Below are 56,584 nucleotides of genomic sequence, written 5' to 3' on the forward strand. Positions count from 1 at the left end.
CGCGCCGTCGGCCCGGGAGACCGCGCAGACGATGACGGCCGAGCAGTTCTACAACGCCACTCTCGACCGCGCCCGCGCCATGCGTGACCTGGGGATCACCGTCGATTTCGCGCCCGATATCGATGTGAGTTCCCAGCCCGACGATTCGGTGATCGGCGACCGCTCCTTCTCCGACGATCCGGCGGTGGTCACCGAATACGCCGACGCCTATATCCGGGCCATGCACGAGATGGGTCTGGGTACTGTCCTCAAACACTTCCCCGGCCACGGCGCCGGTACCGGCGACTCGCATCTGGGCGCGGTCCAGGTGGCGCCGCTGGAGCAGCTGGCGGCTCGTGATCTGGTGCCGTTCCGGGAGTTGATCGACAGCGGTTCGGCGGTGATGGTCGGGCATCTGGATGTTCCCGGTCTGACCACTCCCGGTGTGCCCGCCAGTATCAGTCCTGAGGTCATGAGCCTGCTGCGGGAGGGTTCCGGGTACGGCGCGGCCCCGTTCGACGGTGTGATCTTCACCGACGACCTCAGCGGTATGGCGGCCATCACCGACCGCATGTCCATCCCGGAGGCGGTCGAGGCGACCCTGGTGGCCGGTGCCGACAACGCCCTGTGGATCAGTACCGATGCCGTGGGGCAGGTGCTGGACCGCCTGGAGGAGGCGGTTGCCGCGGGCCGGCTGCCCATGGAACGGGTCGACGAGTCGGTGTTGCGGATGGCCGATTACAAACAGGTCCCGCGCGCCTGCTGATTTCCGGATGAGGGGAGCGCGGCGCCGACCGGCCCGCGCCGCTGTCCGGTGGGCGTACGCGTCGCCGGTGACCGGTACCCGAGTACAGTGCTGACCTTCGCCGGAGTTTCCCGGACCGTCCCGATTCGCGAGCGGCGCACCTGCGCCGCCGGGTGGTTTCCGGGCCCGGTGAACTTACTTTGGAGTAATATAAAGGGTTCGATGCGGTAGGAGACGTGATGGCGGGCGGTACGAAAAGACTTCCGAGAGCGGTGCGCGAGCAGCAGATGCTCGACGCCGCGGTCGAAGTCTTCTCGCGCAAAGGCTTCCACGAAACCTCCATGGACGCCATCGCCGCCGAGGCCGAGATCTCCAAACCGATGCTCTACCTCTATTACGGCTCCAAGGACGAATTGTTCCGCGCCTGCATCCAGCGCGAGGGTATGCGGTTCCTGGAGTCGGTGGCCCCGGCCGGTAACCCGCTGCTCAGCCCGCACGAACAATTGCGCACCGCGCTCGAGGGTTTCCTCGGTTTCGTCGATACCCACCGCAACTCCTGGCAGGTCCTCTACCGGCAGGCGCTCGGCCAGCAGGCCTTCGCCTCGGAGATCGAGAACGCCCGCCAGCGGGTTATCGAACTGACCGCGAAACTGCTGGAGTCCAGCGCCAAGCACGCCGAACCCGGTACCAATTTCGATATCGTCGCGGTCGCGGTGATCGGGGCGGGGGAGGCGATCGCCGATACGGTCGCCGGCGGCCGGATCGATGTGGCCGAGGCGGTGGACCTGCTGGACGCGCTGGCCTGGCGCGGCCTGTCCGGCCGTAAACCGGATTCCGGCGCCGAATCGGGCGAATAGTCCGAATTTCCCAGTGGCCGTGGTTTTCTGCGGCTTGCGACCTCACCGGACCCTCCGTATTTTCGGACCAGCGGTCGTTGCGGAGGACGACGGCCGTGGGGAGGCCGAGGTGTTCGGAATGTTGCGGCCGTGTCGGCACGGCGCCGCGAAATACGGTATCGATCCCGGGCTGTGGCAGTCCCATATGTGTGGTCTGTGCCTGGGGCTGCGGGACGGTGGCGGGCAGATCGCCCGGGCCGCCACCAATACCGATGCGATAGTGCTGAGCCTGCTGACCGAAGCGCAAACCGAAACCCCCGCGTCCCGGCGCACCGCGGGACCCTGCCCGCTACGCGGTATGCGGGCGGCGCGGGTACCGGTCGGTGCTTCGGCCCCTGTCCGGCTCGCCGCTACGGCATCGCTGCTGCTGGGCTCGGCCAAGGTGCGTGACCATATCGACGACGGTGACCTGCGGAGCCGGCTGCACCGGCCCATGCGCCGCATCGCGACCGGGTGGTCGGCGGGTGCGCACGCGCATGCCGCGGGGATCGGCCTGGATATCGAGCCCTTGGTCGCGGCGATCGAGGCGCAGGCGGGCACCGAGCGGCGGATCGCCGCCGCATCCGGCCCGTTCGGAACCGCCGACCTGGACGATCTGACTGTCGCCAGCCGGCACTGCGCCGCGGAATTTTTCGCCCATACAGCTGTGCTGGCCGGACGCCCGGATAACACCGGGCCGCTGCGCGCGGCGGGCGCGGAGTTCGGCCGGATCGCCCATCTCGCCGATGCCCTCACCGACTACACCGCCGACGCGGCCGCGCACCGGTTCAACCCGCTGGCCGCAACCGCGACCCCACCGGCAGCGGCCTACGACCTGGTCCGCGCATCCGACCGCGCACTACGCGAATCGCTGTGTACCGCCGGACTTGCCCGGATACCGGCCCTGCGCTGGGCGCTACTGGACCCGCTCGCCACGGCCGTGCGCCGACTCGCAGCCGCGGTCGTCACTCCGGCCGGCGCGACCCCCGGCGATACCTCGGGAGCGCAGAACTCCACCGAACAGGATGCGTCTGCTCCACCCCGGCGTCCCGGGGCCGGCGAAGCGATCCAGCTGATACTCACCCAGTACTGCACCGGATATGCCTGCTGCGCCGACCACACCAATCCCTGCAGCGGTGAACAGCGGAAGTCCTGGGCCGCCCGGGGCTGTGATTGCCGCAATTGCTGTGACTGCGCGGGTTGCTGTTCGGATTGCGGGGGGTGCTGCGGGGGAGACGGCTGCTGCTGTGGGTGCTGCGACTGTTCCTGCTGACCCCGGCGGAGCTCAGACGTGTGGCGGGCGTGGCCGATCGAAGCGGCGGGCCCACTGCCTGCACGGCTCTTCCACCAGGGCGTGACTCGCCGCGGCGATCGGCAGCGTGAATGCCACCGTGAGAACCAGGACCTTCACGAAGTCGCCGTGGAAGGGCAGAATCCCGAAAACCGGGAAGATCACCGACAGTACGGCCAGATGCCAGATGAAGATGCCGTAGGACCACCGGCCCGCCGTCGCCGCGGGAGCCGAGGTGAGCCACCGGTGGGTTTTCTCCGCCGGCCCCAGCACCAGCGGCGCGAGCAACGCGAAACCGATTACCGCGCCGAGACCCATTTTGGCCGCGTACTGCCACGGCTCGGCCCGGGTCAGTCCGGCCACCCCGCCGAGGTCGGTCGCCGACAGCGCGAACGTCACACCGGCGATCGTCCACATCAGCCGCTGATTGCCGAGGATCCGCCGCCACCGCTTCCGCCGCTCGTCGCAGATGAGTTCGGCCAGCAGCATCCCGCCCGCGAACCACGGTATGTAGGCGGGCAGCCAGTTGTCGGCGTGGATGGCGCCCGGGGTCGGCACCGGAATGAAGTTCCAGCTCAGGAACACCAGGCCTAGTGCCAGCACAGCCGGTACCCGAGCGGTGGCCGCCCGGCCGCGCAGACCGTGCAACAACCAGGCCAGCAGCGGCAGCACCAGATAAAAGGCCACCTCCACCGACAGACTCCACATCTGGGTGAGCCCATCGGTCAGGGTGAGTGGAATGAAAACCTGCAGGAGCAGCAGATTGGACAACCACACCTGCACGCCGGCGGTGCCCGCGGCCGCCGGAACCAGGAGCAGCACCGCACACACCACGATCCAGTAGGCCGGCACGATCCGGGCGACCCGGTGGCGCAGGTAGTAGCCGAGAGTGGGTGCGTCGCCGAGACCGCGGGCCGCCAAGGCATGCGGCCGCCACAGCAGGAAGCCCGACAGCGCGAAGAACACCGCGACCGCCATATCGAATCGTTCCAGCAGCCGGCCGAGTACCGGGATCGCGGTCGCGCCGGTCTGGAATGCCACATGGGTGAGCAGCACCCCGAGTGCCGCCAGCCCGCGCATGCCCTCCAGCGCGGGTAAGAAGGAACGCTGCCGGGCCGCCGGCGCCGTCGTGGTCGTCCCGGGCACGGAAGCCCCCATGACAGCGGCCGGCGCCCCGGCGGCAGCGGCCGGTTCGGTGCGGCCGATATCGGGCTGAGCTCCGGGTTCGGTGGTCGGGGTGGTGGTCATCGGCTCCCAGTCTGCCCGTCCGCTCGCGCCGCGGGGAAGGCGGTATTTCACAATGCGCGCTAAACTCCTGCCGATTTGGGTCCGATTCCGGCCTCGCCAATGCCCACGAAACGCCGTGGCTGTTAGTGTCAGGGCTCACGAGTGCCGCGGCGCCCCGCTGTACCCGCGGAACGACCTGTGTTCTACGACGAGGAGACATTGCATGGCACTGAGTGCCGGAACCAGAAGGACGGTTGCCTGCGTGCTCGTGGGTCTCGGCGCGTTGCTGATCGTTGCCGCGCTGATGATTCCTACCTACACCCTCGGCAAAATGGCCAAGACTCCGCTCGATCTCGAGATCACCACGGTCGCGGTCAACCAGCCGGACGAGGAGAGCCTGGTCCTGGACTCGACCTCGCTGACCGAAGAGGGGCGCAGCGCCGAGGTCAACGAGGATGTTCCGCTCGTCTCCCAGCGTTTCCTCACCGTCGAAGACCCCTCCGATGCCGATCAGATGACGGTCCAGGCCGGTAACACTCTGCGCCGGATCGACAAGCGGGGCGATACCGGTGTGCTGTCGGCCTACGTCGACCGCGTCACCATCGATCGCAAGACCGGTGAACCGGTGTCCACCGATCCCAACGGGTCGATCGCTATGGCAACCAACAGCAAGGGCGAGAGCATCGCCGAACCGGTCCACCGCACCGGCCTGCAGTACCGGTTCCCGATCGGCACCGAGAAGAAGACCTACCCGTACTTCGACGTCTACGCCGAAACCAGCACCGATATGGAGTTCGTGGAAGAGACCGAGATCAACGGCACCACGGTCTATCACTTCCGGCAAAACGTGCCGGTGACCGATCTGTCCAAGGTCTCCAACCTGCCCACCAACAAGCTGAGCCTGCCGGCCGCGAAGTGGGGCCTCGAGGGCGGCGAGGAGCCGATCACCATGTCGCGCTTCTACAGCAACGTCCGCGATGTGTGGGTCGAGCCGCAGACCGGCACCATCGTCAAGGGCGGCGAGCAGCTGAACATCTTCTACGCGCGCTCCGCCGACAAGCCCGAGGTGCCCGCGCTCAAATCGCATCTGGTCTTCGATACCGATACCGTCGAAGCCCAGCTCGCGATCGCCAAGGAAAATATCGACCAGCTCTCGCTGTTCGGCCGTATCCTGCCGATCGTTCTCGGCATCGTCGGCATCATCGCGCTGATCGCCGGCATCCTGCTCGGCGTCCTGGGTGGCGGTTCCGGCCGCCCGGCCCGCGCCGGTGGCCCCTCCGGCAGCCGTCCCGGCGGCCCGGCTCCCGCAGGTTCGGACGCTCCGACCACCACCCTGCCGCGCAGCAGTGGTGCGGACGCACCGACGGAGACCATCAAGATGCCGAAGGACCTCTGAGGCTCGGCCGAATACCGAGTCGCCTGAAACAGAGTCGACGAGAAGCTCCCCGGACCGGCGGTCCGGGGAGCTTTTTCGTAACCGAGCGGTCCTGTCGTGTCGGCAGATTCGGGGACACGACTGCGACCCTGGACCGAACCGCCGGTATCGCGCATTTCGGTCGCCGAAACGAGAGAATCCCGCTCCCGGACTACGGGAGCGGGATTCAGTTCTGTTCGCCAGGATGCGCCAGTTCAGCGCAGGGTGGCGGTGAGGTGGGGATAGCCCTTCTTCGGATGCCGTAGGGCCAGTTCCCAGCCGTCGGCGACCCGATCCGCGTACACGTTCACGGTCGAGGGCAGCAGAATCGGCTTACCGAACTTCACCGCGTAGGACACCGCACCGGGAATCCGGCCCTCCAGTGTGGCCAGGATGGCCGCTGCCGACCACATACCGTGGGCGATTGCCCGCGGGAAACCGAACGCTTTGGCACCCAATGCCGAGGTGTGGATCGGGTTCTGATCGCCGGAGGCGTTCGCGTAGCGGGTGATCGTCTGCTGGTCGACCCGCAGGGTGCGCAGCGGGGGCGGTGGTACCTCTTCCGGCTTCGGCTCGGGTTTCGGTCCGCCCGACAGTGAGGTCTTCTGCTGGTGCAGGAAGGTGGTCACCTGCCGCCACACCAGTTCCCGCCCGACCCGGATCTCGCTGATCGCATCCACCAGCAGACCCTTGGGGTGCTCGCGCAGGTTCTCGATATGCGCGGTGATATCGAGTGGTTCGCCGACCGAGATATCGCGGGTGCGTTCGATCAGATTCTCCGCGTGCACCGCGCCCACCGCGGCGAACGGGAAATCGCGTTGCACCACCAGTTTCATCACCATCGGGAAGGTGATGACGAACGGGTAGGCCAGCGGCAGGTTGTCGCCGAACCGCAGCCCGGTGGCGCGGCAATAGGCGGCCAGATGTTCCGGATCCACGCGCAGGCCCTCGAGCCGGACCTCGCGGTCCGGGATCGCCGGTGTGCGGCCGGATACGAACGGCAGCGGGACCGCGCCCAGGGCTGCCTTCACATACAGGCTGCCGTTCTTCGGGGGTGCGTCGAGGGTGATGGTCTCGGTCATCACGCGCCGATCATGCTCTGGCCGCAGACGCGGACGATATTGCCGTTCACCGCGTTCGACGCCGGGCTCGCGAAGAAGGCGACGGTTTCGGCGACGTCCACGGTTTGCCCGCCCTGGTTGAGCGAGGCCATCAGCCGGCCGCCCTCGCGGGTTGCCAGCGGGATCGCTGCGGTCATCGCGGTTTCGATGAATCCGGGCGCCACGGCGTTGATGGTGATGTTCTTCTCGGCCAGCGCGGGTGCCTCGGCGTTCACCATGCCGATGACCCCGGCCTTGGAGGCGCCGTAGTTGGTCTGTCCGCGGTTACCGGCGATACCTGCGATGGAGGATACGTCTATCACCCGGCCACCCGACTTCAGCGCGCCCGCGGCCACCAGGCCCTCGGTGATCCGGTGCGGGGCGGCGAGGTTCACGTTCAGCACCGCGTTCCAGCGGCCCTCGTCCATGTTCGCGAGCAGTTTGTCCCGGGTGATTCCGGCGTTGTGCACGATGATGTCGATACCGCCGAAGCGTTCGGTGGCGAATTCGGCGAGCCGCTCGGCCGCGTCGGCGGCGGTCACATCGAGTGCCAGCGCGGTACCGCCGACCTTGTTCGCCGTTTCCGTCAGAGCCTCGCCCGCGGCAGGGATATCGGCGACGATCACGGTCGCGCCGTCCCGGGCGAAGACCTCGGCGATGGTGGCGCCGATACCGCGCGCCGCGCCGGTGACCACGGCGACCTTTCCGTCGAGCGGGCGGTTCCAATCGGCGGGTGCGGTGGAATCGTCCTTGCCGACCCGGATCACCTGCGCGTCCACGAACGCCGATTTGGCCGAGAGGACGAAGCGCAGCGTCGAGGCCAGCCCGGTGGCCGCCGGCGAGGCTTCGGGGTGCAGGTACACCAGCTGCGAGGTGGCGCCGCGCAGCAGTTCCTTGCCGACCGAGCGGGTGAAGCCCTCCAGCGCCCGCTGCGCGATCTGGCCCTCGACCGATCCGGCGAGTTCCGGGGTGGTGCCGATGACCAGCACCCGGCCCGACGGCGCGATACTGCGCATGGCCGGCTGGAAGAACTGGTAGAGCTGGGAAAGGTCCTCGATGCTGCCGATACCGGTGGCGTCGAAGACCAGCGCGCCGTACTTGGTGCCGGCGGCCGGTGCATCGGCGAAGGTGTAGTCGCCGGCCAGCAGCGCGCGCAGCGGTTCGGCCACCCGCCCCTTACCGCCCAGCAGTACCGGGCCGGGCAGTGCGGGCTCGCCGGGGGCATAGCGCCGTAGTTTCTCCGGCTTCGGCAGGCCCAGCTTGTTCGCGAGGAACCCGCCGGGCGCGGAGTTGACGAACGATCCGTAGAGGTTGGGTGCGCCCTTGCTCTTGGCTGCCACTGTTCCCACCTTTTCTGTTGCTCGAGTGGTGTCGGTACCGGCCGTGCGCCGGTACCGCCGCACCGGCGTCGTTGCTGCCCGAACTGCGCTCACCCGCGGGGAGCGGGGTCGGCAGGTTAGCCCGCGCACAGTCGCCGGAGGCGGTGTCGACATTGAACTTACTCCGGAGTAAGTTTATCGTAAACCGATCGCGGGCGGGCGTCGGCCGCCGCGGCTGGGTACCGCGGATCCGGGGCCGGAAACACCCGACCTTCTCGCCAACTCGACAACCTGGGAGACCCGAGTGACCACCACACCTCGTTCGACCCGTCCGGTCGCCATCGTCGGCGGCAACCGCATCCCGTTCGCCCGCTCCGACAAGGCCTACGCGCACGCCTCCAACCAGGACATGTTCACCGCGACCCTGGACGGTCTGGTGAGCCGCTTCGGTCTGCAGGGCGAACGCCTGGGCATGGTCGCCGGCGGGGCCGTCCTCAAACGGGTCGGCGAACACGGCATGATCCGGGAGAGCGTGCTCGGCAGCACCCTCAGCCCCTACACCCCCGCCCACGACCTGCAGCTCGCCTGCGGCACCGGCCTGCAGGCCGTGGTCACCGTCGGCGACGCCATCGCGGCCGGCCGGATCGAGGCCGGTATCGGCGGCGGAACCGATACCACCTCCGATGCGCCGATCGGGGTGAGCGAGCGGATGCGCGAATGGATGCTGAACATCAACCGCGCCCGCACCAACGCCGAGCGCCTCAAGCTGGTCGGCCAGTTGCGGCCCGGCATGGTCGGTATCGAGATTCCGCGCAATGCCGAACCGCGCACGGGAATGTCCATGGGTGAGCACGCGGCCGTCACCGCCAAGGAATTCGGTATCGCCCGCGAGGCGCAGGACGAACTGGCCTACCTGTCGCACAAGAATATGGCCGCCGCCTACGAACGCGGATTCTTCGACGATCTGGTGACCCCCTTCCTCGGACTCACCCGCGACGACAATCTGCGCCCCAACTCCTCGGTCGAGAAACTGGCCACCCTGAAACCGGTCTTCGGCGTGAAACACGGCGACGCCACGATGACCGCCGGTAACTCCACACCGCTCACCGACGGCGCCTCGGCGGTACTGCTCTCCAGCGACGAATGGGCCGCCGAACGCCGCCTGCCGGTACTGGCGCATCTGGTGGACAGCGAGGTCGCGGCCGTCGACTACATCCACGGCCCCGACGGCCTGCTGATGGCTCCCACCTACGCGGTGCCCCGCATGCTGGCCCGCAACGGCCTGACCCTGCAGGATTTCGACTTCTACGAAATTCACGAGGCCTTCGCGTCGGTGGTGCTGGCCACCCTGCAGGCGTGGGAATCGGATCAGTACTGCAAGGAGCGGCTCGGTCTCGACGGAGCCCTCGGCCCGATCGACCGGACCAAGCTGAACGTCAACGGGTCCTCGCTGGCCGCCGGTCATCCGTTCGCGGCCACCGGCGGGCGGATCGTCGCCCAGACTGCCAAGATGCTGGCGGAGAAGGGGTCCGGTCGGGCGTTGATCTCCATCTGCGCTGCGGGTGGGCAGGGGGTGGTGGCGATTTTGGAGCGCTGAGCGGGATATCGCCGCATCCGGCCGCGGGCGGTAGGCAGCCGGGTGCGGTGAACCCTGTCGGCGCCGAGTGAGCTCCGGATCGCTGACACCACCGCGATGGTGTCAGTTGATCGACGCAAAGACGAAGGGGTGTGGTCGTCTTATGAAGCCTGTTCTCGCGGTAGGCCCTCCGCGCAGGGGCGGGCTGTAATTTTGGAGCCGCTCTGTAATTTTGGAGACGCTCCGCGTCTCGAGGGGTGGGGCCCTTATAGGCCCGGTTCTTCACTCCTCCGCTCCTCCGCTTCGCTCCCCCGCTCCGTCGCTCCAGAACCGGGCGGGCCCCACCCGTGAGGGTCGGGGTGGGCCATGCGAGAGGGAACGCTGAACCTCGGCGGCTGTCCGGGGTGCCGGTGGTCCGGGGTGGGGGCGTCGCGAAGCGGGTGGGTTGCGAACCGGGTGGGGGCGTCGTGCCGGCGGGAGCAGGGAGCTCGCCGGCACGGTGGTCCGGTCGAGGCTGGTCGGCCTGCGGATTTCGAACCGCTTGCTGCCGCCGCGTGCCTGCCTACTGTGCGCGTGTGGCCGGCGTGCGGATCGTTTGGGGGGTGCGATGCCTATTCGGTGCCCGGTAACTCGTGGTGTCCGCCGAAGGCCTCGCGCATGGCCGAGAGGGTTTTGTCGGCGTAGCCCGATTCGCCGCGGGAGGCGAAGCGCTGGAACAGGGCGGCGGAGAGCACCGGAGCGGGTACGCCGATATCGACGGCAGCGTCCAGGGTCCAGCGGCCCTCGCCGGAATCCGAGACGCGACCGCCGAAAGAATCCAGGTTCGGGTCGGCGTGCAGCTGGGCCGCGGTCAGGTCCAGTAACCACGACGCGACCACCGAACCGCGCCGCCACACCTCGGTGACCTGCGCGATATCGATGTCGTAGCGGTAGTACTCGGGGTTCTCCAGCGGTGTCTCCTCGGCGGAGTACTCACTTGCTGCGCGGTTGCCGTAATCGGCTTTGTGCAGGATGTTGAGGCCCTCGGCGTAGGCGGCCATCACGCCGTACTCGATACCGTTGTGGACCATCTTCACGAAATGCCCGGCCCCCGCCGGACCGCAGTGCAGATACCCGTGTTCGGCCGGGCTGGGTTCACCTGCACGGCCGGGTGTGCGGGGCGCGGCCGCAACACCGGGCGCGATCGCTTGCAGCAGGGGCTCCACCTGCCGGAACGGTTCCGGTTCGCCGCCGACCATCAGGCAGAAGCCGCGTTCGCGGCCGAAGACTCCGCCGGAGGTACCGATATCCAGATAGTGGATGCCGAGCGGGCCGAGCTTCGCGGCACGGTCGATATCGTCGTGGTAACGGCTGTTGCCGCCGTCGATGACGATATCGCCGGGGTCGAGCAGTTCGGCCAATTGATCGATGACCGCGCCGGTCGCCCCGGCGGGGATCATCACCCAGACCACGCGCGGGGTCTCCAGCATTGCGAGGAATTCCCGCAGATCGGTACTGCCGCGGAAACCGTCGCCCAGTTCGGTGGTGAGGCCGGTGATCACCTCCGGATGGCGTTCGCAGCCCACCGCGCTATGGCCGGCCGCCACGATCCGCCGCACGATATTTGCGCCCATCCGGCCGAGCCCGATCATGCCCAACTGCATCTCGTGTCCCCTTTTCCCTGGGTTGGAGGTCCGGATCGCACGTCGTAGTCGATTGTGCCCGCCGCCGTCGCGAACTTCTGTGTGCGCGGGTGTAACGCCCTGTCGGCGGCGCCGATATACCGGTTGGCTCCGTGTATTCGCCTGACCCCCGACCCGGCGACTGCACGGGGCCACTTTGCTGTCCGGACCAGAACCGCGCAGTGGCCGTGCAGGCCGTTGCGCGGTATCGCCCGGCTACTGTGCGGTGTCTCAATTGAGCCGCTGCCCGGACCGCCAGATGGCGCAGCTGTGATCGATCAGGCACTGAAGATTACAGTTCGGACAACTATCGTTGGCGAAGGCTCGCACCCGCGAGTCCCCGGACATATCGATTGGGGAGGACGGTTCGTGAGCGGCGAATCGAATACCGACCGCGGCGACAGACACGACCCCGGCCGACCACAGCCGACCGGCAGCGGCCCATCTCAGCCGTCGCATACCGGTCGTGACCAGCAGGCACAGCCGCCCGCACAACCGAATCCGGCAGAAACCGTCGCGCCCGGCTGGCGCGGCGGCAGTTCGTGGCTGAACCCGGCGACCGGTACGCCCGGCGCGGATGACTCCGCCGGCTCCCTTGATTCAGTATCCGAGGGCTCGCCCAACCAAACCTCCGGACCCGCTCCCACCGTTTCCCGCCCGGCTGCCGCGCCGGGGTATACCGGACCGCAGCGGGCCGGGGGCGGCGTCGATCCGGCCGGACCCGATTTCGCCACTCAGCAGTTGCCACGCAGTGGCCCCAATCCGCCGCCGGGCGCCTATGCCGCCGGCGGCCCCGATTCCGACGCCCCCACGGAAGTCTTCGAGTCCGCCGCCCTCACGCAGCGCCTGGCCGGCGAGGAGGCCGCGTGGTCGGCCTACTCCGATGACACCGCCGCGACCGATGCCCTCGCGCAGAGCGGCTCGGTCCCTCCGGCGCCACCCCGGCCGCCGCAGGGTCGCCCGGGAGGTTCCGGCGGAGACGGCGGAGATGACGGGAACAAGCGTTCACCGGCCGGCCTCCGCGACCGGTTCCGCGGTTCCGCGACCGCTCGCCGCGTGCTGCTGGCCGCCGCTGTGGTGTTCGGTATCGCCCTGGTCGGTTATATCGCCGACCTGGTGATGACCTCCGGCAGCGTTCCGCGCGGCGTGGAGGTCGCGGGGGTCGCGATCGGCGGGATGGACAAGGACGAGGCTCGCGCGAAGCTGCAGACCACACTCGATGCCCGCTCCGGCGAAGTGGTGCCGGTGAAGATCGCCGATGTGCAGACCGAGCTGGTACCCAGCGCCGCCGGCCTCGGCGTGGACTGGGACGCCACCTGGGAGCGGGTAGGTGGCCAGCCGCTCAATCCCGCGGCTCGGCTGCTGTCCTTCGTCGCGACCCGCGAGGTCACGGTGGCCAGCACGGTCGACGAGGCCGCCTTCGGGCGCACCCTCGACGAACTGCGCGTGCACGATCAGCCGCCGGTGGAGGGCGGTATCGCCTTCGAGGGCACCCGGCCGGTCGCCGTGGACCCGGTTCCGGGCCGGATTCTGGACACGGCCGCGGCGCGGACCGTGCTCACCGACCAGTGGGCCACGGCGAACACCCTGGACCTGCCGGTTACGCCCGCGCCCCCCGCGGTCCGGCGCGACGCCATCGAGAAGGCGCTGCACGAGATCGCCGAGCCTGCCGTGAGCGCGCCGGTGGTGTATTCGGGTAAGGGCAACGGAACCGCGACGCTGAACCCGGAGCAGATCGCTGCCATCGTGAATTTCGTCCCGGACGGCCACGGCGGTCTCCGCGTCGAATTCGACCACAAGGTGGCAACGGATCTGCTCGCCCCGCAGCTGGCGCCGACCGAGGTCGAACCCAAGGATGCGACTTTCACCTTCTCCGGTGCGCCGACCGTTGTTCCCGCCGTGGTCGGCGACAAGATCAACTGGCCGAAATCGCTGGATCAGTTGCCGGCGATGCTGGCCGCCGCCGGACCGCAGCGCACCACCGCGGCGATCTACGAGCGGATCGAACCGAAGCTCACCACCCAGGCGGCGGAGTCGCTGGGGATCACCGAGGTGATGGGTGAGTTCACCACCGGCGATTTCTCCGGTCCGTCGGGGGTGAACATCCGGACCGTCGCCCAGGAAGTGAACGGTGCGGTCGTGAAACCCGGTGACACGTTCTCGCTGAACGGGCATACCGGCACCCGCGGCGCGGCCGAGGGCTACGTGGAATCCGGCATCATCGACCACGGCCGTCCCAGCACGGCGGTCGGCGGCGGGATCAGCCAGTTCGCCACCACCCTCTACAACGCCGCATATTTCGCCGGGCTCGAGGACGCGGGCCACACCGAGCACAGCTACTACATCTCCCGCTACCCGGCCGCCCGGGAGGCCACCGTCTTCGACGGAGCCATCGACCTGCAGTTCCGCAACAACACTCCGCACGGCATATACATCCAGGCGTTCGCGGACAGCTCCGACGTGACGGTGCGTATCTGGGGCACCAAGACGGTGAACGTCGAATCCATCACCGGCGAAAAATCCAAGCCGACCGAACCGGAAACCATCACCCTGCCCGAGGGCGACGACTGTATCGCCTCCACGGGAGCACCCGGTTTCACGATCGCCGATACCCGGGTGATCACCGATATCAATACCGGCCAAGAGGTTTCCCGGCACACGCGGACCGTCAAGTACGATCCGGTCCCCGAGGTGAAATGCGTTTCCCCGGACGACGAGAAATCCGACGAGGAACAGCCCGAGGACCCCTCGGAGCCGACGGCCGCCCCCAGCGGCGGTAACGAGGGCAGCCGGTCCACCAACCGGGCGGGTAACCGCTGAGCCCCGGCCGGTAGCAGGTGGTAGACCGCTACCGGCCGGGACTTCAGCGCCGCCGGCCATGTCTGGCCGTGGTCCTATCGAGTGAAGCGTGTCACCGGAACATGGTGGGCCCGAGTACCGGCCTTCCGCTCACCTGTCCGGTCTTTCTACGCATGCAGGTCACCGTTGTCCGGGAGCGGACTCTCTGCTCAGGACACCGTGACGCCGACCGGGCTTCGCACTGAGACCCGGGCTGCGCAGGAGTGTTCCGATTCGCTCGGTCTGCCGGGTTTCGAGCGGCGGCAACCCGGCCGGTCCGGCGAGGGCTCCGTACGGTGACTACGCACTCGGACTCGCCGGTCCCGGTCGCGGGGTCCTAGGGCCTAGAGCGGTGTACGCATCAACAGGACGTTGTACTGCCGGTGCACCGTGAGCAGGAAGTACAGGTCGCTGCCCGTCTGGTAGGGGAAGATCATGGGCGCGTAGGCGGTCGGCAGGGAAGCCGCTTCCACCAGCACCCGCGGTGTACTCCACGGACCTTCCGGGGTGTCCGCCGTGCGCAGTACCACCGAGTTGTGCGGATCGGTCGTCAGCATCACGTATTTGCGCAGATGGTCGTTCCACTGCACCGACAATTCGGCGACACCCTCGACGATCGGTGTCGCGGCCAACGGGTCGTTCATCTTCCAGCCGTGGCCGTCCCAGTACTCGTAGGCGTCCATATTCGCGATGTCCGCTTCCCGCACCCGGGAGATGTAGCCCGCGTTGCCCCGCCCGGCCGCCGTGCCGTACCGGTACACGTACCCATCGGCCTTCACGAACGCGTTCTGCTGGAAACGTTCCCACCCGCCGCCGTTGGCCCGGCGGGTGGTGGGTAGCTGCGCCCAGGTCCGGCCGCCGTCGGCGGACGAGGCGAGGGTCGAGAAGTTGGTGGTCCACTTGCCGTGGTCGCCCCATTCCTTCACCGACATCATGCTCATGTACTGCACACCGCCCACCGCGACCCCGGCGGTCGGGATCAGGCTGATCTCGATACCCGGGATCTTCGGGCTGGGCAGCGGGTTCGGCACCGCGCCGTCGAAGATGATGCCCTGCGACGGGTCCTTTGTTCGGCTGTGGAAGAGCACATTGCTGCTCCACGCCCAGGCGCTGCCGGCCAGCAGGTTCGGGATACCGAGGCCCGCGGAATCACCGAACGCGGTGATCATGGTCCCGGCTCCGTCGTCCCACATCACCCCGAGATCGGTGCCGAGCACGTTCACCCGCTCGGTCCGGTTGGGGCTGTCCATCCCGGTGACCTGGAAGACGGCCTGGGTTTCGCCCGGTAGTGGCGGCAGGCCGCGTGGCTGGCCGTTGATCCCGGGGATGGGATTCACATTGTTGGGGTCCGCTGCGGCCGGACCGGCCAGGACGAGTGCCGCGGTAGCACCCACTATCCCGGCGCGCACGAGTACGGACAGCGGGCGACGAGTCATTCTCGGTTGTCCTCCTGCGGAACTGCGCGGTCTGCGGGCTATCTTGCCACGGCCGCGGTATCGGCGCGCCGGTCCGCGCTACCGAACCACCGCGGGATCCGGTCGAGCAACTCCTGCTGATCCGCGCCGGCCCAGGCCACGTGCCCGTCGGGTCGCAAGAGGACGGCGGGCACATCCAGCTCCGCGCCGGGGTCGGCGATACGGTCGATACGGTCGGTCCACCCCGCGACGGAGAGGTGGCCGGTCCGGTCGAGCAGCAGACCGCGGCCGCGGTGCATCAGCTCGTACAGGCGGCCCCGGGACAATGCGATATCCCGCAGCCGCCGCCCGACCAGGTCGCTCCGGCTGCCGAAGTCGTAGCGGATATCGAGCGCGGTGATCTTGGCCAGTAGATACCGGGTCACCTCGGGGAAGTCCATCAATTCCGAAAACAGCCCACGCACCGCCCGCGGCCCCGGCCCACTGGACAGCAGTTCCGATTGCGCCCGGGTGTTCGCCAGCACGCCCGCGGCCACCGGACGGCGTTCGCTCTGGTAGCTGTCGAGTAGATCGTCCGGCGCCCAGCCCGCGAGCGTGGCCGCGAGTTTCCAGCCGAGATCGAACGCGTCCTGGACGCCGAGGTTGAGACCCTGCCCGCCCAGCGGGGGATGGATATGCGCCGCGTCTCCGGCCAGCAGGACCCGCCCGACCCCATAGCGTTCGGCCAGCCGGGTCGCGTCCCCGAACCGGGACAGCCGGCGCGGCGAATGCACCCCGAAATCGGTACCGGCGACAACGCGCAGCTGCCGGGCGAATTCCGCGAGGGTCGGCGGAACCGACCGGTCGGCAGCCACCTCGGCCGCGGGTACCAGCACACGATGGAGGCCGTCGCCGAGCGGCATGAGACCGAAACGATGTTCTGTTTTCCGAACTTCGGCCATCACGGTGGTGATGGTGTCCGGGGCGGCGGTAACCGCCATTTCGCCCAGTAGCGCATCCGTCGTGGACGGTTCCCCGGGAAATCCCACCCCGAGCAGTCCGCGCACCGTGCTTCGGCCACCGTCGCAGCCGACGAGGTAGCGCGACCGCAGCCGGGTGCCGTCCGCCAGTTCGGCGGTGACCCCGTGTTCGTCCTGCTCCAGCCCGGTCAGCTCGCAGCCGCGCCGGATCTCGGCGCCCAGTTCCTGCGCGCGTTCGGTCAGTAGCCGGTCGGTGATCGGCTGAGGGATACCGAGAATGTAGGGGTGGGCGGTATCGAGCCCCGTGGGCACGGCTTTGTCGATACCGGCGAAGTGGCTGCGGAGCGGGTACTTCTGCCCGTGGGCGAGGAAACGCTCCAGGATCCCGCGCTGGTCCAGTATCTCGATACTGCGCACGTGCAGGCCGGTCCCGCGGATGAATTCGGACGGCTCGGCATCCTTTTCCAGCACGACCACGGGCACACCGTGCAATCGCAGTTCGCAGGCCAGCATCATGCCCGTGGGTCCGCCGCCGGTAATGATCACATCGAACATGTATCGTCCATCCCCTCCGTGGTTCCTATCGGCACCACGCGCTGTCGCGAGCCTGTTTCCGCAGGTAGCGGGGCTCCGGCCGGATATTCTGCGGCACCACCGGGGTCTTGCCGCAAGGCCCCCTGTGCGATATACGTTGAAGTGGGGAGGGATTCGAAACGACTCTTTCGACAGGCTGTGTGCCTGGGTCGGCTCATGGCCTTCGTCGGCTATGCGCGGGCAGCCCACACAAAACTGGCGGCCCGGATCATCCGGGCCGCCAGTGGGACAGCGATTTCTCAGCGGGTCAGAACGCCGCCTCGTCCAGCTCCATGATGTCGTTGTCCAGGTTCGACAGGATGGTGCGGGTGGCGGTCAGCTCCGGCAGGATATTGCGGGCGAAGAACTGCGCCACGCCGACCTTGCCCTGGTAGAAGGCCTGATCGGCACCTTCGGCGCCGGCATCCAGTGCGGCACCGGCGACCTCGGCCTGCCGCAGCAGCTGCCAGCCGATCAGCAGATCTCCGACCGAGAGCAGGAAACGCACCGAACCCAGGCCGACCTTGTACAGTTCATCGGTCTGCTCCTGGGCGCCCATCAGGTGCCCGGTGAGCGTGGCGGCCATGGCCTGCACATCTTCGAGCGCGGTCGCCAGCAGCTTGCGCTCGGCCTTGAGCCGGCCGTTGCCCGCCTCCGAGTCGATGAACTTCTGCACCTGTCCGGCCACATGCCCCAGCGCGACACCGCGGTCCCGGGCGATCTTGCGGAAGAAGAAGTCCTGCGCCTGGATGGCGGTGGTGCCCTCGTACAGCGAGTCGATCTTGGCGTCGCGGATGTACTGCTCGATCGGGTAGTCCTGCAGGAAGCCGGAGCCGCCCAGGGTCTGCAGCGATTCGGTGAGGTACTGGTAGGCCCGCTCGGAACCCACACCCTTCACGATCGGCAGCAGCAGATCGTTGACCCGGGCCGCGAGATCGGCGTCGGCACCGGAAACAGCCGCGGCGACATCGGCGTCCTGGTGGGCCGCGGTGTACAGGTATACCGCGCGCAGCCCCTCGGCGTACGCCTTCTGGGTGGCCAGGCTGCGCCGCACATCCGGGTGGTGGGTGACGGTGACCCGCGGCGCCGCCTTATCCGACATCTTGGTCAGGTCGGCACCCTGCACGCGCTGCTTGGCGTAGTCGAGCGCATTCAGGTAGCCGGTGGACAGGGTCGCGATGGCCTTGGTGCCCACCATCATCCGCGCATGCTCGATGACCTCGAACATCTGCGCGATGCCCTTGTGTACCTCGCCCACGAGCCAGCCCTTGGCCGGGACGCCGTGGCCGCCGAAGGTGACCTCACAGGTGGCCGAAACCTTCAGGCCCATCTTGTGCTCGACATTGGTGACGAACACACCGTTGCGGTCGCCCAGTTCGCCGGTTTCGTGGTCGAAGTGAAACTTCGGTACGAAGAACAGCGACAGGCCCTTGGTACCCGGACCGGCGCCCTCGGGGCGGGCGAGCACCAGATGCATGATGTTCGGGAAGAGGTCGTCGGAGTCGGCCGAGGTGATGAAGCGTTTCACGCCTTCGATATGCCAGGAGCCGTCCTCCTGCTGGACCGCCTTGGTGCGGCCCGCGCCCACATCGGAGCCGGCGTCGGGCTCGGTGAGCACCATAGTGGCGCCCCAGCCCTGCTCGACGGCGATCTTGGCCCACTTCTGCTGCTCTTCGGTGGCGTTGTTGTAGAAGATGTTCGCGAAGCCGGGGCCGGCGGCGTACATGAAGGCCGCGGGCTGCGCGCCGAGGATCAGTTCGGCGATGGCCCAGTAGGCGGCGCGCGGGACGTCGATACCGCCCAGTTCGGGGTCGACGGAGAAGCTGTCCCAGCCGCCTTCCTGCAGGGTCCGGTAGCTCTTCTTGAACGACTCGGGGAGGGTGACCGTATGGGTTTCCGGGTCGAAGACCGGCGGGTTGCGGTCGGCGTCGGCGAAGGATTCACCCAGCGGGCCTTCCGCCAGGCGACGCACCTCGTTGAGCATCTCCTTGACGGTGTCGGCGTCCAGGTCGCCGTAGGCGCCGGACTCCAGGATCTTGCCCAGACCGAGGACCTCGAAGAGGTTGAACTCCAGGTCGCGGACGTTGCTCTTGTAATGACCCATTGTGATACTCACTCTCCGTTGAGTCGGGTGCGGTCGGTGTGGTTAGCCGTTCCCGCCCGTTGTTGCCACCGGGTAGCTACCGGAACGCGGCAGGCTACTCGCGGGTAACTTACCGCCTATATTACCGACGGGTAAGGCGGGCGGCAAAGGGTCCCGCGGCAATGTGATGAGCGAAACAGGTAGCAACCCGGTGACCTGTGGAAACGAGACCCGAGCGGGCCTATCGGGCCGTTGTCACGCGTGGTACCTCGGAATGGGATCACCGGTGCCGGTGCTCAGCAACTGCGGCAGGCTTTTTGTGATGTAGAAGGTCCAGCCGCGTGAGCAGGCCTCGAAGCATTCCGACTCGTCGGCGGTCAAGCCCTTGTGCGTGAACTGCAGTGTCGTGCCCTCCGATGTCGCGGTGATGTCGAAGACGACCGTCGTATCGGTCCATTCGGAGCGGTCGTCGACGAAGGTGAGATCGGAATCCACCACCTGCCAGACCAAACGCGTGCCCGGAGTCACCTCGGTGAGCCGGAACCGGGCAAACCGGATGCCTTGTTTCTCCTTCGCGGTTTCCCCGGCATATTTGCTGTCGTCGGTGAAAACGAATTCGTCCCCCAAGGCGGCGCTCGCGCCGATGAGGTTCTCGCTCCACCAGCCGCGCACGTTCGTCACGGCCGCGAAGACCTCCTCGGGGGTCTCCTTCACGGATACGGCCGCGGTCAAGTACTCGGAATTCGACATCGTCATCGTCCTCTCTTCATCGGGTGGTTTCGCCCCACCGACGAAGCAACACCGACCGGATCGACACCGGCACGGGAAAAGTTCCAGAAAATTCGGGACGATCGCCGCGTCGCAGGTCAGAGCCCGCGCAGCCGCCGGGTCAGGTAGCGGCGTTCGGCGGCGGAAGGCGCCAGTTCCAGTGCTTGCTCATAGGCCGCGGCGGCCTCGGTGGCCCGGCCCTGCCGGCGCAGCAGATCGGCGCGGGTCGCGGGGAGCAGATAGTAGCCGTCCAGGCGACCGGAATCGGTGAGTTCGTCGACGAGTGCGAGACCGGCCGGGACGCCCTCGGTCATGGCCACCGCCACGGCATGGTTGAGATCGACCACCGGGGACGGCGCCAGCCGCGCGAGTACCCGGTAGAGCGCCGCGATCTGGGACCAGTCCGTGGACGCCGAGTCGGGTGCGCCGGCGTGGCAGGCCGCGATGGCGGCCTGCACCTGATACGGCCCGGGACGCCGCACGGCCAGCGCATCGTCCAGTATGCGGAGCCCTTCGGCTATCAGCGCGCGATCCCATCGGGAGCGGTCCTGATCCTCCAACGTGATCAGCACACCGTCCTCGGTACGTTGTTCGCGGCGGGCCTCGAGCAGCAGCATCAGCGCCAGCAGGCCCCGCGCCTCGGGTTCGGCGGGCAGTAACCGGACCAGCATCCGTGCGAGGTGAATGGCTTCCGCTGTCAGCCCGCGCCGCGCGGCCGCATCGCCGTAGCCCTGGTTGAAGATCAGATACAGCACCGCCGCGACCGCGGCCAAACGGTCCGGGAGCAATTCCGCCGGGGGAACCCGATACGGGATGCCGGCCTCGACGATCTTGCGCTTGGCCCGCACCAGGCGCTGCGCCATCGTGGACTCGGTGGTCAGGAAAGCCCGCGCTATCTCGGGGGTGCTCACGCCGGCCAGTGTCCGCAAAGTGAGCGCGACCCGGGCCGGAAACGGCAGCGCGGGATGGCAACACGTGAATATCAGCCGTAACCGCTCATCGGGAATTCCGTCCACCGGCGGCTCGGCCGGGTCGCGGGCCAGCACGGCGAGCTGCCGAAGTTTCGTTCTCGCGGCTGTGTTCCGGCGTAACCGGTCTGTCGCGCGGTTGCGTGCGGTCGTGGTGAGCCAGGCCCCCGGGCGATCGGGGATACCATAGCGCGCCCATGCGGACAACGCCGCGGCGAACGCGTCCTGTGCACAGTCCTCGGCCAGGTCCCAGTCGCCGGTCGCCCCGATCAGGGTGGCGACCACCTGACCCCACTCGTCGCGATACGCCGCATCCAGCGCGGCGCGGACCTCCGGTGGTGCGGTCATTCCCACACGGGCCGGACCTCGATGGCGCCGTGCCGGGCATAGGGATGACGGGCAGCGAGTTCGACGGCCTCGTTCAGATCGGCACATTCGAGAATATCGATGCCGCCGATGAAATCCTTGGTCTCCGCGAACGGGCCGTCGGACACCAGCGTTTCCCCGTCCCGCACGCGGACCGTCGTCGCCTCCGCCACCGGACGTAACCGGGCGCCACCCCGTCGAGAGCCCCGCCGATCCACTTCCGCCGCGTAGTCCTGATGGGCCGGATCCGCCGCGATCTCGGCCGGGCTCGGCAACGATGTCTCGTCATCGCAGATCAGAAGCACATACTTCATCCTCCCAATATGCCCGACCCCCCGGGCCGGAACCACTGGCGCGCGCCGCCCGCCGCTCCGGTGGGAGATCTCGATGAACCGATACCGGACTGGATAGGGTGGGGTGTGCGGATCGAGACGAGCGCCGGCCCCGCGGAGGCCCAGATCGACCATCCGGACGACCCCGCGTTCCTGCTGGTATTCACCCACGGTGCCGGCGGCGGGGTGGACAGCCGGGACATCCTGACGGTGCGCGATACGGCGCTGGCCGCGGGTGGTGTTGTGGCCCGCGTGCTGCAGCCTTACCGGGTGGCCGGCCGCCGTGCCCCTGGTAAACCGGAGCCGCAGGACAGGGCCTGGGTCGAGCTTGTCGGCGCCCTGCGCTCGGACCTCGGCCCCGAACTGCCGCTGATACAGGGTGGCCGCAGCAACGGGGCACGGGTCGCCTGCCGGACTGCCGGTGAACTCGGTGCCCGCGGCATCGTGGCGGTGTCGTTCCCGCTGCATCCGCCCGGGAAACCGGAGAAATCCCGCCGCGACGAATTACTGGCCGCCGCACCGGCCGAGGTGGTAGTGATCAACGGTGGTAGCGATCCGTTCGGAGTCCCGGACCCGGCGGACGCCGCGGAGGTCCGGGTCATCGCCGGGCAGCCGCATTCCTTCGCCAAAGGTTTCGAGACGATCGCCGAAACCCTTGCGCCTTGGTTCCGGTGCTGGCGCCACTGAGAGTCCTAAACATCTGGCCGCTGCGCTGGGTATCGACACCGCCGGTACGACCCGGCTGGTGGACCGGCTCGAGGGCAAGGGCCTGTTGCGTCGGCACCGTAGAACGGAGGACCGGCGGGCCGTGTCTCTCGAACTCACCGAGTCCGGTCGGCGTCTTACTCCACTGCTCGCGCCCACCTTTGCAGCGGTCGCCGCGACATTCTTTCTCGGGTCCTCCGATGCCGAGATCCGCGGGGCGGGCGATCTACTGGAACGCGCTCTCGCCCCACGGGCCGCGGATCCGGCACCGTGAGGGCAGGGCCGGGGGCGGGTCCGAGTGCCGGCGTGCCGGTGCGCGGTGCCGTGTTACTCAACCGGCTTGGTGGCGACTACAAGGGCGTCGATCGCCTCGCCTGCTTCGGTCGGCCGCAGGACCTGCTGAGCTGTGTCGATCTGCAGGCCGCTGTCCTCACCCAGATCGACGACCACATCCTCGGGTGTGAACAGGATCTCCGGATCCTGCGGACCCCCGTGCCCCCGTTCCGGATTCGCGCTGTCGTGCCCGAGGACCAGCAGCATCCCGCCGGGGGTGAGCAACCGCGCCGCCCGCCGGACCATCTCGCGACGCTGTCCGGCCGGTAGGTGCAGGAACACCATCAGGACCAGTTCGTAAGGACCGCCGATATCCACTCCCGGTTCGGTGAGATCGGCGCACTGCCAGGTGATCCGCTCCCGGATCGACCGGGTCAGCCGCGTCGCCACCGTACGACCCTTGTCGATCCCGACCTGGGAGAAATCCACCGCGTGCACCTGCCAGCCGTGGGTGGCCAGCCACAGCGCGTTGCGGCCCTCCCCGCAGGCAAGATCCAGTGCGCGCGGGAATTCGGGAACCGTCCCGTCGGGGCCGGGCCCGCGCGGTATGCGCCGGTCCAATCCGTGCACGAACTCCACCACCGTGTTGTTCGGCGGTGCGCCCCACACCAGTTCGCTCTGCACATACCGCGCATCCCATTCGGCCGCGTCCATACGGGCCAGTGTATGGACGCGGTGTCCGGTTCGGACCGCTTCGGGGTCGGATGTCACTCGCCGGCGGGTTCGGGCAGCCAGTGCACCGGGGAGGTTTCCCGGACATGGACGAGGATGTCGAAGGCCGCCGCCGCCGAACTCACCTCCAGCCGCGCCGATTCGTCCGTGGCCGGGTCGTACACACCGCTGATCACCCGCATCCGTGCCGGTGCCGCGCGCCATGCCCGAACCTCCGGAGGCGCGTCGTCGCGCAGGTCGACGAAATAGGCGGGCAGGTCGACGGCGCCCAGGTCGGCGTCGATGAGGTCCGGGTAGGGATCGGGCGCGATCGCCGCGCCCAGGTCGCCGTGATGGAAACCGATCGCCACCGAGCGGTAACCGGTGCCGAAATAGGTGCGCAGCTCGCTGCCTTCGCCGTGGAATCGGGTCTGGTCCGGGCCGAGGCCGATCTCGGTGGCGGCGGTATGGGCGATCCCGTCCCAGTAGACGATTCGGGCACCGGTGTGGCGATAGTGATCGATGATCCTCCTGGCCGGTCGGGGGTCGTCGCTGCCGAAACTGCCGCGACCGGCCACGCTGTTCTCGTGGAAGTCCACGATCAGCCGGATGTGGTCGAGTGCCGTCGAATACGCTGCGGCGGCCTCGGGATCGTCCGGCTGCGGTAGCGAGTGCAGCAGCGAGAGCGCGGTACGAGCATCCTCGGCGAATGGGCGGCCGGGGTGGATGCCCTGGTGACGTTGGACGTGCTCGTCGATCCGGTGCGCGCTGCGGATCGGGGTCAGATACGCGGCGAGTTCGTCGGCGTGGGCGGGGGCCCAGCGGCGGGCGTAGGCGAGCACTTCGTCGTAGTCGGCGGATTCGGCGGCCGCCGGTTCGATGCCGAACACACCGACCTGATCGCCCGGGTGGTCGATGTTGTAAGCACGTAGCCATTCGAGCGTCGCGACGGTTTCGGCCGTGCGCAGGGGTCGCCAGGCGTCGGCGAGCGCGGTGTGCGGATCGCCACTGCCGGTGCGTACGTAGGCGTCGAGCCGGGCGCCGGAGCGTGCGCTGTCCTGGATGGCGAGCGCACGGAATCCGTGCTCGGTGATCAGAGTGCGCAGGATCCGATCGCGGATCCCGTAGGTCTGGCGGGAGAAACGGGTGGATTCGCCGAGGCCGACCACGGTGGCCGCGGCCAGGTGGTCGGTCAGCGTCCGCAGATCCGGACCGGTATCGGCGGCGTCGGTTCCGTGTACGGGCCGCGCGTTATCGCGCAGCCACCGGCGCACCGCGTCGGCGGTATCGGTGGATGTCGAGGTCGTGGTCACGCCAGGCTCCTGGTGGCTCGTCGGAGTGTGTGTCGTGAACCAGCCTCATACCTCAACTATTGTTCAGGTCAAGTCCTGTCAGAGCTGACTGCGCATCAGGACAACGTTGTACTGGTTGTGGACCGTGGTGAGGAAGTACAGATCGCTTCCGGTCTGATACGGGAAGATCGACGGCGCGTACGCGGTCGGCAGCTCCCGCGCGTCGATCAGTACCCGGGGCGGGCTCCACGGACCCTGCGGGGCGGGCGCGGTGCGCATCACCACCGAATTGAACGGGTCGGTGGTCAGTGAAACATATTGACCCAGATGGTCATTCCACATGACCGACAATTCGCCGACCCCGTGCATGATCGGTTTCGCGGCATTCACATCGCCGTGTTTCCAACTGCCGCCGTCCCAGTATTCGTAGGCGCCCAGATTCTGGATATCGGCCTCGCGGACCCGGGATATGTAGGCGGCATTGTCGCGGCCCGACGCGGTTCCGTAAACATAGACGTAGCCACCGTCTTTCACGAAGGCATTCATCTGGAAATTACGGTTGGCGCCCTCGTTGGGCCGGCGGGTGAATGTCAGATCGGCCCAGGTTTCGCCGTTGTCGGCGGATGCGGCCAGCCCGGAGTAATTGGTTGTCCATTCGCCGGGGGTGTCCCATGTCTTCACCGACATCAGGCTCATGTACTGCACGCCGTTCACGGAGATACCGGCGGTCGGAATACGGCTGATCTCCAGGAACGGAATCTTCGGGCTGGGGATCAGGTCCCGGGCCTGACCGAAGACGTCGCGGACCACACTGTCGAAGTAGATACCGTGCCGGGGGTCGCGGGTATGGCTGCGGACCAGCACATTACTGCGCCACGCCCACATACTGCCGGACAGCAGGTTGGGGAATCCGACGCCGGCGGTATCGCCGAACGCGGTGAGCATTTCACCGTGCCCGTTGTCCCACATGATGCCGAGATCGGTGCCGAGCATGTTGTAGGTGTGGGTGCCGTTCGGGCTGGCCATGCCGGTGACCTGGAAAACGGCCCGGGTGGCTCCGTGTAATTGGGGAAGCCCATTGGTGCCGTTCAGCACCGGAATGGGATTGATGGCGTTGGGATTCGCCGTGGCCGGTGCGGTGGCCGCGAGCATTGCGGCCGATGCGCCCGCCAGCAGAGACATAAGTATGGATCCGGTTCTTTTCAAGTCCGTCGGACCTCCGGGTTGCGTCGAGAATCGCCGCGGATAAACGTGGGCACCTCGAGATCTGTTGCACGGCTCATTTCGACTGGCTGGCAGATCGCGGTCATGTTAGCAGTGGATATGGGCTGATCAGAGGCTTTGCGCGGCAGTTCTGTGCTGGTGTCACACAGGTCGGCGGGGTTGTTGCCGAATTGTCACCAGCGGTGAGTCCGCGGGACCGCTGCTCGGGAGCGCCGTAGATCACTCCATGGTCTAATCGAGAAGTTAACCGCGCATTTCGGCGGTTTACTTCAGTGAGGAAGCGGAGGACGTATGCTGCCAGCCGGAATGGACCCGCGCACACCGGTGCTCGTCGGAGTCGGACAGATCGTGCATCGGTCCGGTGAACCAGGTCTGCCGGGGGCAGTCGAATTGGCGGCGGAATCGCTGCGACGGGCCGGTGCGGACAGCGGAACCGGCGATACGCTGCTGCGATCGGCCGATGTGGTGGCCGCCGTCGCCACGGTCAGCGGCTCCTACCCCAACCTTGCCGCGACGGTCGCCGCGCAGATCGGCGCCTCCCCGAAACGGACCCTGCAATCCGCCCCCGCTGGTGGCGACGCCCCCCAGCGGCTGCTCAACCTGCTGGGCAGGCAGATCGCCGAAGGTAAAACCGATATCGCCCTGATCTGCGGCGCCGAGGCGATGGCATCGCTCGGCAAGGCCAAGAAAGCCGGTGTGGACCCCGGCTGGCCCGAACAGCACGAGAACGCCGTACCCGACGAGATCGTGGGCGCCACCGACGCCCCCAGTTCCGCGATGGAAACCGCAGCCGGACTCTGGGGGCCGATCTATGTGTACGCGCTGATCGAATCGGCGATGCGTAACCGTCTCGGTCTCGACCAGGAGACGCATCTGGCGCGGATCGGCGGGCTGTGGTCGCGATTCTCCGAGGTCGCGGCCCGGAACCCGTACGCCTGGCTGCCGACGCAACGACCCGTCTCCGAACTCGTCACCACCGGGCCCGACAACCGGATGGTGTCCAGCCCGTACCCGAAACTGCTGATGGCGAATCTGTCCGTCGACCAGGGTGCGAGTCTCATCCTGTGCAGCGCCGCGGCGGCGGATGCGGCCGGGGTACCCCGGGAGCGGTGGGTCTTCCCGCACGGCGGTGCCACCGCCACCGATACCTGGTATCTCTCCGAACGCACCGATATCGCCGCCTCCCCGGCGATCGCCGCGGCCGGCCGGGCCGCGCTGACGGGCGCCGGGGTCGGTATCGACGATATCGCCCATATCGACCTGTATTCCTGCTTCCCGGTCGCTGTTCAGGTGGGCGCCGCGGCGCTGGGCCTGCCGATCGACGATCCCGCGCGACCCCTCACCGTCACCGGCGGCCTCACCTTCGGCGGCGGTCCGGGCAACAACTACAGCACCCACGGCATCGCCACCATGGCCGGGATCCTGCGCGACAATCCCGGCGACTACGGGCTCACCACCGCGCTCGGCTGGTACATCACCAAGCACGGGGTGGGCGTGTATTCGGCGAAACCGCCGGCCGAACCGTTCCGTCCGGTGGAGGCCGAGGTCCCGCTGGCCCGGCGCGAGACGGCCCCGGGCTATACCGGTCCGGCGGTCATCGAGGCGTACACGGTCCCGCACCGCAAGGGCGAGTCGGGCGACGAGGCCGAATCCGTGGTGGTCAGTGCGCTGAACCCGGCCGGGGCACGCATACTTGTCCGGGCGACGGACAGCGAAACCATCGCCGCCTGCACCATCGGCGACCGGTTGGGCGCTGCCATCGAGATCACCGCCGCCGACCGTTTCATTCTGCGCAGCGAGAGGACAGCCTGATGACCGACACCGTGCTCCTGGACCGGTGTGATGCGATCACCGTGCTCACCGTCAACCGGCCCGCGGCGCGTAACGCCATCGACCTGGCGACAGCGAAGGCGATCGAGGCCGCGATCGACGAATTCGAGGCCGACGATACCGCGCGAGTACTCGTGCTCACCGGCGCCGACGGAACCTTCAGCGCCGGAATGGATCTGATCGGGATGACCCGCGGCGAGTTCCCGGTGACCGAACGTCGCGGACCGCTCGGTATCGCCGCGAAACCGCCGGCCAAACCGATGATCTCGGCAGTCGAGGGTTTCGCACTGGCCGGTGGTTTCGAACTGGCGCTCTCCGGTGATCTCATCGTCGCCGCGCGGGACGCGAAATTCGGTATCCCCGAGGTGAAACGCGGACTCGTAGCGTCCGGCGGCGGCGTTATGCGCCTCACCCAGCGCCTGCCACGCAGTATCGCGGCCGAACTGGCCTTGACCGGTGGCCGGATCAGCGCCGAACGGCTGCATCAGTTGGGGCTGGTCAACCGGGTGACCGAACCCGGCGAAGCGCTGGAGGTCGCGCTGGAGCTGGCGGGCGAGATCGCGGCCGCCGCCCCGCTCGCGGTGGCAGCCAGTAAACGGATCATCGACGAGTCCCCGGATTGGAATACCGCGGAGGGTTTCGCGAAGCAGGGGGAGATCGCTCTTCCCGCAATCGCTTCCAAGGATGCGGCCGAGGGCGCGCTCGCATTCGCGGAGAAGCGCGACCCGGTGTGGCAGGGTCGCTGAGGTTTCCGGCGCCCACACGGTAAGCCGGACCGACCGCGGTGGTTCGGTCGGTATCCCGGCAGTCGGTGGAAACCACCAGGCCCACCGATATCGTCCTGCGTTACTGTGACCAGCGGGAAGACCTCGCCCGGCGCGTCTCTGGGGGCGGACATCTGCGGTGCGGCGCCGTAGCCCTCGGCGTCCACGATTCGGCGCGCCGACCGGGCGCGTCGTTACGTGGGCAATTGATCGAGTATCACGCGGGCGCAGGCGGCCGGATCGTCGTAGAACGGCGTATGCCCGCTGCCCTGCAGCGTGATGTGGCGCGCGTGCGGGAGTACCTCGCGGGCGCGCCGGCTCTGGGTCTTGTAGGTGAGCAGGATGTCGCGATTACCCCAGGCGATGGTCACCGGAAGGTCCGCCAGCGCCGCGGGGTCCGCGAGTTCCGCCTCGGTGAACGAGTCCAGTGCCGGTGTGAAACCCAGCGATTTCACCGCGCCTTCGGCGGTGTCCAGGGCGATCTGCGTGTCGACTGCCCAGGGCTTACCGAAGACCAGGCTCAAGAACATGGTGCGGCCGGCCGGTGTGCCGAGCACCTTCGGCATCGCCGGGCCGAGGAGGCGGCCGAGTTTCTTGGACCGGCCCAGCGATTGCTGACACCAGACGCGGCCCGGTGTGTCCCAGAAGAAGATCGGCGAGAAGGCCGTCACCGAGCGCGCCAAGCCGCGGGCCCCCAGGTTCAGCGAGATGCCGCCGCCCATCGAATTTCCGGCGAGATGCGGCCGGTCGAGCCCCTGGGCGGCCAGGAAATCGGCGAGGGCGTCGGTCAGGGTATCGACGGTGGTGCGGGGTAGCGGCGCGGAACCGCCGAAACCGGGCAGATCGATCGCGAAAACCTCGAAATGCTCGGCGAGGGCGCCGATGACCGGTTCCCACACCTGCCACCGGCTGCCCACACCGTGGACCAGCACGAGAGGTTCACCGCTGCCTTCGCGATGGTGCTCGAGATCAGTCATATCCAGCTCTCCGATCAGGATCCGAACTGCGGAATCACACTAACAGCAGGCAGGGGACATCAGTTCGGTTCGCAAGGATCGCCGGAGGTACGTCCTCGTTGGACCTGCACCGACGACGGGTGTGAGTCTTCTCGAAATATGCTCCTCCGAGTTGCGGCCCGACTGTGACTGCGACTACACACATGCGTGGGCGTCACGCGGACGACCGTGGGACGATCCCCGATCACCGCGGCGTCCAGGTGATACATCTGAGAGAGGAACCCGGTGCGGAAGACCCTTTTTGCCGCGACCCTAGTCATTCTGCCGCTGTTGGCGGCGGCCTGCGGTAGCGATACCGAATCCGCGCCCGCGCTCACCGAGGCGGACCTGTCGAAAGCCCTGCAGGAAAAGGGTCTCAAGGACCCGGCCTTCGCCGACTGCGCCGCCAAGGTGTACCTGGCGGAGGGTATTTCCCAAGAGGGCCTGCAAACCATGATCAGCGACGAGTTCGACACCCGGATGGCCGATCCGGAGACCCTCGGCCTGAGCCCGGAGGACAAAACCAAGGCCGAAGCCGCGACCACCAAGATCGTCGGTGAATGCCTCGGGGCGCCGCAGTAGGCAGTGACGGTAGCGCACGCCCATCGGGCGTCGCCGCCGATCTGTAGCAAGCAACCCCATGCCATGACCGTGGGCCGGGCGGTCGCGTTACCGCTCGGCGGGTGCGACGATCGCCGTAGCCGCGCCTGGGGAGGTGTTCATTGCTCAGCGGCCCGGGGGGAGCGGAACTGCTCGAGTCCGGTGACGCGGAGCAATTCGAGTGATCCGGCAGTAGTACTCGCCGGTGCGGCGGAGTAGACCAGAACGGTCTGATCGGCCTCGAGTTCGTGCAGCACATCGCAGTCCGGCGTGAGAAGGCCCAGTTCCGGATGGGTGACCTCGGCGGTACGGCTGCGCATCCGACCGGAGCGGCCGGCTTGCCAGAGTTGCTCGAATCGAGCACTTCCGGACCGTAGTTCGGTGATGAGCCGGACGAGGCCTGCATCCCCTGGGTATTCGGCATGGGCAGTGCGCAGGCAGCGAGGTGTGCCCCGACAGCTTCATCAACACCGGTTTCGAAGCACCGCCGTCGACGCGATGGCCGGCGGGATACGGGGCGGTGCCGTCCGGCCCGGTTTCCGATCGTCCCGATCTCAACCGTGGACGCGGACGCGCCCGAATGCTGAACTGAGCGCACAGCAACCGACGAGCCCGGTAGCGGCCGGGAAGGAGGCGCCGACGTGACAGTGACCGTGGTGGTCGGTAATCCGAAACCGGCATCCCGCACCTTGTCGGCGGGGGTCGCGCTCGCCGCGGCGCTGCGCCCGGGCGCCGAGCCGGCGGTCGTCGATCTGGTCGATCTCGGGCCCGGACTTCTCGGCTGGGGCGATCCTGCAGTCACCGAAACCGTACAGGCCGTCGCCGCCTCGGAACTGGTCGTTTTCGCCAGCCCGACGTTCAAAGCCACCTACACCGGACTGTTGAAGCTGTTTCTCGAACAGTTCGAGGGCGGTACCGGTCTCACCGGCGTACTCGCGGTCCCGCTGATGCTCGGCGCGGGGCCCGCGCACGCTCTCGCACCCGATCTACTGCTCAAACCGGTGCTGGTGGAGCTGGGAGCAACCGCCGCCCTCCCCGGCCTCTACCTGTCCGACCGGACCTTCGGCGACGACGGTGTACTCACCGCCTACGCCGAACGCTGGCGCCCGGTAGTGCAAGCGTTGTCTCCCGCGAAACAAGAGGTCGAGTCGTGAACGAACTTTTCGAAACTCCCGCCGACGGCACCGGCCTGCGCCGTGCGTTCGCCAACTTCCCGAGCGGGGTGGTGGCGGTCTGCGCCCGGGTAGACGGGAAACCACACGGTCTCGCGGTGAGCACCTTCGTCCCCGTCTCCCTGGACCCGCCACTGGTGTCGTTCTGCATCCAGAACACCTCTGCCACCTGGACCCGCCTGGTCCACGCCGGCCACCTCGGCCTGAGCCTGCTCGGCACCGACCAGCAGGACGCGGCCCGCTCCCTGGCCTCCCGCGACGGCGACCGCTTCCGCGGCCTGGGCCTGCACGACGGCACAGGCGAAGCAGTGTTCATCGACGGCGCCTCGGTCTGGATCGAGGGCACCCCCGAAGCGCACGTCCCCGCGGGCGACCACACTGTGGTCATCCTGCGCGTGCACCGTCTCGCAATACACCCCGGTCGTGATCCCTTGGTGTTCCACGGCTCCCGATTCCGCCTCCTGCGCGCCGGCTGAGCCCGGCGATCCCGGTTTCTCGCCGGACTCCATCGGCCGGCTGTCGTCCCAGGTTCCGTCGAGGATTCTCCGCCGTATCAGTCGATCAGCGAGATCCCCAGTTCAGCGGCGACCTCATGTAGTTCATGGCGATTCCCGGTATCGGTCACGATCCGCGACAGTGTTGTGATCGCCGCCCGCATATCTTGTTCCTTTTTGCCCCGGGTCCTGGATGCGTGGTTCAATTCTGCGCCCGCCGAGGGAAAACGGCGCCGCCTTCGAGCATCACATCGGCGCCTACCACGTCGGCGATCTCGACGAGTGCGTGCCATTCCCGTGCCTTCCACACGTCCTCCGCAGTGAGATGCGGTACGACAACGACTTCGGCGCAATTCTCGAGTGCGTGCCCGGCCGCGATCATCACGGCCAGCCGCGGCACGGCGGTATCGGTGACCGCTGTGAACACGACACGGAGGTTGTGCAATCGGACCAACCGCTCGAGTTCGACGCCGTCATCGTCTGCCCGCCGCAGCACGACCGCCCGCCTACCCGGCATCCCACGCCACTTCGATATCGCCGCAGCGGAATCGGCTGACAGCCCGCTCGAACTCAGCGCGAACCAGGTTCTGGTCGACGGTTGTCGGCGAGCCGGGAACAATGTCTGTGTCGAGCGCACGGATCCCCGCGGCGACTCGCTCGAGAAGTGTGAGATCGGAACAAGGTTCGGCGTTCCGCGTTTGCACGGCCCGGCCCTGCGCCCTGTTTTCAGGCGGCCGGACAGATGTGGGTTGCTCGTGCATACTCCCTCTCCCCAAGCACGGTGTCGATGTCTGGACACCCGGCGCCGGGGTGGTAGCACCGCACGGCCATCCGTCAGGCCGGGGGTGTGCCATCCTTTGTCAAGGTTCGGCACGCCCGACGCCGGGGTGGTCCCAGAATCACATCGGGAATGTGCTGTGTCTGTGGCCTTTCGACGAGAGATACGCAGCGCGGAACACAAGCAGCCGCTTGGTGCCGATCAGTATTCGAGGCGGATCGCGTCGGCGAGTTCGCGCATTTCGGAGGTGAGGGATCGGCGGCCGGCAACGATACTGCCCAGGATGTCCCGGGCGTAGCGCTGCTGGGCAAGCCATTCGGGCGCGACCGTGTGGATCTCGGACATCACACCGACTGCCGCTGTGCCCTGATCCAGCTGAGCGTGTGCGCTCGCGACGTCGAGACGGTGTCGAAGACGTCCCGCACCGTTCGGTTGCAGCGTCGGTGCCGGTGTGGCTTGGGCGATCGCGAGTGCCTTATCAGGTCGGCCGGTGAGCACATAGGTCTCGGCCGTGTTGTGCGCCACGCTGATCGGCCCGTACGCGCGGACAGTGTGGGTGTCGGTCAGGACCTCGCGACCGATCCGATGTGCGGCTGCGCGAGCCAGGGCAAGGGCGTCGTCGGCGCGGCTCTCGACGTTGTCCCGGATCGAAGCGTTTGCGGCGTACAGCCACAATCGACCCCAGCATGCAAGCTCGCCCGTCGTGGCCCGGGAAAACCTGGGCTCCACGCGGTCGGCCCAGGTCACCGCGAAGGACTCTGCCTCGGCGATACGACCCTGCCGCAGCATCGCCCATGCGAGGGAGTTCGCTACCGCGGCTGCCTCGCGCGGGTCGGTAGCATCGTCGATCGCACGCTGGAGTGTCTGTTCAGCGATATCGAACTGTCGATTCTGCACCAGCAGGTGGCCGATCATCCCGAACAAGCGCGTGCGGATGGTGCGGCCGTCTTCTCCGTCGAGACTATCGGCGTCGCGCATGATGCTGGGCAGTCGGCGCGCGATAGCCCGATACTCGTGGGTGCCGAGCAGCGGCCGGATCTCGTCGATCGCAGCCTGCACTCCGGCGCTGCTCACGGGCTCGTCACCTGGTCCCGTATCTTTGACGCCGGCCAGCGCGCGGCGTACAGGCGCCCACAGGTCCTCGGTCTGAGGGTCGGCGTGCTCAGCATCGTGCTCGTCGCCCTGCAACATCGAGGTACGCACGCGCAGCGCAACTGCCAGCTTCCGCAACGTCTCGAGCCGGATGGTGTACCGCTCGCCTTGTTCGATCTTCTTGACGAGCGAGAGCGAAACGTCACTCAGTTCGGCAAGTTCCCGTTGCGTCAGCCCACGCCGTTTTCGCACGGATGCGACGCGGTCCCCAAGATCCGCAGCCATACCATCGAGCGTACGGCCTCACAGCATCTCGTGATATGGAACAGCCTCGACCGGTGGGCCACCGGGTAGTGTTCAGCGCTCGCGCTCGACGCCCCGAGAGCGGTCTCGGTCCCGTTCCCGGGACCGGTTCCTGCTGCTCCTGACGCCCGGCGCGACCGGCGGGGGCTCTCGCCTCGCTGTCTGCGCGCTTGGGATCGGGGGACCCAGACGCAGCACGTCGGCTGCTTCCCGGGCGCTCATCGGTGTCCGCTCTCCCCGGGCTGCGGCTTCCCGGCGGTCGATCGCCCGCTGGGCCAGCCGGTCGGCCGCTTCGCGCTGCTTCTGCTGTTGTTCCGGCGCTTTGCGCTCTCGTTCCTGTCGGCCGATAGCCTGCAGGGCTGCCTCCTGGACGCGCTCCTTGTCCCGCGTTTTCTCCTTTGTCACCCTTGCCCGTTCCCGGGCCCGCAGCACATCTGCCGCCTCTCGGCCGCTCATCGGTGTCCGCTCTCCTCGGGCCTGGGCTTCCCGGCGTTCATGGGCGCGCTGGGCTAGCCTGTCGATGGCGTCGCGGTGCTGCTGTCGTTGCTCCGGCGCACGCAGTACCCGTCCCTGCTGCTCGATAGACCGTTGGGCCGTCTCTTGGACGCGTGGCCGTTCCTGAAGCTGCCGCTGCCCCTTTGCCTCTCGCTGCTGGGTTCTTTGCTGGCGCGCCTTCTCACCGACTCCCGGCAATTCGAGCTGTCGGCCCGGCTCTAATTCCAGCCCACGCGCCCAAATTTCGCGGGCATCGGCTCGGGAGATGATCTGATGTGTGAACCGGTCCCCGAAGTCCTGAATCAGCCCTCTGATCAGTTCTTGGGCGTCCTTCGAGATGAACTCGCCCTCGACGGAACGCAACGTGTGGCGATTGATCTCTCCCTTTTTGAGGAGCTCCCGGATTCCCCTCAGCTGCTTTTCGTCCTTACGTCCTTCGATTCGGCCGGACTTTTCTTCGATAGAATCGGCGCGGTCTCGGTCTTGCTCGTTCTTGATTTTGTCGAACTGGATTCGCTCCGTGCGTCCGCTCCGGTCCCGGAACTCGTATTTGCGCGACCCCTTCGCGTATCCCTTTTCGCGGTCGCGAAAGAATTTTTCGGCACCGTTCTCGAAGATCCTGCCGCGCACATGCGGTTCGAAATAATCGCGATCCCGGCCGTAACCGTCGCTCACGGTAGTCTACATCAGACTGTAGTATTTCCTTCGCAGGTCGGCGGTAATGTGAACGAAGCCGTCACCATGTTCAAGATTGTGCTCGACCATGGAGTCGATGTAGTCGAATACCGTGCATTCGTCTTCGTCACCGTCGTAATCCACCCAGTGCAAAGCCGGATTCACCCCGCCGTCATAGAACGACTTATCGTGACCGTGTTCAGTGTGGTCGACCCATTTGCCCTCCACGTACTTCTCGAAACACGCACCGAGGAAGCAAATGAACGCATCGGTCATATCTTGATTTTCGGCACGGTACGGCGTGTCCGAATCCGGGAACAGTTCCCTGCAGACATCGTTTAAGTGATGCAGGTCCGAAGAGTCTTCCGGCCACAGCTTCGAAGGCATGCGTTGCAACCCGGCATAATTCAAAAACTTCTGCACCTGCGCCGCACGCCGGTCCGGATCGACCCATTTCCCCCATTCGGTCTGTTCGACGGATACGCCAAGATCCATGCTGAGCTGATTGTCTCCCACGATGCCTGACTCCTCCATTTTCTCTTCCATCCCGAGTCCGAGATCCAAGCTGAGTTGGTTGTCGGCCACGATGTCCGGCTCTTCCGCACCCTCGTCCGTCTCTTGGTGCCACCCACTCGCTGTATCGCTGGATGTCCGCCCAGAACTCCACCGGCCGACGCCGAGCTTCTTTTCCAGCTCAAGCTGCGCGTGCGGCAGTCCATGGGCATAGGCATGGTCGACCGTACGGGAGTACCACTGGAAGGCGGCAACCGTGAAATCGCCCTGGTTGGCAGAACTGAAGAGCAAATCTTCCGGGTAGTCCGCGCTGTCGGTCCAGTCGTAACAGATCGAAAGGCCGAACTCGTACAGTACCTTCAATTCGGGGTCATTGACCCACCGTCCGTCGCAGTACCGGACGAAGTATTCGCCGATGTAACAGACGAACCCGTTCACGAGAACAGCATTGTCCCGTTCGGTCAGGGCGTCGTCGTCGGGTAAGAGGTAGTTGAATGCATCCTCAACCCAGTCGGTCATCTCTCTGCTGTACCGGTCTACCCCCTGCGGCATCGGGCCGATGGCGGAGCCGGAGTGTTTCTTCCAGTCGGCGGGAACGGTGGGGAGGCTCTTGATGAACAGACGATCTATCGCCTCGGCGGTCTGTTGCGGACTGGACCACACCACCCACTCCGGGTCGTCCTGCGCAGCCTTATCTATGTCGTCCTTCACTTGGCCGTGCCTTCCCCTCGTCGCTGACCGACTGAGAGTCGCGGTGTTATAGGACGGTACGGGGCATCCCTCGGGCATAGCAACGATCTGGCTCTCCGTGAACACGGCGAGTTCGGGGCCCGCGATCGGTGATGGCGGATGGCATGGCGTCGGCACTGTGTCGGCCGCGGCTGGGGCTATTGTGGCGATCTCACCGCCGCAGCCGGCCAGCGGCAGTATGCCGCCAGCGATCACCACGTCGACCAGTTCTGCCTGCGCGAGCCATTCCCGGGCTGCCCACACGGCTTCCGTGGTCAGGTAGGGGATGACGACTACCTCGGCGCGGTGGTTGAGGATGTGCTCGATGGCGATCAGCACGGCCAACCGAGGATGCTCGGTTTCGATTGTGACGGTGAAGACTACTTCCAGTTCCTGCTGCTCGGTGCACTTGTCGATATCACCAGGGTCGGTCTCGTCGCGGCGCAGCACGATCGCGCGCCTCACGGTCGGACCGCCTGCGTGTACTCCATCGCGGCGGTGTACCGCGGGCAATCGTGGTGCTTGGCGTGCGCGGCCATGACCTGGTGTGCGTGCGCATAGGAATTGATCGGTCCGACGCCGGCGCGGCAGCCTGCGGGGTGGTCGAGGGCGCGTAGCCCGTCGAGGGTGCGCTGAATCAACCCGCGGTTGGTGTTGTGCCAGCGTTGGAGCGTGGCGTCCCGGGCCGGTGTCCGGATCGGGAGCAGGGTTGGCTTGCTCATGGTGTCGTCTCCCCAGGGCGAGGCGGTAGTGGTGAGCGCCCCGGCGCTGGATCGTCGGCCGACGGTATGCGACACGGCGTCGGGGATATGACAGCCGTCGCCAGGGCTGAGACGACGGTATGAACCAGACCTACCCGCAGGCCACCAAAGTGCCAGAAAGTGCCAGAACCATTGCATCAGCGACGATTTACCTGGGACTATAGGACGCATTCCACGCACTCCATGGCAAAGGTGACCATCATGCACGTCCGATTCCTCGGCGGCCCAAGCGGCGGGCAAGGCTCTCCCCGTCTTTACGAGACCGACCGCGCCACGTTCGCTGTCCAGGGCTGGAAAACCGACCACGACGACCGCATCGAGATCCCCCATCGCCTGCTCTTCCACACCGAGCCCGGGACATGCATTGCCGGACTGCAGGACACCGGACACGGGACATTCCTGCTGACCGGTACCCCGATCACTGATTCGGAAGCATTGGCGATCATGAAGATTCCTGGCCACGAAACCGCTGTCGAGGTCCCCATCGGGCAGGAGGTGACGCCGGATGCGCCAAGTCCTCGGCGGTGATCCGTTCGACCGGCTACTCGACGAGGCGAAAACGTCTGCGTTCCACCTCGAAACCAGTGACGACTACCTGGCGGAGACGGAGTCGGAGTCGCTTCGCCTGTGGCGGGAAGACGAGTCCAGCGATCCCGGCGGGGAGTGGTTCGACTCATGGACCGATCAGGTCCAGCGGATGACCGAGCGCGGGGTCACGATGCGACGTGTGCGGATCGTCAGTGAGCCACACACCGTCTACACCCGGTACCTGCTGGCGCTGGCCCGGCACAACGAGGCAGCCGGAGAACAAGTTTGGTACCTCGCCCGGCAGGACGCGCACTCGGCAGACGCCGCAAGTGACGATTTCTGGCTGCTCGACAACCATCTCGTGTCGTTCAGCCTGCTCGACGACCGCGGATCCTGGATCGGCGGGGCAGTGACCGAGGACCCGGTGCTGGTCAGCAACGCGATGGCCATCCGGGACCGGGTGCTGGCCGCGGCGGTCCCGGCTGACATCTATCGGGGCCGGCATTCCCCGTGACCGATGTTCTGCGGCTCAGGCAAGCTCTGGGCGCGCGTCTCCGCGAACTTCGTAGGGACGCGCGCCTGGACGGCCGCCAGTTCAGTCTCGCGGCCGGCTGGCACTGGTCGAAGACGTCACGTATCGAAACGGGTAAGCGCACACCGTCGGAGGCCGATATCGGTGTCTGGTGTGAGGTATGCGATGCGCGGCTGGCGAAGCCGGACCTGGTGGCGGCACTGCGCAATCTGGAAGCTCAGTGGACGGAATGGAAGCGGGTCACGGCATCCGGTCACGCCCGCCGGCAGAAACGGGCTGTCGAGATCGAGGGGCAGGCGCGGCTGCAGCGGGTCTATGCGCCGGTGGTGTTGCCGGGGCTGTTGCAGACCGAGGACTATGCCCGCGCCGTCCTTGCCCAGTGCATCAGGTTCCTCGACACCCCCGATGATCTCGAGGTGGCGGTTGCGGCGAGGATGCAACGGCAGCTGGTCCTGCACCAGATCCGGCACCGGTTCGTGCTCCTGGCCGACGAGGCCGCCCTGTACAAAACGGTCGGCGACGATGCTGTGATGGCCGGCCAGCTCCGGCACCTGCTCGACACCGCGTTCGACAATCCTCGGCTCATCTTCGGTGTGGTGCCGCTGACTGCTGAGTTCACCTACATCACGACGTCGTTCGACCTCCTGGACAACCGGGTCGCGATGATCGAGACCATCAGCGCCGAGTTGACGGTGGTGACGGCGTCGGAACTGGCCTTGTACGAGAAGGCGTGGAAGGCACTGAGCAAGCAAGCGGCCTATGGCGACCGGGCTCGGGAGCTGATCGCGGGCGCCCTGGATGCACGAACGAACCCCTACCCGAACTTGGGTAGGGGTTGAGGGTCAGGCGGGCAACAGATCGCCGGCGAGCTCAACCTCGGTTCGAAAATGATCCTGCCGGAGTGCTGCCTCTGCACGTTCTTCCCAGTCGGCCAGGTCGCCGTTGTGGTGGATTGCTTCAGCGAGGGCATCTTCGGCACAGGTGATCGCGTGCCCCCGGGAGGTCGCGGGAATGTACATTGCCACGTGGACCCGGCCGTCTTGTTCGGAAACCTTCACCTGGGGTTTGCGTACATTGCCGAGCCTTTCCAGGGACCGCTCCAGCGCCTCTCCGGCCTGTTTCAGCCCCTCCAAGGGGTAGGCCTTGAAGGTCATCACGATGAAGTAGAGGCGGGTCCTGACCGGTGATTTCTCCGGCGGAGCAAGTTCTTGCGTCACCCGCAGTCCGATCCTGGCCTCGGGTGCTGTTGGCTCCGCTTCATCCCGGGGCGCCGCTGCCAGTGCCACGTCGAATCCAAGCGCGCCCATCATGCGCGCGAGACTGCGCAGTGTGAGGTTCCTCTGGCCGCGTAGGCGTTGGGTGATCTCTGACGGTTGCACGCCGAGTCGTTTCGCCAAGCCTGCTTTGTTCACGCCGGCGGATTCCATGGCTTCGTACACCATCTCGGTAGCCGCAAGGACGAGGTCCTCCTCGGCTACCAGTGCGTCCACCTCGGGACTACGGCGGATCCATGTGGTCATCGTTGCGCCTCCTTCCAGACTTCCCGCGCATGCTGCGCTTCCTTGCAGACTCGCCGGTCAGGGGGTTTCTTAGCCCCATGGGTGGCAACCCAGTCGGGCTCGTTCTTTACGACATACATCCGGTGCCCTGTGCGAACCTTGATCTCGTGCACCGGTGGTTCTCCCGGGCATTGCAGAATTCGCATCTCCTCCGGACTACGGAGGAAGCCGATAGCGGTGAGCCGTTTGAATCGCGAGATGAACTGCGCCCGCGCTCGGTTGTCGAGACTGGCCAGCCAGTCCACGACCGGACACTCATCGTTTGTGTTCACTGCTCCGTACACGTTCAGTGCTGAGCCCTCATAGACAACCTCCAAGCGAAGTGAAGTCATAACTTAACTCCACTCGTTGTGAGTGTAGGACGAACCGGCCTTGATCGGGCTGGTTCGTGTCGAATCTGTAATAGCTATTATCAACAAATCGATCCCCTCTGTCCCTTTGCTGCGTGAAGGTCTGCTGCGAAATGCAGCCGTTGAGCGTGCGTGTCGGCTCAACGGCTGCTATCTGCGGCGGGTCTTAACTTGTTACCTGAGTCTCATTCCGGGCGTGTCACTGGCCGAAGACCTCGACACGGAAGCCGTCGACCTCGCCCGCCCACATCCGGGACCCGGTGGCCAGACGGCCCCGCTCCGGTAAGCCGAGCTTGCCGGCCCACTTATTCGCGTTCCCAGCGGGCCCGGCGACGACCTGGGCACGTTCAATACTCAGGTCGACTTGCGACCCACAGGCGCGCATAGCGGCCTCGACGGCAGCCTTCATCCGGTCGGCCGCGACGCGATCGTCTTCTGCGTCGATATACGCGCTGAGCACGACGAGGTGGTCTCGGTGGCCGACGAGGAGATCCGCGTCGGCCACTCGCCCATTCGAACTCAGTTGGCCCAGGACTCGCTCGGCAGCGCGCTCTGTGACTTCCCCGCGCGCTTCCGGTGCCGATGTGGACAATTCGACGTACCATCGGCGCAAGGGTTTCCGCAACCAGGCGAAACCCTCTGAACTGGGGTGATTCACCAGATTCGGGATCTGGTCGAGATTTGGCGCATAGCGTACAGTTTTGGCTACAGTTCGGAAATCCAAAGAAAACCCCCACTTGCTTTTCGCTGGTGGGGGTGATTTTCGTTTGAGCCGGTGACGGGAATCGAACCCGCGCTGTCTGCTTGGGAAGCAGAAGTTCTGCCATTGAACTACACCGGCATTACGTCTCTCGACGCGTTGGCGAGCTTAGCAGAGGGCCGACCCGGGGCTGAAATCTTTCGCCGATTCCGGCCCCGGGCTACGCGGCCTTGCTCAGGCCTCGGACCACACCCCGAGCTGGTTGCCGCTGGGGTCGGTGAAGTGGAAGCGGCGGCCGCCGGGGAAATCGAAGGGGCCTTCGGTGACCGTGCCGCCGGCAGCGCCGACGGCACGCAGGCTGGTGTCGAGGTCGTTCGAATACAGCAGGACCAGGGGTCCGCCGGTGCGGACTTCGGCGCCGGCGGCCAGGCCGCCCGCTTCGCCTTCGCTGCCGTCGAAGCGGCGGATACCGGTGTACTGGGGGCCGTAGTCGTTGAATTCCCAGCCGAATGCCGACTGGTAGAAGCTGCGGGCGGCGTCCATATCGGTGACGGTGAGTTCGATGTAGTCGATGCCGTGGTGGGTGTGCGCACTGGTCTCTGGCATGGGTGGAGTATGCCCGCGGGGTGTGACAGGAAACAGTGCTGCCGGACCGGGATCTACCTGCCCGGATCACGGTCGCTACGCTCGTGGCGTGCTGCTTTCCGATCGTGATATCCGGGCGGAGTTCGCCGCCGGGCGGCTCGGGCTCGAACCGTTCGAGGACAACCTGATCCAGCCGTCCAGTATCGACGTGCGGCTGGACCGGATGTTCCGGGTGTTCAACAACACCCGCTACACCCATATCGACCCGGCGCAGCGCCAGGATGAGCTGACGAGCCTGGTGGAGCCGACGGCGGGTGAACCGTTCGTGCTGCATCCGGGGGAGTTCGTGCTCGGGTCCACGCTGGAGGTGTGCAGCCTGCCCGACGATCTGGCGGGCCGGTTGGAGGGTAAGTCGAGCCTGGGCCGGTTGGGGTTGCTCACCCATTCGACGGCCGGGTTCATCGACCCCGGGTTCAGCGGGCACATCACCCTGGAGTTGTCGAATGTCGCGAATCTGCCCATCACGCTGTGGCCGGGGATGAAGATCGGGCAGTTATGCCTGTTCCGGCTGACCAGCCCGGCGGAGAACCCGTACGGCAGCTCGGGCACCGGCTCGAAGTATCAGGGGCAGCGCGGGCCGACGCCGTCCCGGGCGTATCTGAACTTCCCGCTGCCGGACTGAAGCGGCCGGCGTTCGATCGCCGGAACAGACGCGCGGATCGCAACCACTGGTGATGCGTTCAGTGGCCGTGGTTCTCGGGTGGGCCGAGGACGATATCGGCGGTCTGCGTCATGACCTCGCCGCGGTCCATACCGTCGGGCGGATCGGCGGCCAGGAAGTGGATACCGATTCGCGCGCTGAAGGCGAGCAGGCTGCGGGCTTCGACCTCGACCGGGTCGGTGAAGTAGGCGCCGATCATCTCGCGCAGCAACCGCATGCGCTGGTTGTCCACCCGGCGCAGCCGGGCGGCGACGGATTCGTCGCGGCGGGCCCAATCCCGGATGGCGAGGTCGATCGGCAGCAGTTCCGGGGAGAGGGTGAGTGCACCGGCTCGCTGGATTTTGGTCCGCGGGTCGCCGCCCTCGCGGGCGACGCTGTCGAGCACTTCGTCGACACTGCGCCGTTCCCAAGTGTCCAACATGGCCTCGAGCAGGGCGTTGCGGTCGGTGAAGTAGCCGTAGAAGCCGCCCTTGGTGACTCCTAGTTTCTTGGCGAGCGCTTCGACGCGGACTGCGTCGGGCCCACCGTGAGCGAGGGTGCGCAGGCCCTCGTCTATCCAGTCGGCACTAGGTGTGCGTGCCGTTCCCATTCCTGTGTCTCCCTTCACCGCCGGGCATCTATACGCCACCGTATAACTGCGGTAGCTTTGATATACGCCACCGTATAACAGGCAGAGGGAGATGCGGCAATGACTGACCCTGTACCGGATCATGTGGTCGAAGGCCACGCCGATCCGATCGCATTTCAGCAGTACGACATCACCGCTACGGCCCGAGCGCGCAGCGCGATAACCGAATACGACTACAGCGATCAGTTCACGCTGCTCACCGACGCGGCGGCGACCGGGACTCCGGAAGCATGGGCACGTGCGGCGCTCGACACCGTCGCCGGGAGCAAGGGCCAGCTGATCTGGCGCGGTCTGCTCGGGCTCCGGCTGGCCAGGCGGTCCGCACCGGCGCATGTCGCCGGATGGCCGGTCGTCGAATCCGGCGACAGCTGGATGGCCCTCGCGGCCCGGTCGTGGATGCTCACCGGCAGTCTCGTGATCGAGGTCGAGGAGAACAGTGTTTCCCTGGCCACCTTCGTCCGGTACGAACGGCCGGTCGGCGAGCGTATCTGGGCATTCGCCTCCCGGGGACATCGCCGGTTCGCTCCCGAACTGCTACACGATGCGCGGCGAGTCCTGCGTCGACTTCCGTGATACCGAGCCGGCCGGGGCAGAGGCCGGCCCGGTATCCCGGTGGCTGTACTGGACAGCCGGTCCCACGGTCACCCGTCGGCGCCGCGGGCGGGCTACGACCGGCATGCCTTGTGAGCGGCCGGACGTAGCCCCATCCCCGGTCATTCCCGGTTGCCGCCCGCCAGGAGTGCGGCATTGATCACCGAGGACAGTGGTGGGAGCAGGCCGTCGCGTTCGGGTGGTACCACCCAGTTACAGCCTTCCCGGTTCCAGCGGCCCATCCCCGTGGGCAGCATGACCGCGCTGCCCACGCCGGGAATGTCGATATCGATGCGGTGCAGCATCTCCACCACTTCGGGATCGGGCCGGCGATCCGGATAGGCCACGAAGCTCCAGCGAATCTGGCGGGCCAGCACGGGGACCCGGATATCCCGTGAATCCAGCAGTTCGCGGACGGCGCGGGCGCGTTCGGTGGGTAGGTGGATGACACAGGCCCGGCTGGTGATCGGCAGCATCACGAAGCCGCCGCGTTCGGTGGCCGGTAAACCGAATTCGTGACGGTAGTAGGCGGCCCAGTCGTCGACCGTTCTGAGCTTTTCCACATTCACGGTGAATCCCCTTGCCTCCCTGGCGTGCCGGGCCTTCCTGGCGTGCCGAGCCACGGCCGGTGGCGGTTTCGCTTCTGCCCTTCCAGGATCCCGCCTGGACCGGCGCGCCGGAACCGCCTCCGCGCTTGCGTTCCACTGCCCTTGCGCTGCCATTCGCTGCGGTAGCGAAATTCCTTGTGGTTGCAGTCACATTCGGCTCGTACTCTGGGGAGGAAATCGTTCGGAAAGGGTGACAACGTGGTCGGCCAATGGTCTGGAAAGGAGGCCCGGGCGCTTCGCGAGGCCAAACGGATGAGCATCCGGGAGTTCGCGGCACATCTGGGTGTGCACGAACGACTGGTGTCCAAATGGGAGGCCGGGGGCGACCGGGTGCATCCGCGTCCCGTCAACCAGGCTGCCCTCGATACCTGCCTGGCCAGGTCCGATGATGTCGAGCGGGGCAGGTTCGCCGCATTGACGGCCGCCGGCACCGTCTCCGGCCCCGGCGGGCCTACCGCGGTGCGCGGAAGTTATTCCAATGACGCCGAACTCCTGGCCCTCATCGACAGCGGTGCGGTGCGCGGGGACGGGTCGGCGGCGATTTCGGAGAGGGATCTCATCATGGCGGCAGCACACGAGGCGAGCGATCACGCGGGCCGGGCCGAGGCGACGAATATCGGCCCCAGCACCTTGGAGCAGCTCGACGCGGATGTCACCCGGATCGCCAACGACTATGTGCACACCCCGCCGATGCCGATGATGGTGGAGATGCTGCGGGTCCGCCGCCGGGTGTACCGGCTGCTGGAGGGTCATCAGCGCCCGTCCGACACCAGTCACCTATATCTGCTGGCGGGCTCCCTGTCGGGGTTGCTCGCCAACGCCAGTACCGACCTGGGTTACCTGGATGCGGCCGGGGAGCAGATCCGGGCAGCCTGGGCGTACGGGGAGATCTCCGGTCACAACGGGCTGCGAGCGTGGGCGCGGGGGATGCATGCGCTGATCGAGTACTGGTCCGAACGGCCACATCGGGCGCTTGCGCTGGCGCAGAGCGGACAGCAGTACGCGGATTCGGCCACCGCCGCGGTGCGGCTGCACAATATCGAGGCGCGGATCTGGTCGAAGATCGGTAGCGCCGCCGATACCGAACGCTGTATCCGGGCCGCCGCCGCGGCGAGCGAGGGCCCGGCCACCGACAGCCTGCACGACGAAGTGGGCGGAGTGTTCGGCTTCTCCGAGGCCAAGGCCAGCTACTACGCGGGCGCCACCTATATCCATCTCGGGCTCGCCGAACCGGCGCTGGCCGCCACGGAGCGCACGATCGAGCTGTACCGCAGCGGTCCGGCGCGGCAGCGTTCCTACGGCGCCGAAGCGCTGGCCCGGGTCGATTCGGCGGCCGCGCACCTGATCAACGGCAGCCTCGACGGCGCGGCGGAGGCACTGTCACCGGTGCTCGAACTGGCCGAGGACAAGCGCATCGCACAACTCGAGGAACGGCTCACCGGCGTCCGCCGGCGGATCTGCGCTCCCACCTACCGTGGTGTGGCGCAGGCCCGGTCCCTGGACGAGCAGATCGAGGAATTCTGTGGTTCGACGCCCACCCGCAGCCTGCCCCCGGGCGCCGGGTGAGCGCGCCGCGCGCCCGCTTCCTGCGGTAACCGTACGGGCACGGGCCGGGGCCGGGCCGGATAACCCCTTGCCCCTGGTGGCACCATGGATCGGGTGAGTACTGGCCATTCGCATCCCGCCCCCCGGATTCTGGAGCAGTCGAAGAAGCTGCAGAACGTCGTCTACGAGATCCGTGGACCGGTACACGCACATGCGGCACGGCTGGAGGCCGAGGGGCATCGGATCCTGAAGCTCAATATCGGCAATCCGGCGCCGTTCGGGTTCGAGGCGCCCGATGTGATCATGCGGGATATGATCGCCGCCCTGCCGAACGCGCAGGGGTATTCGGAGTCCAAGGGGATACTGTCCGCGCGGCGGGCGATCGTCACCCGGTACGAGCTGGTGCCGGGCTTCCCGGAGCTGGATGTCGACAGTGTGTACCTGGGCAACGGCGTCTCCGAGCTGATCACCATCACGATGCAGGCGCTGCTGGACAACGGGGACGAGGTACTGATCCCGGCCCCGGACTATCCGCTGTGGACGGCCATGACCAGCCTGGCCGGCGGTACACCGGTGCACTATCTCTGCGATGAGAGCAACGGCTGGCAGCCCGATATCGCCGATATCGAAGCCAAGATCACCGACCGGACCAAGGCCCTGCTGGTGATCAACCCGAACAACCCGACCGGGGCGGTGTACTCGGCGGAGGTCCTGCAACACCTGGTGGACCTGGCCCGTAAGCATCGGCTACTTCTGCTCGCCGACGAGATCTACGACAAGATCCTCTACGACGACGCCAAACATATTTCGCTGGCGACACTGGCACCGGACCTGCTGTGCCTGACCTTCAACGGCCTGTCCAAGGCCTACCGGGTGGCGGGTTACCGGTCGGGATGGCTGGCGATCACGGGCCCGAAGGACCATGCGGCCGGTTTTCTCGAGGGAATCGATCTGCTCGCCTCGTCGCGGTTGTGCCCGAATGTGCCGGCGCAGCATGCGATCCAGGTCGCGCTGGGCGGTTATCAAAGCATCGAGGATCTGATCCTGCCGGGCGGGCGCCTGCTCGAGCAGCGGGATATGGCCTGGGAACGATTGAATGCCATTCCCGGCGTGTCGTGCGTCAAACCCAAAGGCGCACTGTATGCATTCCCTAGGCTGGATCCCGAGGTTCACGAGATCCACGACGACGAGAAGCTGGTTCAGGACCTGTTGCTCCAGGAGAAGATCCTGATGGTGCAGGGCACCGGTTTCAACTGGCCCGACCACGATCACCTGCGCATCGTGACCCTGCCCTGGGCCCGCGATCTGGCGGTTGCCATCGAGCGTTTCGGCAACTTCCTGGCGAGCTACCGCCAGTAGCGGGAACGGCCGAATTTGGAGGAAAACAGACCTCTCGTCCGGATTATGGCCAATTTTCTGAACCTACTGGCACAAAAGTGGATCGTATGTGTACAGTGGGCCTCGGCACTTCGAGTGCCCGGCCAGGTTGTCTACCCCCCCTGGGCAACCTGGTCCTCGGGTTAGGCCGCCTACCCCCCTGGGCGCCTGCCCCCGGGCGGCGGAGACATCCCCCTGCTCTCCGCCGCCCCTTCCCGAGTTCCCCGGCAGCTGCCGAATCCCCAGCGTAGGGCCACATCCGTAGCCCGTGGCGACACTCGGTGCATCCTCTAGGCTGAGCCGCGTGAGCGACCACCATCACCATCACGATCACTCCCGGCCGATCGCCATCGGAGCTACCGCCGCCCGCGTGGTGGTCGGATTGCTGATCGCGATCGGCGCCGTCGTGGTCGTCGCCACCATCGCGCTGTGGCCCGACCGGCAACAGGTCGATATTCCGCTGCCCATGCAGAACGCCGACGGTTCGGCGGTGGTCACCGAGGCCGGAACCGTGATCCGGCAGGACCTCGGCGCGTGCGGTAGTCCCTCCATCGGCCGGGTTTTCGACGGTGAACCGGCACCACCGCCCATGCAGGTCTACGACTGCCAGCGCAGCCTGATCGCGATCGAGTCCGGGCCGCACGCCGGTAAGCACACGCTGCTGGAAATCGCGCCGGGACCGGGCCAACCCGATCTGGCAGCCGGCGACGAGCTTCGTATCGTGCGGCAGGAAGCGCCGGACGGGACACCGCTTTATTCGTTCGACGACTACGCCCGCGGTTTCCCGCTCAGCATCATCTTCCTCGCGTTCGTGGTGGTGATCGTCGCGATCGCCCGGTGGCGCGGTGTCCGGGCAATCCTCGGCCTGGGTTTCGCTTTCGCCGTCCTGGTGATGTTCTTGCTACCGGCCCTGCTGGACGGCAAACCCGCGATACCGGTTGCCCTGGTGGCCGGTTCGCTGATCTTGTACGCGGTGCTGTATCTGGCGCACGGGGTGAATCTGCGCACCAGTTCGGCGCTGTTGGGGACGTTGACCTCGATGGTCATCGCCGCGGTGCTGTCCTGGATCGTCATCGAAGCGACCACGCTCACCGGTCTGTCCGAAGAACAGAACACGAACGTAGCCACCTATATCGAGCATGTGAGCATCACCGGGTTGCTGCTGGCCGGATTCATCATCGGCTCGCTCGGTGTGCTCAACGATGTCACCATCACCCAGGCCTCGGCCGCGTTCGAACTCGCCGAACTCGACAAGAGCGCTACGCGGGCAGAGATATTCGCGGCGGCGATGCGAGTCGGGCGCGACCATATCGCCAGCACTGTGTACACCCTGGTGCTCGCCTACGCGGGTGGTGCGCTGCCGCTGCTGCTGTTGTTCAGCGTGGCCGGCCGGCCCATCGGGGATGTGCTGGTGGGCGATGCCGTCGCGATCGAGATCGCGAGGTCCGCGGTCGGCGGTATCTGCCTGGCGCTCTCGGTGCCGCTGACCACGGGCATCGCGGTGCTGCTCGCCCGCCCGTTCGGTACCCCGAAACCACCCGCACCTGCACGTAAAGTCAAGGCGGGCAGGCATACCGATACCGGCAGCCACCGTGCGGTACCGCGGCCGGAAGGCAGTCCCGAGACCGGGCCACGGCGCCGGGCCGAACGCGACTATCAACCGTGGCCGACCACGGGTGACCAGCCCCGGGTCCGGCGCCCGGGCCCGGGCGACCCTCGTACGGGCCCACGCCCCGCCACCGATCCCCGGCAACCCGGCGCACCGAGGTCGCCGCGCACCGGCCCGCAGGCTCCGGGCCGGCAACAACAGGGACCCCCGCAGCCGGGGCCGCAACAGCCGTGGAATCCGCAGCAGCGGCTCGGCGGTGGGCCTCCGGGCCGGCGGCCGGACCCCGGCTACGGCCGGGGCTGACGCGAGGTCAGCGTTCCGCGGGGGCGTGCCGCGGAAAGGGAAGAGCCTCCGGCGGGATGGTCGGTACGACGATCGGCGGCAGACCCGGAACCTGGAAGGTATTCGGGCCGGCGGTGGTCGTCGGGGCCTCCGTCTCCGGCTGGTAGACCGGCGGCGGCTCGGCCAGCGGTGCGTGCTCGGCCCGCGACGTGGTAGCGCTCGGCGGCGCAGTGGTCGCCGACGGTGTGTTCGCCGAGGTGGTCTGCGACTGTGACGTGCCTTGTACGTTGGCCGAATCCTGGCTGAACATATGCTGCCCGTACCCGAGGCCGATACCGATCGAGGCCACCACCACCAGCGCACTCACCGCCACCATCGCCGCGCTGATCTCCCGGGTGGGACGTTGCGGCGGTTCACCGAACGAACGGCGCGGCAACAGTTTCGCCGGAAGTCGCAGCGCAACCGTCGGGGGGTCCTCGTCCGGAGAGAGTCGCGGTACCGGGGTGCCGACCGGGCGGGGTAGCGCGGCGGCCGGCGCGGGCTGGTCGCTGGTCGGTTCCTCGGCGGCCCGGGGGCTCGGGGATCCGGCGCTCGGAGGCGTGCTCGGGGCACCGGTCGGTGGGCCGAAGATGCTCTCCTGCGGTATCGGCAGGTCGGGGCGGGAGCGATCCGAACCGGGCGCTTGATCCGCGGGGGAGGGGTGGGAACCCGAGTGAGTTGTCGCGGCAGTTGCTGGGACGGAGCTCGAAGTGAGAGGCGTTGTGCGGCCGGTGAGCTCGCGATACGCGGTGGCCGAGCCGAACTGTGGCGCAGCCGGGCCGGGCAGTGCGGTGCTGGACTCGGGCGGTGCGGTGGTGGAGCCGGGCACCGCCGCGGAGCCGGCTGGTGGCGCGGCGGGGCCGGGTAGTGCCGTGGCGGGGCCGGGCGGTGCACCGGTAGGACCAGGCAGCGCTGCGGTGGAACCGGACTGTGTCGTTGTGGCGCCGGACGCCGCTGTGCCGGCGCCGGAAGTCGCGGGCCCGAAGAGCATGGTGGTGGGCTCGGGAAATCCGGTGTGCGCGCCGAAGAGCGTTGTGGAGGTCCCGGGTCCTGCGCTGGTCGGGGTGGGGAGTGCCGACGGGGTTTCCGGTTGCGTCGTAATGACGGGAGCCTGGGGGGCGGCTCCCGGATGCGTGGGTGATGCGCCGACGCGGGTTGCTGCGGCAGCGGGGTGTGCCGAGGTTGTGTCGCCGGTTCGTGCCGTACTGCCCAGGTGTTCGTCCACGCTGGGGATCGGGGTGGTGGTGCCGGCGGCCGTGTGCCCCGGGGCGGACTGTAGCGGGTAGGCGCCACTGACTTCCGAGTGCCCGGGAGCGGCGCCGGACCGCGCGGTGCCGTCGGCGGCGGGGGTGCGGGATTCGGCGCCCTGGCCGGTTTCGCTCGAGCCCGCCGGCTCGGCGGCCTGCGACGTCCGTGTTCTGCCGGCCAGTAGCGCCGCGCCGCGGGCGGTTGCAGTCTCCGGCTCCGGGGGCACCAGGACCGGCATGTCCATCGCATCGCGGAGTGCCCGGCTGACCAGCGGAATACGCATACCGCCGCCGACCGCCAGCACCGCCTGCACCGGCCGGCCCGATCGTTCGACGACCTCGCGGGTGGCGCGGGCGGCGGTTTCCACGGCGCGGGAGATCAGCGCGGTGAAGTTCTCCTGAGTGAGCAGTACCGGCCCGTAACCGCTGGGCAGGGCGACGGCGCTACCTGCCGAGAGTCGTTCCTTGGCCGACCGGCACAGTGCGTCGAGCTCGGCGAGTCCGGCCGGGCCCGGCGGATGGGCGATCCGGCCGGAATTGATCTGCTGTTCCCGGATCAGCGAATCGAAGTATTCGCCGCTGATATCGCCGGTGCGTTCGGTATGCCGGACCTGCCGGGTGGAAACATCCACCACCGTCACGGAGAGTCCGGAGGCGCCCAGATCGAAAACGGCGAGCGAGGATACGTCCTTCAGGGCGCCGGAGGCGGCGGCGAATTCCACGACGGCGTCGATATCGGGGACGATGTCGTAGTCGCTGAGGGCATGCTCGGTCATCGCCGTATGCAGGGCCCGGGCCTGCTGCTCGTCGCGGCAGGCCAGAACGGTGGAAGTGATGGCGGGGTTCGAGTTCAGGGCCGCCGCGACCGAAAGCGCGGCGCGTTCGGCGCTGGGGGTTTCCGGTGGCACCACGAAGGTGCGCAGTTCGAAGGATTCGGGTATGCCGGAATCAGGTACTGAGCCGGGCTCGCCCGCAGGTGGGCGCGCCAGGCGGATCGCGCCGGCCCCCACCGACACTCCCAGTACTGAACTCATCGACAGCCCATCCGTACTTCCCGCTTCACGATATGCGAGCGCCGGCCTGTCGGCGATGACGGCTCGTCCCCCGAACCAGGCGGCTCGTCCGACAGTACCGCCCGGTCCCGTTGTTTCGCCGAGGCCGGAACCGTACGTCCGGCTCGCTCACCAGACTCTACGGTGTGCCCAGCCCTGCGTACACCCATCCGGCAGACCGCCAAGCGGCCTTATCGAGACAATTGCGACCGTCGATGATCGAACGGGTGCGGACCACCGATTCGAGATCTTGCGGCCGCAATCCGGCGAACTCCTGCCATTCGGTGAGGACGAGGATCACATCGGCGCGTTCACACGCCTCCCGTATCGAGGTCGCGTAGCTGAGCGTGGGAAATACGCGGCGGGAGTTTTCCAGCGCTTTCGGGTCGTAGACGGTGACCACGGCGCCGTGGAGCTGAATCATTCCGGCCACATTGAGCGCCGGGGAATCGCGCACATCGTCGGATTCGGGTTTGAACGCCGCGCCCAGGACAGCGACGTTGGCGCCCAGCAGGGAGCCGCCGCAGGCGCGTGCCGCCATATCCACGATCTTGGTGCGGCGGCGCATATTGATGTTGTCGACTTCGCGGAGGAAGGCGAGGGCGTGGTCGGCACCCAGTTCACCGGCGCGCGCCATGAACGCCCGGATGTCCTTGGGCAGGCAGCCGCCGCCGAAACCGGCCCCGGCATTGAGGAACCGGCGGCCGATCCGTTCGTCGTAGCCGAGCGCGTCCGCCAGCACGGTGACATCCGCCCCGGTGGCCTCGCAGACCTCGGAGACCGCGTTGATGAACGAGATCTTCGTGGCGAGGAACGCATTCGCCGATACCTTGACCAGTTCGGCGGTGGCGAGGTCGGTGAGCAGGAACGGGACCTCGGCGGCGAGCAGATCGGCGTAGAGCTCGTCGATCAGTTCGCGTACCCACGGCGCCCGCTCGCGGGTCCCGTCGACCCCGAGTACCAGCCGGTCCGGGCGCAGAGTGTCGCGGACCGCGTAACCCTCCCGCAGGAACTCGGGGTTCCAGGCGACCTCGATATCCACCGCACTCAGCGCCCGCGCGCGTTCGCCCAGCGCGGCGGCGGTACCCACCGGCACGGTGGATTTGCCGACGATCACGCAGGGCCGGGTGACCAGTGGCGCCAGCGTATCCACCACGGCATGCACGTATTTGAGGTCGGCGGCGTATTCCCCCTTCTTCTGCGGTGTGCCTACGCCGAGGAAGTGCACGTCGGCATGGTCGGCGGCCTCGGTGTAGGAGGTGGTGAACCGGAGCCGGCCGGCGTCCAGGTTGCGGCGCAGTACCGCTTCCAGGCCCGGTTCGTAGAAGGGCGTGACCCCGTCGGAGAGTTTCGCGACCTTGCCGGGGTCGATATCGACCCCGAGTACGTCATGACCGAGTTCGGCCATACACGCTGCGTGCGTGGCCCCCAGGTACCCGGTGCCGAAGACTGTGCATCGCATAGAAGATTGGTAATCCGCGCCGGTGGCCACACCAGAAAACTGGGGCGAGAGGCCGGGCAACAGCAGGTGTACACCCGACGACGGGATCGGTCGACCTGCGAAAACCCTCCCGGTACGGGATGTGCCGGCGCGTTCTGTCCGGCCCGGTGCGTACGCGGCCCGTGCCACGCGGTGGCCCGTAGGATCGCGGCGATGCGCCGCCGAACGACCTTCCTCGCCGCCGGGACGGTCGCCGTCGTGGTGTTCGTGGCCGCACTGTGGCCGGTCTACGTTCGTCCACAACGTGAGCAACCCGCGCCGGCCGATGCGATCCTCGTGCTCGGTGGCGCGCACGACGGCCGGGAAGCGCTGGGGTTGCGGCTGGCGCGGGAGGGTTACGCGCCGCGGGTGCTGATTTCCAATCCGTACGAGGACAGCCCGCTGATCAACCGGATCTGTCATGGCGGTTACAGCTTCGAGGTGGTGTGTTTCGATCCATCGCCGCGGACTACCCGGGGTGAGGGCCGGTACCTGGCGGATCAGGCGCGTGCACACGACTGGGACCGGGTCATCGTGGTGACCTTCACCCCGCATATCTCGCGGGCCCGGTATGTACTCGGCAAATGCTGGGACGGGGAGTTGCTGTTCGTGGACACGCGCCCGGATCTCTCGGTACCGCGGTGGGCCTACGACTACCTGTATCAATCGGCGAGCTATGTGAAGGCGGTTTTCGAGGACTGCGGACGGTGAACCGGAACATTCCCCGACCTGTGAGGGCACGCGCCTTCAGTTTGACGCGATGAGAGAGAACTGGCTAGATTCTCTCTAGCACCGGTAGTCGCCGGACCTGCTGTGACGACGCATGAAGCCTTCGGGAGCGTGTATGGATTACGACTGGTCGGAGGCCGACAAGGCCTTCCGAGACGAGGTACGGGCGTTCCTGGCGGAGAAGCTGACGCCCGAGATCAGCACCGCGGGCCGGTTGATGACAAGTGTCTACTCCGACCACGAAGCGAGCCTGGAATGGCAGCGCATCCTGCACGAGCGGGGCTGGGCGGCGCCGCAGTGGCCGGTCGAGTACGGCGGTTGCGACTGGTCGCTCACCCAGCACTACATCTTCAGCCGCGAACTCACCCTGGCCGGCGCGCCCGCGCTCTCGCCGATGGGTATCCGCATGGTGGCCCCGGCGCTGATCGCGTTCGGCACCGAGGAACAGAAGAACTACTTCCTGCCGCGCATCCTCACCGGCGAGGTCTTCTTCTGCCAGGGGTATTCGGAGCCCGAAGCAGGCTCCGATCTGGCCGCGCTCAGTATGGCCGCGGTCGATGACGGCGACGATTTCGTCTGCTCCGGCAGCAAGATCTGGACCACCCACGCCACCGAAGCGAACTGGATCTTCGGCCTGGTCCGTACCTCCCGTGAGGGTAAGAAGCAGCAGGGCATCACCTTCATCCTGATGGATATGACCGCCCCCGGAATCGAGATCAGGCCGCTGGTCATGAGCTCCGGCGAGCAGGTACAGAACCAGATCTTCTTCGACAACGTGCGGGTCCCCAAGAGCAATGTGCTCGGGCGGATCGACGACGGGTGGACCGTCGCCAAATACCTGCTGGTCCACGAACGCGGCGGCGGCGCGATGGCACCCGCGCTGCAGGCCATGGCCGAGAACATCGCCACCGCCGCGGCCACCCAACCCGGCCGCGACGGCAAACCACTGAGCGCCGACCCGCATTTCGCCGCGCAGCTCGCCGACGCGCGCATCCGCACCGAGGTGCTCGAAGTGCTGGAATTCCGGACCCTGGCAGCCATGGCCTCCGGTAAGGACCTCGGCAGCTCCTCCTCGATGCTGAAAATCCTGTCCACCGAACTCAGCCAGCAGCTCACCGAGCTCGCGCTCACCGCGGCCGGACCGCGCGGCCGGGCCTACCAGCCGCACGCCACCGCGCCCGGCGGCCCGATCGCGGAATACACCCCACCCGCCGACGGCTACCTCAGCGGCGAGGACTGGCAGGCCGTCGCGCCGCTGCGCTACTTCAACGACCGCGCGGGTTCCATCTACGCGGGCAGTAACGAAATCCAGCGAAATATTCTCGCCAAGGCAGCATTGGGGCTCTGATGGACTTCACCTTCACCGATGAACAGCAGATGCTGCGCGACGCGGTCGCCGGGTTTCTCGCCGCCCGCTACGACCTCGAGAAGAGCCGCAGCGCGGTCAAAACCGGGGCCGGATGGCAACCCGAGATCTGGCGCGGCCTGGCGGAACTGGATGTTCTCGGCCTCACCATGCCCGAGGAAACCGGCGGATCCGGCGGCGGCCCGGTCGAATCCATGATCATCGCCGAGGAATTGGGTCGCGCGCTGGTCGTGGAACCCTATGTGGACACCGTGGTGGTCGGCGGTGGACTGCTGCGCCGCTCCGGCGGTGAAACCGCACAGGCGGTGCTGCGGCAGATCACCGAGGGAAGTGCGCGGATCGCCTTCGCCGCGCTCGAACCGGGGTCGGGCGAAGTGCGCCACGATGTCTCGGCCACCGCCCGTCGCGACGGTGACAGCTGGGTACTCGACGGCAGCAAGATCGTGGTCACCGGGGCGCCCATCGCCACCCATCTGATCATCTCCGCCCGCACCGCCGGTGAACGCCGCGACCAGGACGGAATCTCGCTGTTCCTGGTGGAATTCGATGCGTCCGCAGCGCCGGCGGGCGTCGAGGTGCACCGCTACCGCACCATCGACGACCGGGTCGCCGCCGACCTCACCTTCACCGATTTCCGGCTCCCCGCCGGCGCACTTCTCGGCGCGGAAGGTCAGGCCTGGCCGATCATCGATGCCACCATCGATGACGCCATTGCTGCGGTGGCCTCCGAAGCGGTCGGGTTGATGCGCAAGGTGCTCGACGACACCGTCGAATACACCAAACAGCGCCAGCAGTTCGGCGTTCCGATCAGCAGCTTCCAGGTACTGCAACACCGCTTGGTCGATATGCTGATCGAGCTCGAGCAAAGCGTCGCCGCCGCCTACCTGGCCGCCTACGCCCTCGAAGCCGAACCCGCCGAACGCGCCCGCGCCATTTCCGCGGCCAAAGTGACGATCGGCCGCGCGACCCGTTTCATCGGCCAGAATTCGGTGCAATTGCACGGCGCGATGGGGATGACCGAAGAACTGGCCATCGGCCACTATTTCAAGCGGCTCACCGCCATCGAATACGAATTCGGTAACAGCTCCGATCATCTCGCCCGCTACATAGCGTTGACGAACTGATCGGCCCGCACCCCACTCACCCTGTGCCCGAGTGGGGTGCGGAAACCCGTGCCGGGCCGTGCGGTGGCTCGACAGAGGGGGATCACCGCCCGGTCCGGTACGTCAGTACTCCAACTCGGTCCACGGAATGGTGATCGGGAACGGGAAATCGATACGTATCCCGCTCTCATCGGAGGGGTCCATTCGCCCGCGAGAATGTAATTTGCCGACCGCAACGGACGCACCCCGGGTGGAAGTCGCCCGGGTTCGGTTTCCAGTGCGTAGGGGGCTATTGCCGGGACGCGCGCAGGACAGCCGTCTCGATTGGAGCGGCGGAGCCTGGCTCGATAGCCCGTGGAGCACCGGCCGGGCTGAGAGCCGGCTGGGCGAGGAAACGGGGTTCGGTCCCGCGGTGCGGTTGGCCCGCGTGGACGAGGAACGGGTGGCACAGATACACATCGCCCGCCCGGCCCGTGGCGTAGGCGAGGGGGCGGTGCGCGGTGGCCGGTTCGGCGCGGCGGGCCAGCTCGCGGGCGTCGAGACCGGCTTCGCCCTCCGGCTCGAGAATTCGGGCGACATCCAAGTGGGACCCGGTACGGATCCGAGTCGGGGCGTCGGCGTCGCCGGTGTCGGAGAACAGGAACAGCATCAGCAGGGCGCGGTTCTTCGAATGGATATTCACCCGCCAGCTGAGATAGTCGCTGGGGCTGGATTCCGGTCCCGGAAAACTCGCGTCCACATGCCAGCCGTCGAGCACGGCGGGACCGTTGCCGGGGAACCGGATCACGAAACCGCCCAGGCTGGTCCGGGGCACCCAGCGTTTCGGGCCGACCAGCCTGTCGTAGGCCGCGTGCAGGCGCGGGGTATTGGCGGCGGCCACGAACGGGGTGGAGGCGTAATCGGGGCGAGTTGCCACCGGAGCGGGCCAGGTATCGGGCTCATCCGGCGAGACGTTCAGATCCTGCCAGATGATCGCGCGGCACTCCTCGGCCAGTGAACGCGGAAACGCGCCCGGGAGGCGCACGAAACCGTTGGCGATGAACGAGGCCACCTGTTCG

52 protein-coding genes, 1 tRNA gene and 2 pseudogenes (2 of these 55 only partly in view) are annotated in these 56,584 nt (G+C 67.1%); 25 read left to right on the forward strand and 30 right to left on the reverse strand.

Annotated features, from left to right (window positions below):
* From ACFWPH_RS13860 to ACFWPH_RS13870, 3 genes are all read left to right on the forward strand, one after another.
* A protein-coding gene (locus ACFWPH_RS13860; protein ID WP_378750851.1) for a glycoside hydrolase family 3 N-terminal domain-containing protein crosses the window boundary here: on the forward strand, positions 1-745 show its 3' portion. The gene continues 425 nt to the left of window position 1, outside the view; only the last 745 of its 1,170 coding nucleotides appear in the window; its start codon lies beyond the left edge, outside the window; the stop codon is at positions 743-745.
* 218 nt (positions 746-963) lie between these two features.
* On the forward strand, positions 964-1,581 hold the full coding sequence (locus ACFWPH_RS13865; RefSeq protein WP_378750853.1) for a TetR/AcrR family transcriptional regulator: 618 nt from the start codon (positions 964-966) through the stop codon (positions 1,579-1,581).
* 118 nt (positions 1,582-1,699) lie between these two features.
* Entirely contained in the window at positions 1,700-2,872 is a 1,173-nt protein-coding gene (locus ACFWPH_RS13870) for a DUF5685 family protein (protein WP_378750855.1), read from the forward strand.
* A 12-nt stretch (positions 2,873-2,884) separates the two neighbouring features.
* Here ACFWPH_RS13870 and ACFWPH_RS13875 read toward each other — a convergent pair whose 3' ends face one another.
* Positions 2,885-4,048, reverse strand: coding sequence for an acyltransferase family protein (locus tag ACFWPH_RS13875; protein ID WP_378751732.1), 1,164 nt, complete (start codon positions 4,046-4,048; stop codon positions 2,885-2,887).
* Between the two features lie 292 nt (positions 4,049-4,340).
* On the opposite strand from ACFWPH_RS13875, the gene ACFWPH_RS13880 reads away from it, so the two are divergent.
* Complete coding sequence (locus ACFWPH_RS13880) at positions 4,341-5,513, forward strand: DUF3068 domain-containing protein (RefSeq protein WP_378750856.1); 1,173 nt, start codon at positions 4,341-4,343, stop codon at positions 5,511-5,513.
* 233 nt (positions 5,514-5,746) lie between these two features.
* Here ACFWPH_RS13880 and ACFWPH_RS13885 read toward each other — a convergent pair whose 3' ends face one another.
* Together ACFWPH_RS13885 and ACFWPH_RS13890 are read right to left on the reverse strand one after the other, a co-directional pair.
* The gene (locus ACFWPH_RS13885) at positions 5,747-6,613 is read right to left on the reverse strand and encodes a MaoC/PaaZ C-terminal domain-containing protein (protein ID WP_378751734.1); all 867 of its coding nucleotides are present in this window, start codon (positions 6,611-6,613) and stop codon (positions 5,747-5,749) included.
* The gene (locus ACFWPH_RS13890; protein ID WP_378750858.1) at positions 6,613-7,971 is read right to left on the reverse strand and encodes a 3-oxoacyl-ACP reductase; all 1,359 of its coding nucleotides are present in this window, start codon (positions 7,969-7,971) and stop codon (positions 6,613-6,615) included. The genes ACFWPH_RS13885 and ACFWPH_RS13890 overlap by 1 nt, the downstream gene beginning before the upstream one ends.
* Before the next feature lie 283 nt (positions 7,972-8,254).
* On the opposite strand from ACFWPH_RS13890, the gene ACFWPH_RS13895 reads away from it, so the two are divergent.
* Positions 8,255-9,547, forward strand: a complete 1,293-nt coding sequence (locus ACFWPH_RS13895) for an acetyl-CoA C-acetyltransferase (RefSeq protein ID WP_378750860.1) — start codon at positions 8,255-8,257, stop codon at positions 9,545-9,547.
* A gap of 590 nt (positions 9,548-10,137) precedes the next feature.
* Here ACFWPH_RS13895 and gnd read toward each other — a convergent pair.
* A complete protein-coding gene (gene gnd / locus ACFWPH_RS13900; RefSeq protein WP_378750862.1) occupies positions 10,138-11,169 on the reverse strand; it encodes a phosphogluconate dehydrogenase (NAD(+)-dependent, decarboxylating) in 1,032 nt (343 codons plus the stop codon).
* 387 nt (positions 11,170-11,556) lie between these two features.
* On the opposite strand from gnd, the gene ACFWPH_RS13905 reads away from it, so the two are divergent.
* Positions 11,557-14,007, forward strand: coding sequence for a VanW family protein (locus ACFWPH_RS13905; protein WP_378750864.1), 2,451 nt, complete (start codon positions 11,557-11,559; stop codon positions 14,005-14,007).
* Between the two features lie 362 nt (positions 14,008-14,369).
* On the opposite strand, the gene ACFWPH_RS13910 is transcribed toward ACFWPH_RS13905, so the two are convergent.
* The 6 genes from ACFWPH_RS13910 to ACFWPH_RS13935 all read right to left on the reverse strand — a co-directional run bounded on the left by ACFWPH_RS13910 (position 14,370) and on the right by ACFWPH_RS13935 (position 21,471).
* Positions 14,370-15,461, reverse strand: coding sequence for a DUF4185 domain-containing protein (locus tag ACFWPH_RS13910; protein WP_378750866.1), 1,092 nt, complete (start codon positions 15,459-15,461; stop codon positions 14,370-14,372).
* A 38-nt stretch (positions 15,462-15,499) separates the two neighbouring features.
* Positions 15,500-16,954 (reverse strand): rifampin monooxygenase, encoded by a 1,455-nt coding sequence (gene rox, locus ACFWPH_RS13915; RefSeq protein WP_378750868.1) that lies wholly within the window; start codon positions 16,952-16,954, stop codon positions 15,500-15,502.
* 286 nt (positions 16,955-17,240) lie between these two features.
* On the reverse strand, positions 17,241-19,076 hold the full coding sequence (locus tag ACFWPH_RS13920) for an acyl-CoA dehydrogenase (RefSeq protein ID WP_378751736.1): 1,836 nt from the start codon (positions 19,074-19,076) through the stop codon (positions 17,241-17,243).
* Positions 19,077-19,310: 234 nt separating this feature from the next.
* Positions 19,311-19,805: an SRPBCC domain-containing protein gene (locus ACFWPH_RS13925; protein WP_378750870.1), complete on the reverse strand. Its 495-nt coding sequence runs from the start codon at positions 19,803-19,805 to the stop codon at positions 19,311-19,313.
* 116 nt (positions 19,806-19,921) lie between these two features.
* Entirely contained in the window at positions 19,922-21,139 is a 1,218-nt protein-coding gene (locus tag ACFWPH_RS13930) for an RNA polymerase sigma factor (RefSeq protein WP_378750872.1), read from the reverse strand.
* Positions 21,136-21,471, reverse strand: a complete 336-nt coding sequence (locus tag ACFWPH_RS13935) for a YciI family protein (protein ID WP_280416761.1) — start codon at positions 21,469-21,471, stop codon at positions 21,136-21,138. The genes ACFWPH_RS13930 and ACFWPH_RS13935 overlap by 4 nt, the downstream gene beginning before the upstream one ends.
* 9 nt (positions 21,472-21,480) lie before the next feature.
* Between ACFWPH_RS13935 and ACFWPH_RS13940 the strand changes: the two genes are divergently transcribed.
* The 3 genes and pseudogenes from ACFWPH_RS13940 to ACFWPH_RS13950 all read left to right on the forward strand — a co-directional run bounded on the left by ACFWPH_RS13940 (position 21,481) and on the right by ACFWPH_RS13950 (position 22,468).
* Entirely contained in the window at positions 21,481-22,176 is a 696-nt protein-coding gene (locus ACFWPH_RS13940) for an alpha/beta family hydrolase (RefSeq protein WP_378750874.1), read from the forward strand.
* Positions 22,145-22,288: pseudogene (locus tag ACFWPH_RS13945) on the forward strand (MarR family transcriptional regulator); the annotation flags it as partial. The gene ACFWPH_RS13940 and the pseudogene ACFWPH_RS13945, both read left to right, overlap by 32 nt.
* 9 nt (positions 22,289-22,297) lie before the next feature.
* The gene (locus ACFWPH_RS13950; RefSeq protein ID WP_378751799.1) at positions 22,298-22,468 is read left to right on the forward strand and encodes a hypothetical protein; all 171 of its coding nucleotides are present in this window, start codon (positions 22,298-22,300) and stop codon (positions 22,466-22,468) included.
* Positions 22,469-22,521: 53 nt separating this feature from the next.
* On the opposite strand, the gene ACFWPH_RS13955 is transcribed toward ACFWPH_RS13950, so the two are convergent.
* From ACFWPH_RS13955 to ACFWPH_RS13965, 3 genes are all read right to left on the reverse strand, one after another.
* Complete coding sequence (locus ACFWPH_RS13955) at positions 22,522-23,181, reverse strand: class I SAM-dependent methyltransferase (protein ID WP_378750876.1); 660 nt, start codon at positions 23,179-23,181, stop codon at positions 22,522-22,524.
* Between the two features lie 53 nt (positions 23,182-23,234).
* A complete protein-coding gene (locus tag ACFWPH_RS13960; protein ID WP_378750878.1) occupies positions 23,235-24,491 on the reverse strand; it encodes an erythromycin esterase family protein in 1,257 nt (418 codons plus the stop codon).
* Positions 24,492-24,569: 78 nt separating this feature from the next.
* Complete coding sequence (locus tag ACFWPH_RS13965) at positions 24,570-25,652, reverse strand: DUF4185 domain-containing protein (RefSeq protein ID WP_378750880.1); 1,083 nt, start codon at positions 25,650-25,652, stop codon at positions 24,570-24,572.
* A gap of 333 nt (positions 25,653-25,985) precedes the next feature.
* Here ACFWPH_RS13965 and ACFWPH_RS13970 point away from each other — a divergent pair, with 333 nt between their 5' ends.
* Positions 25,986-27,506 (forward strand): acetyl-CoA acetyltransferase, encoded by a 1,521-nt coding sequence (locus ACFWPH_RS13970; protein ID WP_378750882.1) that lies wholly within the window; start codon positions 25,986-25,988, stop codon positions 27,504-27,506.
* Complete coding sequence (locus ACFWPH_RS13975; RefSeq protein ID WP_378750884.1) at positions 27,506-28,270, forward strand: crotonase/enoyl-CoA hydratase family protein; 765 nt, start codon at positions 27,506-27,508, stop codon at positions 28,268-28,270. Before ACFWPH_RS13970 ends, ACFWPH_RS13975 begins: the two co-directional genes overlap by 1 nt.
* A gap of 212 nt (positions 28,271-28,482) precedes the next feature.
* Here ACFWPH_RS13975 and ACFWPH_RS13980 read toward each other — a convergent pair whose 3' ends face one another.
* Complete coding sequence (locus ACFWPH_RS13980) at positions 28,483-29,265, reverse strand: alpha/beta fold hydrolase (protein WP_378750886.1); 783 nt, start codon at positions 29,263-29,265, stop codon at positions 28,483-28,485.
* A 264-nt stretch (positions 29,266-29,529) separates the two neighbouring features.
* Between ACFWPH_RS13980 and ACFWPH_RS13985 the strand changes: the two genes are divergently transcribed.
* Positions 29,530-29,865, forward strand: a complete 336-nt coding sequence (locus ACFWPH_RS13985) for a hypothetical protein (protein WP_378750888.1) — start codon at positions 29,530-29,532, stop codon at positions 29,863-29,865.
* Positions 29,866-30,002: 137 nt separating this feature from the next.
* Here ACFWPH_RS13985 and ACFWPH_RS13990 read toward each other — a convergent pair whose 3' ends face one another.
* A complete protein-coding gene (locus ACFWPH_RS13990; protein ID WP_378751738.1) occupies positions 30,003-30,320 on the reverse strand; it encodes a hypothetical protein in 318 nt (105 codons plus the stop codon).
* A 204-nt stretch (positions 30,321-30,524) separates the two neighbouring features.
* Between ACFWPH_RS13990 and ACFWPH_RS13995 the strand changes: the two genes are divergently transcribed.
* Entirely contained in the window at positions 30,525-31,037 is a 513-nt protein-coding gene (locus ACFWPH_RS13995; protein WP_378750890.1) for an NADPH-dependent FMN reductase, read from the forward strand.
* Complete coding sequence (locus ACFWPH_RS14000; RefSeq protein WP_378750892.1) at positions 31,034-31,531, forward strand: flavin reductase family protein; 498 nt, start codon at positions 31,034-31,036, stop codon at positions 31,529-31,531. The genes ACFWPH_RS13995 and ACFWPH_RS14000 overlap by 4 nt, the downstream gene beginning before the upstream one ends.
* A 220-nt stretch (positions 31,532-31,751) precedes the next feature.
* On the opposite strand, the gene ACFWPH_RS14005 is transcribed toward ACFWPH_RS14000, so the two are convergent.
* The 5 genes from ACFWPH_RS14005 to ACFWPH_RS14025 form a co-directional block, all read right to left on the reverse strand.
* Positions 31,752-32,045, reverse strand: coding sequence for a hypothetical protein (locus ACFWPH_RS14005; RefSeq protein ID WP_378750893.1), 294 nt, complete (start codon positions 32,043-32,045; stop codon positions 31,752-31,754).
* 483 nt (positions 32,046-32,528) lie between these two features.
* Positions 32,529-33,704: a helix-turn-helix domain-containing protein gene (locus ACFWPH_RS14010; RefSeq protein WP_378750894.1), complete on the reverse strand. Its 1,176-nt coding sequence runs from the start codon at positions 33,702-33,704 to the stop codon at positions 32,529-32,531.
* A 72-nt stretch (positions 33,705-33,776) separates the two neighbouring features.
* The gene (locus ACFWPH_RS14015) at positions 33,777-34,892 is read right to left on the reverse strand and encodes a hypothetical protein (RefSeq protein ID WP_378750895.1); all 1,116 of its coding nucleotides are present in this window, start codon (positions 34,890-34,892) and stop codon (positions 33,777-33,779) included.
* Positions 34,893-34,898: 6 nt separating this feature from the next.
* Positions 34,899-36,599 (reverse strand): hypothetical protein, encoded by a 1,701-nt coding sequence (locus tag ACFWPH_RS14020; protein WP_378750897.1) that lies wholly within the window; start codon positions 36,597-36,599, stop codon positions 34,899-34,901.
* Positions 36,596-36,856, reverse strand: coding sequence for a hypothetical protein (locus ACFWPH_RS14025; RefSeq protein WP_378750899.1), 261 nt, complete (start codon positions 36,854-36,856; stop codon positions 36,596-36,598). Before ACFWPH_RS14025 ends, ACFWPH_RS14020 begins: the two co-directional genes overlap by 4 nt.
* 222 nt (positions 36,857-37,078) lie before the next feature.
* On the opposite strand from ACFWPH_RS14025, the gene ACFWPH_RS14030 reads away from it, so the two are divergent.
* The 3 genes from ACFWPH_RS14030 to ACFWPH_RS14040 are packed head-to-tail and all read left to right on the forward strand — an operon-like array spanning position 37,079 to position 38,794.
* Entirely contained in the window at positions 37,079-37,423 is a 345-nt protein-coding gene (locus ACFWPH_RS14030; RefSeq protein WP_378750901.1) for a hypothetical protein, read from the forward strand.
* Positions 37,401-37,937 carry a DUF6879 family protein gene (locus ACFWPH_RS14035; protein WP_378750903.1) on the forward strand — a complete coding sequence of 179 codons (537 nt, stop codon included), beginning with the start codon at positions 37,401-37,403 and terminating at the stop codon, positions 37,935-37,937. Before ACFWPH_RS14030 ends, ACFWPH_RS14035 begins: the two co-directional genes overlap by 23 nt.
* Complete coding sequence (locus ACFWPH_RS14040; RefSeq protein ID WP_378750905.1) at positions 37,934-38,794, forward strand: helix-turn-helix domain-containing protein; 861 nt, start codon at positions 37,934-37,936, stop codon at positions 38,792-38,794. Before ACFWPH_RS14035 ends, ACFWPH_RS14040 begins: the two co-directional genes overlap by 4 nt.
* A 3-nt stretch (positions 38,795-38,797) precedes the next feature.
* On the opposite strand, the gene ACFWPH_RS14045 is transcribed toward ACFWPH_RS14040, so the two are convergent.
* The 5 genes from ACFWPH_RS14045 to ACFWPH_RS14065 form a co-directional block, all read right to left on the reverse strand.
* Positions 38,798-39,475: a helix-turn-helix domain-containing protein gene (locus ACFWPH_RS14045; protein WP_378750907.1), complete on the reverse strand. Its 678-nt coding sequence runs from the start codon at positions 39,473-39,475 to the stop codon at positions 38,798-38,800.
* Complete coding sequence (locus ACFWPH_RS14050) at positions 39,472-39,786, reverse strand: hypothetical protein (RefSeq protein WP_378750909.1); 315 nt, start codon at positions 39,784-39,786, stop codon at positions 39,472-39,474. Before ACFWPH_RS14050 ends, ACFWPH_RS14045 begins: the two co-directional genes overlap by 4 nt.
* A 277-nt stretch (positions 39,787-40,063) precedes the next feature.
* Positions 40,064-40,369, reverse strand: coding sequence for a hypothetical protein (locus ACFWPH_RS14055; protein ID WP_378750911.1), 306 nt, complete (start codon positions 40,367-40,369; stop codon positions 40,064-40,066).
* 265 nt (positions 40,370-40,634) lie between these two features.
* Positions 40,635-40,705: transfer RNA gene (locus ACFWPH_RS14060), tRNA-Gly, on the reverse strand.
* Positions 40,706-40,798: 93 nt separating this feature from the next.
* Positions 40,799-41,170: a VOC family protein gene (locus ACFWPH_RS14065; RefSeq protein ID WP_378750913.1), complete on the reverse strand. Its 372-nt coding sequence runs from the start codon at positions 41,168-41,170 to the stop codon at positions 40,799-40,801.
* 88 nt (positions 41,171-41,258) lie between these two features.
* On the opposite strand from ACFWPH_RS14065, the gene dcd reads away from it, so the two are divergent.
* Positions 41,259-41,831 carry a dCTP deaminase gene (gene dcd, locus ACFWPH_RS14070; RefSeq protein ID WP_378750915.1) on the forward strand — a complete coding sequence of 191 codons (573 nt, stop codon included), beginning with the start codon at positions 41,259-41,261 and terminating at the stop codon, positions 41,829-41,831.
* Positions 41,832-41,889: 58 nt separating this feature from the next.
* Here dcd and ACFWPH_RS14075 read toward each other — a convergent pair whose 3' ends face one another.
* Entirely contained in the window at positions 41,890-42,459 is a 570-nt protein-coding gene (locus ACFWPH_RS14075) for a TetR/AcrR family transcriptional regulator (RefSeq protein WP_378750917.1), read from the reverse strand.
* Positions 42,460-42,558: 99 nt separating this feature from the next.
* Here ACFWPH_RS14075 and ACFWPH_RS14080 point away from each other — a divergent pair, with 99 nt between their 5' ends.
* Positions 42,559-43,071, forward strand: coding sequence for a hypothetical protein (locus ACFWPH_RS14080; RefSeq protein ID WP_378750919.1), 513 nt, complete (start codon positions 42,559-42,561; stop codon positions 43,069-43,071).
* Between the two features lie 140 nt (positions 43,072-43,211).
* Here ACFWPH_RS14080 and ACFWPH_RS14085 read toward each other — a convergent pair whose 3' ends face one another.
* Complete coding sequence (locus tag ACFWPH_RS14085) at positions 43,212-43,652, reverse strand: hypothetical protein (RefSeq protein WP_378750921.1); 441 nt, start codon at positions 43,650-43,652, stop codon at positions 43,212-43,214.
* Between the two features lie 297 nt (positions 43,653-43,949).
* On the opposite strand from ACFWPH_RS14085, the gene ACFWPH_RS14090 reads away from it, so the two are divergent.
* From ACFWPH_RS14090 to ACFWPH_RS14100, 3 genes and pseudogenes are all read left to right on the forward strand, one after another.
* On the forward strand, positions 43,950-45,263 hold the full coding sequence (locus ACFWPH_RS14090; RefSeq protein ID WP_378750923.1) for a helix-turn-helix domain-containing protein: 1,314 nt from the start codon (positions 43,950-43,952) through the stop codon (positions 45,261-45,263).
* 84 nt (positions 45,264-45,347) lie between these two features.
* Positions 45,348-46,601, forward strand: a complete 1,254-nt coding sequence (locus tag ACFWPH_RS14095; protein WP_378750925.1) for a pyridoxal phosphate-dependent aminotransferase — start codon at positions 45,348-45,350, stop codon at positions 46,599-46,601.
* 322 nt (positions 46,602-46,923) lie between these two features.
* Positions 46,924-48,192, forward strand: a pseudogene (locus ACFWPH_RS14100) (YibE/F family protein); the annotation flags it as partial.
* A 346-nt stretch (positions 48,193-48,538) separates the two neighbouring features.
* Here the strand turns inward: ACFWPH_RS14100 and ACFWPH_RS14105 are convergent.
* Together ACFWPH_RS14105 and ACFWPH_RS14110 are read right to left on the reverse strand one after the other, a co-directional pair.
* The gene (locus tag ACFWPH_RS14105) at positions 48,539-50,830 is read right to left on the reverse strand and encodes an FGGY-family carbohydrate kinase (RefSeq protein ID WP_378750927.1); all 2,292 of its coding nucleotides are present in this window, start codon (positions 50,828-50,830) and stop codon (positions 48,539-48,541) included.
* 157 nt (positions 50,831-50,987) lie between these two features.
* Positions 50,988-52,310, reverse strand: coding sequence for a UDP-glucose dehydrogenase family protein (locus ACFWPH_RS14110; RefSeq protein ID WP_378750929.1), 1,323 nt, complete (start codon positions 52,308-52,310; stop codon positions 50,988-50,990).
* Between the two features lie 192 nt (positions 52,311-52,502).
* Here ACFWPH_RS14110 and ACFWPH_RS14115 point away from each other — a divergent pair, with 192 nt between their 5' ends.
* From ACFWPH_RS14115 to ACFWPH_RS14125, 3 genes are all read left to right on the forward strand, one after another.
* Complete coding sequence (locus tag ACFWPH_RS14115) at positions 52,503-53,039, forward strand: YdcF family protein (protein ID WP_378750931.1); 537 nt, start codon at positions 52,503-52,505, stop codon at positions 53,037-53,039.
* Between the two features lie 133 nt (positions 53,040-53,172).
* Positions 53,173-54,405, forward strand: coding sequence for an acyl-CoA dehydrogenase family protein (locus ACFWPH_RS14120; RefSeq protein ID WP_378750933.1), 1,233 nt, complete (start codon positions 53,173-53,175; stop codon positions 54,403-54,405).
* Positions 54,405-55,547 carry an acyl-CoA dehydrogenase family protein gene (locus tag ACFWPH_RS14125; protein ID WP_378750935.1) on the forward strand — a complete coding sequence of 381 codons (1,143 nt, stop codon included), beginning with the start codon at positions 54,405-54,407 and terminating at the stop codon, positions 55,545-55,547. The genes ACFWPH_RS14120 and ACFWPH_RS14125 overlap by 1 nt, the downstream gene beginning before the upstream one ends.
* 268 nt (positions 55,548-55,815) lie before the next feature.
* Here ACFWPH_RS14125 and ACFWPH_RS14130 read toward each other — a convergent pair whose 3' ends face one another.
* Positions 55,816-56,584: the 3' portion of a phytanoyl-CoA dioxygenase family protein gene (locus ACFWPH_RS14130; protein WP_378750937.1), read on the reverse strand. It continues 11 nt past the right edge of the window; the window shows 769 of its 780 coding nt (coding positions 12-780); its start codon lies beyond the right edge, outside the window — the gene reads right to left on this strand; its stop codon occupies positions 55,816-55,818.

This window comes from Nocardia sp. NPDC058499, assembly GCF_042719915.1.
In the GTDB taxonomy this organism is placed as follows: Bacteria; Actinomycetota; Actinomycetes; order Mycobacteriales; family Mycobacteriaceae; genus Nocardia.

Coding starts and splice junctions, on each gene's coding strand:
- ACFWPH_RS13865 (WP_378750853.1), top strand. CDS start 964: ATGGCGGGCGGTACGAAAAGACTTCCGAGAGCGGTGCGCGAGCAGCAG.
- gnd (WP_378750862.1), bottom strand. CDS start 11,169: ATGCAGTTGGGCATGATCGGGCTCGGCCGGATGGGCGCAAATATCGTG.
- ACFWPH_RS13965 (WP_378750880.1), bottom strand. CDS start 25,652: ATGTCTCTGCTGGCGGGCGCATCGGCCGCAATGCTCGCGGCCACCGCA.
- ACFWPH_RS14120 (WP_378750933.1), top strand. CDS start 53,173: ATGGATTACGACTGGTCGGAGGCCGACAAGGCCTTCCGAGACGAGGTA.
- ACFWPH_RS14025 (WP_378750899.1), bottom strand. CDS start 36,856: ATGAGCAAGCCAACCCTGCTCCCGATCCGGACACCGGCCCGGGACGCC.
- ACFWPH_RS14010 (WP_378750894.1), bottom strand. CDS start 33,704: ATGGCTGCGGATCTTGGGGACCGCGTCGCATCCGTGCGAAAACGGCGT.
- ACFWPH_RS14065 (WP_378750913.1), bottom strand. CDS start 41,170: ATGCCAGAGACCAGTGCGCACACCCACCACGGCATCGACTACATCGAA.
- ACFWPH_RS14095 (WP_378750925.1), top strand. CDS start 45,348: ATGGATCGGGTGAGTACTGGCCATTCGCATCCCGCCCCCCGGATTCTG.
- ACFWPH_RS13925 (WP_378750870.1), bottom strand. CDS start 19,805: ATGTCGAATTCCGAGTACTTGACCGCGGCCGTATCCGTGAAGGAGACC.
- rox (WP_378750868.1), bottom strand. CDS start 16,954: ATGTTCGATGTGATCATTACCGGCGGCGGACCCACGGGCATGATGCTG.
- ACFWPH_RS13875 (WP_378751732.1), bottom strand. CDS start 4,048: ATGGGGGCTTCCGTGCCCGGGACGACCACGACGGCGCCGGCGGCCCGG.
- ACFWPH_RS13930 (WP_378750872.1), bottom strand. CDS start 21,139: ATGACCGCACCACCGGAGGTCCGCGCCGCGCTGGATGCGGCGTATCGC.
- ACFWPH_RS14125 (WP_378750935.1), top strand. CDS start 54,405: ATGGACTTCACCTTCACCGATGAACAGCAGATGCTGCGCGACGCGGTC.
- ACFWPH_RS13870 (WP_378750855.1), top strand. CDS start 1,700: ATGTTGCGGCCGTGTCGGCACGGCGCCGCGAAATACGGTATCGATCCC.
- ACFWPH_RS14090 (WP_378750923.1), top strand. CDS start 43,950: ATGAGCATCCGGGAGTTCGCGGCACATCTGGGTGTGCACGAACGACTG.
- ACFWPH_RS14045 (WP_378750907.1), bottom strand. CDS start 39,475: ATGACCACATGGATCCGCCGTAGTCCCGAGGTGGACGCACTGGTAGCC.
- ACFWPH_RS13980 (WP_378750886.1), bottom strand. CDS start 29,265: ATGACTGATCTCGAGCACCATCGCGAAGGCAGCGGTGAACCTCTCGTG.
- ACFWPH_RS13885 (WP_378751734.1), bottom strand. CDS start 6,613: ATGACCGAGACCATCACCCTCGACGCACCCCCGAAGAACGGCAGCCTG.
- ACFWPH_RS14115 (WP_378750931.1), top strand. CDS start 52,503: ATGCGCCGCCGAACGACCTTCCTCGCCGCCGGGACGGTCGCCGTCGTG.
- ACFWPH_RS14105 (WP_378750927.1), bottom strand. CDS start 50,830: ATGAGTTCAGTACTGGGAGTGTCGGTGGGGGCCGGCGCGATCCGCCTG.
- ACFWPH_RS13920 (WP_378751736.1), bottom strand. CDS start 19,076: ATGGGTCATTACAAGAGCAACGTCCGCGACCTGGAGTTCAACCTCTTC.
- ACFWPH_RS13955 (WP_378750876.1), bottom strand. CDS start 23,181: ATGGACGCGGCCGAATGGGATGCGCGGTATGTGCAGAGCGAACTGGTG.
- ACFWPH_RS13880 (WP_378750856.1), top strand. CDS start 4,341: ATGGCACTGAGTGCCGGAACCAGAAGGACGGTTGCCTGCGTGCTCGTG.
- ACFWPH_RS14110 (WP_378750929.1), bottom strand. CDS start 52,310: ATGCGATGCACAGTCTTCGGCACCGGGTACCTGGGGGCCACGCACGCA.
- ACFWPH_RS13940 (WP_378750874.1), top strand. CDS start 21,481: ATGCCCGACCCCCCGGGCCGGAACCACTGGCGCGCGCCGCCCGCCGCT.
- ACFWPH_RS14075 (WP_378750917.1), bottom strand. CDS start 42,459: ATGGGAACGGCACGCACACCTAGTGCCGACTGGATAGACGAGGGCCTG.
- ACFWPH_RS13970 (WP_378750882.1), top strand. CDS start 25,986: ATGCTGCCAGCCGGAATGGACCCGCGCACACCGGTGCTCGTCGGAGTC.
- ACFWPH_RS14030 (WP_378750901.1), top strand. CDS start 37,079: ATGGCAAAGGTGACCATCATGCACGTCCGATTCCTCGGCGGCCCAAGC.
- ACFWPH_RS13935 (WP_280416761.1), bottom strand. CDS start 21,471: ATGAAGTATGTGCTTCTGATCTGCGATGACGAGACATCGTTGCCGAGC.
- ACFWPH_RS14080 (WP_378750919.1), top strand. CDS start 42,559: ATGACTGACCCTGTACCGGATCATGTGGTCGAAGGCCACGCCGATCCG.
- ACFWPH_RS13910 (WP_378750866.1), bottom strand. CDS start 15,461: ATGACTCGTCGCCCGCTGTCCGTACTCGTGCGCGCCGGGATAGTGGGT.
- ACFWPH_RS13975 (WP_378750884.1), top strand. CDS start 27,506: ATGACCGACACCGTGCTCCTGGACCGGTGTGATGCGATCACCGTGCTC.
- ACFWPH_RS14035 (WP_378750903.1), top strand. CDS start 37,401: ATGCGCCAAGTCCTCGGCGGTGATCCGTTCGACCGGCTACTCGACGAG.